The organism is Nocardia barduliensis (genome assembly GCF_013315795.1).
Lineage (GTDB): Bacteria > Actinomycetota > Actinomycetes > Mycobacteriales > Mycobacteriaceae > Nocardia > Nocardia barduliensis.
Genome location: NZ_JABLTE010000061.1, coordinates 1 through 48,381, shown reverse-complemented (window position 1 = coordinate 48,381; position 48,381 = coordinate 1). Strand labels below are relative to the sequence as shown.

At 69.0% G+C, this 48,381-nt stretch carries 38 protein-coding genes; 21 read left to right on the top strand and 17 right to left on the bottom strand.

What is annotated here, in order from left to right; translation table 11 throughout:
* The coding region (gene rpoB, locus HOV91_RS24210) for a DNA-directed RNA polymerase subunit beta (protein ID WP_246350674.1) at positions 1-2,127 on the bottom strand (2,127 nt) is incomplete at its 3' end.
* Between the two features lie 602 nt (positions 2,128-2,729).
* On the opposite strand from rpoB, the gene HOV91_RS24205 reads away from it, so the two are divergent.
* Positions 2,730-3,887 (top strand): SDR family oxidoreductase, encoded by a 1,158-nt coding sequence (locus tag HOV91_RS24205; protein ID WP_174187691.1) that lies wholly within the window; start codon positions 2,730-2,732, stop codon positions 3,885-3,887.
* Between the two features lie 92 nt (positions 3,888-3,979).
* On the opposite strand, the gene katG is transcribed toward HOV91_RS24205, so the two are convergent.
* Both katG and HOV91_RS24195 read right to left on the bottom strand, forming a co-directional pair.
* The gene (katG, locus tag HOV91_RS24200; protein ID WP_312884749.1) at positions 3,980-6,211 is read right to left on the bottom strand and encodes a catalase/peroxidase HPI; all 2,232 of its coding nucleotides are present in this window, start codon (positions 6,209-6,211) and stop codon (positions 3,980-3,982) included.
* Between the two features lie 34 nt (positions 6,212-6,245).
* Positions 6,246-6,662 (bottom strand): Fur family transcriptional regulator, encoded by a 417-nt coding sequence (locus HOV91_RS24195; RefSeq protein WP_217441087.1) that lies wholly within the window; start codon positions 6,660-6,662, stop codon positions 6,246-6,248.
* Positions 6,663-7,204: 542 nt separating this feature from the next.
* Between HOV91_RS24195 and HOV91_RS24190 the strand changes: the two genes are divergently transcribed.
* The 11 genes from HOV91_RS24190 to HOV91_RS24140 all read left to right on the top strand — a co-directional run bounded on the left by HOV91_RS24190 (position 7,205) and on the right by HOV91_RS24140 (position 17,538).
* Complete coding sequence (locus HOV91_RS24190) at positions 7,205-8,446, top strand: oxygenase MpaB family protein (RefSeq protein WP_174187688.1); 1,242 nt, start codon at positions 7,205-7,207, stop codon at positions 8,444-8,446.
* A 217-nt stretch (positions 8,447-8,663) separates the two neighbouring features.
* Entirely contained in the window at positions 8,664-9,581 is a 918-nt protein-coding gene (locus HOV91_RS24185) for a cutinase family protein (protein WP_174187687.1), read from the top strand.
* A gap of 30 nt (positions 9,582-9,611) precedes the next feature.
* Positions 9,612-10,295, top strand: coding sequence for a CPBP family intramembrane glutamic endopeptidase (locus tag HOV91_RS24180; RefSeq protein WP_174187686.1), 684 nt, complete (start codon positions 9,612-9,614; stop codon positions 10,293-10,295).
* Between the two features lie 72 nt (positions 10,296-10,367).
* Complete coding sequence (locus HOV91_RS24175; RefSeq protein WP_312884748.1) at positions 10,368-11,675, top strand: APC family permease; 1,308 nt, start codon at positions 10,368-10,370, stop codon at positions 11,673-11,675.
* A 210-nt stretch (positions 11,676-11,885) separates the two neighbouring features.
* Positions 11,886-12,425 (top strand): hypothetical protein, encoded by a 540-nt coding sequence (locus tag HOV91_RS24170; protein ID WP_174187684.1) that lies wholly within the window; start codon positions 11,886-11,888, stop codon positions 12,423-12,425.
* 134 nt (positions 12,426-12,559) lie between these two features.
* A complete protein-coding gene (locus HOV91_RS24165) occupies positions 12,560-13,570 on the top strand; it encodes a TIGR03617 family F420-dependent LLM class oxidoreductase (protein ID WP_174187683.1) in 1,011 nt (336 codons plus the stop codon).
* 26 nt (positions 13,571-13,596) lie between these two features.
* Entirely contained in the window at positions 13,597-13,845 is a 249-nt protein-coding gene (locus HOV91_RS24160; RefSeq protein ID WP_174187682.1) for a hypothetical protein, read from the top strand.
* Positions 13,846-14,004: 159 nt separating this feature from the next.
* A complete protein-coding gene (locus HOV91_RS24155) occupies positions 14,005-14,382 on the top strand; it encodes a PepSY domain-containing protein (RefSeq protein ID WP_174187681.1) in 378 nt (125 codons plus the stop codon).
* A gap of 64 nt (positions 14,383-14,446) precedes the next feature.
* Positions 14,447-15,157 (top strand): DUF8020 domain-containing protein, encoded by a 711-nt coding sequence (locus HOV91_RS24150; protein ID WP_174187680.1) that lies wholly within the window; start codon positions 14,447-14,449, stop codon positions 15,155-15,157.
* Between the two features lie 129 nt (positions 15,158-15,286).
* Positions 15,287-16,303 (top strand): DNA topoisomerase IB, encoded by a 1,017-nt coding sequence (locus HOV91_RS24145; protein WP_174187679.1) that lies wholly within the window; start codon positions 15,287-15,289, stop codon positions 16,301-16,303.
* 236 nt (positions 16,304-16,539) lie between these two features.
* The gene (locus HOV91_RS24140) at positions 16,540-17,538 is read left to right on the top strand and encodes a DUF4185 domain-containing protein (RefSeq protein WP_174187678.1); all 999 of its coding nucleotides are present in this window, start codon (positions 16,540-16,542) and stop codon (positions 17,536-17,538) included.
* 18 nt (positions 17,539-17,556) lie between these two features.
* On the opposite strand, the gene HOV91_RS24135 is transcribed toward HOV91_RS24140, so the two are convergent.
* From HOV91_RS24135 to mftR, 6 genes are all read right to left on the bottom strand, one after another.
* Complete coding sequence (locus HOV91_RS24135; RefSeq protein WP_174187677.1) at positions 17,557-19,836, bottom strand: SpoIIE family protein phosphatase; 2,280 nt, start codon at positions 19,834-19,836, stop codon at positions 17,557-17,559.
* A complete protein-coding gene (locus HOV91_RS24130; protein WP_174187676.1) occupies positions 19,833-20,465 on the bottom strand; it encodes a SpoIIE family protein phosphatase in 633 nt (210 codons plus the stop codon). Before HOV91_RS24130 ends, HOV91_RS24135 begins: the two co-directional genes overlap by 4 nt.
* The gene (locus tag HOV91_RS24125; RefSeq protein WP_051046624.1) at positions 20,458-20,871 is read right to left on the bottom strand and encodes an ATP-binding protein; all 414 of its coding nucleotides are present in this window, start codon (positions 20,869-20,871) and stop codon (positions 20,458-20,460) included. The genes HOV91_RS24130 and HOV91_RS24125 overlap by 8 nt, the downstream gene beginning before the upstream one ends.
* Complete coding sequence (locus HOV91_RS24120; protein WP_040779629.1) at positions 20,861-21,250, bottom strand: STAS domain-containing protein; 390 nt, start codon at positions 21,248-21,250, stop codon at positions 20,861-20,863. The genes HOV91_RS24125 and HOV91_RS24120 overlap by 11 nt, the downstream gene beginning before the upstream one ends.
* A 12-nt stretch (positions 21,251-21,262) precedes the next feature.
* Entirely contained in the window at positions 21,263-22,168 is a 906-nt protein-coding gene (locus tag HOV91_RS24115) for an STAS domain-containing protein (RefSeq protein ID WP_043726559.1), read from the bottom strand.
* Between the two features lie 139 nt (positions 22,169-22,307).
* Positions 22,308-22,904 (bottom strand): mycofactocin system transcriptional regulator MftR, encoded by a 597-nt coding sequence (gene mftR / locus HOV91_RS24110; protein WP_174187675.1) that lies wholly within the window; start codon positions 22,902-22,904, stop codon positions 22,308-22,310.
* Between the two features lie 65 nt (positions 22,905-22,969).
* Here mftR and mftE point away from each other — a divergent pair, with 65 nt between their 5' ends.
* Both mftE and mftD read left to right on the top strand, forming a co-directional pair.
* Positions 22,970-23,671, top strand: a complete 702-nt coding sequence (gene mftE, locus HOV91_RS24105; RefSeq protein ID WP_174187674.1) for a mycofactocin biosynthesis peptidyl-dipeptidase MftE — start codon at positions 22,970-22,972, stop codon at positions 23,669-23,671.
* The gene (mftD, locus tag HOV91_RS24100) at positions 23,668-24,891 is read left to right on the top strand and encodes a pre-mycofactocin synthase MftD (RefSeq protein WP_174187673.1); all 1,224 of its coding nucleotides are present in this window, start codon (positions 23,668-23,670) and stop codon (positions 24,889-24,891) included. The genes mftE and mftD overlap by 4 nt, the downstream gene beginning before the upstream one ends.
* 4 nt (positions 24,892-24,895) lie before the next feature.
* Here mftD and HOV91_RS24095 read toward each other — a convergent pair whose 3' ends face one another.
* The gene (locus HOV91_RS24095) at positions 24,896-25,366 is read right to left on the bottom strand and encodes a MarR family winged helix-turn-helix transcriptional regulator (RefSeq protein WP_174187672.1); all 471 of its coding nucleotides are present in this window, start codon (positions 25,364-25,366) and stop codon (positions 24,896-24,898) included.
* A gap of 276 nt (positions 25,367-25,642) precedes the next feature.
* Here HOV91_RS24095 and HOV91_RS24090 point away from each other — a divergent pair, with 276 nt between their 5' ends.
* The 3 genes from HOV91_RS24090 to HOV91_RS24080 all read left to right on the top strand — a co-directional run bounded on the left by HOV91_RS24090 (position 25,643) and on the right by HOV91_RS24080 (position 29,173).
* On the top strand, positions 25,643-27,319 hold the full coding sequence (locus HOV91_RS24090) for a fumarate hydratase (RefSeq protein ID WP_174187671.1): 1,677 nt from the start codon (positions 25,643-25,645) through the stop codon (positions 27,317-27,319).
* Between the two features lie 139 nt (positions 27,320-27,458).
* On the top strand, positions 27,459-27,923 hold the full coding sequence (locus tag HOV91_RS24085; protein ID WP_217441074.1) for a hypothetical protein: 465 nt from the start codon (positions 27,459-27,461) through the stop codon (positions 27,921-27,923).
* A gap of 755 nt (positions 27,924-28,678) precedes the next feature.
* On the top strand, positions 28,679-29,173 hold the full coding sequence (locus HOV91_RS24080) for a M15 family metallopeptidase (RefSeq protein WP_174187695.1): 495 nt from the start codon (positions 28,679-28,681) through the stop codon (positions 29,171-29,173).
* A 24-nt stretch (positions 29,174-29,197) separates the two neighbouring features.
* On the opposite strand, the gene HOV91_RS24075 is transcribed toward HOV91_RS24080, so the two are convergent.
* Complete coding sequence (locus HOV91_RS24075) at positions 29,198-29,959, bottom strand: glucose 1-dehydrogenase (RefSeq protein WP_174187670.1); 762 nt, start codon at positions 29,957-29,959, stop codon at positions 29,198-29,200.
* 81 nt (positions 29,960-30,040) lie between these two features.
* Here HOV91_RS24075 and HOV91_RS24070 point away from each other — a divergent pair, with 81 nt between their 5' ends.
* On the top strand, positions 30,041-30,355 hold the full coding sequence (locus HOV91_RS24070) for an ArsR/SmtB family transcription factor (RefSeq protein ID WP_174187669.1): 315 nt from the start codon (positions 30,041-30,043) through the stop codon (positions 30,353-30,355).
* A gap of 41 nt (positions 30,356-30,396) precedes the next feature.
* Here the strand turns inward: HOV91_RS24070 and HOV91_RS24065 are convergent, their stop codons facing one another.
* The 4 genes from HOV91_RS24065 to HOV91_RS24050 form a co-directional block, all read right to left on the bottom strand.
* The gene (locus tag HOV91_RS24065; RefSeq protein WP_174187668.1) at positions 30,397-34,587 is read right to left on the bottom strand and encodes a TIGR02680 family protein; all 4,191 of its coding nucleotides are present in this window, start codon (positions 34,585-34,587) and stop codon (positions 30,397-30,399) included.
* Between the two features lie 2 nt (positions 34,588-34,589).
* A complete protein-coding gene (locus HOV91_RS24060) occupies positions 34,590-35,987 on the bottom strand; it encodes a TIGR02678 family protein (protein ID WP_174187667.1) in 1,398 nt (465 codons plus the stop codon).
* On the bottom strand, positions 35,987-37,486 hold the full coding sequence (locus HOV91_RS24055; protein ID WP_174187694.1) for a TIGR02677 family protein: 1,500 nt from the start codon (positions 37,484-37,486) through the stop codon (positions 35,987-35,989). The genes HOV91_RS24060 and HOV91_RS24055 overlap by 1 nt, the downstream gene beginning before the upstream one ends.
* Before the next feature lie 155 nt (positions 37,487-37,641).
* A complete protein-coding gene (locus HOV91_RS24050; RefSeq protein WP_174187693.1) occupies positions 37,642-38,781 on the bottom strand; it encodes an XRE family transcriptional regulator in 1,140 nt (379 codons plus the stop codon).
* Positions 38,782-38,968: 187 nt separating this feature from the next.
* Here HOV91_RS24050 and HOV91_RS24045 point away from each other — a divergent pair, with 187 nt between their 5' ends.
* Positions 38,969-39,418 carry a hypothetical protein gene (locus HOV91_RS24045; RefSeq protein ID WP_246350653.1) on the top strand — a complete coding sequence of 150 codons (450 nt, stop codon included), beginning with the start codon at positions 38,969-38,971 and terminating at the stop codon, positions 39,416-39,418.
* On the opposite strand, the gene HOV91_RS24040 is transcribed toward HOV91_RS24045, so the two are convergent.
* Positions 39,320-41,899 (bottom strand): AMP-binding protein, encoded by a 2,580-nt coding sequence (locus HOV91_RS24040; RefSeq protein WP_174187666.1) that lies wholly within the window; start codon positions 41,897-41,899, stop codon positions 39,320-39,322. The two genes, HOV91_RS24045 and HOV91_RS24040, sit on opposite strands and share 99 nt — an antisense overlap.
* A gap of 115 nt (positions 41,900-42,014) precedes the next feature.
* Positions 42,015-42,899 (bottom strand): PAC2 family protein, encoded by an 885-nt coding sequence (locus HOV91_RS24035; protein ID WP_043726490.1) that lies wholly within the window; start codon positions 42,897-42,899, stop codon positions 42,015-42,017.
* 162 nt (positions 42,900-43,061) lie between these two features.
* On the opposite strand from HOV91_RS24035, the gene metH reads away from it, so the two are divergent.
* Positions 43,062-46,658, top strand: a complete 3,597-nt coding sequence (gene metH, locus HOV91_RS24030) for a methionine synthase (RefSeq protein WP_174187665.1) — start codon at positions 43,062-43,064, stop codon at positions 46,656-46,658.
* A gap of 366 nt (positions 46,659-47,024) precedes the next feature.
* Positions 47,025-48,381: serine/threonine-protein kinase (locus HOV91_RS24025; RefSeq protein WP_174187664.1), on the top strand; the 1,357-nt coding region annotated here is incomplete at its 3' end.

The following is a 48,381-nucleotide window of genomic DNA, read 5'->3' as shown; positions in this document are numbered from 1 at the left end:
GTTCTTACCCAAGGCCATCTCACCGTTCTCGGTGCACGGACCATCAGCCAGAACCTGACCACGCTCCACCCGCTGACCCTCATCCACAATCGGACGCTGATTAGCACACGTACCCTGATTCGACCGGTTGAACTTCCGCATCCGGTAGCTGCGGCGGGTGCCGTCGTCGTGCATGACCGTGACGTAGTCGGCGGAGACCTCCTCGACCACACCGGCCTTCTCGTTCACCACCACATCACCGGCATCGATCGCGGCGCGCAACTCCATGCCGGTGCCCACCAGCGGGGCCTCCGAGCGAATCAGGGGGACCGCCTGCTTCTGCATGTTCGCGCCCATCAGGGCGCGGTTGGCGTCGTCGTGCTCGAGGAACGGGATCATCGCCGTCGCGACCGACACCATCTGACGCGGCGACACGTCCATGTAGTCGACCTCGGTGGAATCGACCAGTTCGACCTCGGAATTCTTGCGGCGCACGGCGATTCGCGCATCGGTGAAGCGGCCCTCGGCGTCGAGTGGCTCATTCGCCTGCGCCACCACGTGCAGGTCTTCCTGATCGGCGGAGAGGTAGACCACCTCGTCGGTCACCCGGCCGTCGACCACCTTCCGATACGGGGTCTCGATGAACCCGAACGGATTCACCCGCGCGTAGACCGACAGATACCCGATCAGCCCGATATTCGGGCCTTCGGGCGTCTCGATCGGGCACATCCGGCCGTAATGGCTGTAGTGCACGTCGCGGACTTCCAGGCCGGCGCGTTCCCGGGACAGACCACCCGGGCCAAGCGCCGAGAGGCGGCGTTTCTGGGTCAGGCTCGCGAGCGGGTTGCGCTCGTCCAAGAACACCGACATCTGCGAGGTGCCGAAGAACTCCCTGATCGCCGCGACGACCGGGCGGATGTTCATCAGGGTCTGCGGCGTGATCGCCTCGACGTCCTGAGTCGTCATCCGCTCCCGGACCACGCGCTCCATCCGGGACAGACCGATCCGCATCTGGTTCTGGATCAGCTCGCCGACGGTACGCAGACGACGGTTGCCGAAGTGGTCGATGTCGTCCACTTCCACCGGGACCTCCACGCCGCCGGGGGCGGTCATGGTCTTGTTCCCCGCGTGCAGATGCAGCAGGTACTCGATGATCGTGACGATGTCTTCCTCGGTGAGCACCGGCGAGCCGATGACCTCGCCGGTGTGGATGCCGAGTTTCTTGTTGATCTTGTACCGGCCGACGCGCGCCAGGTCGTAGCGCTTCTCCTTGAAGAACAGGTTCTCCAGCAGGGTCTGCGCGGTCTCTTTCGTGGGCGGTTCGCCCGGGCGCAGCTTGCGATGGATGTCCAGCAGCGCCTCATCGGTGCCCGCGGTGTGGTCCTTCTCCAGCGACGTCATCATGACCTCGGAGAAGCCGAACCGCTCGGCGATCTGCGCGCTGCTCCAGCCGAGAGCCTTGAGCAGGACCGTCACGGGTTGGCGGCGCTTGCGGTCGATGCGAACGCCGACGGTGTCGCGCTTGTCGACGTCGAACTCCAGCCACGCACCGCGCGACGGGATGACGCGCACGCTGTGCAGGTCCTTCTCCGTGCCCTTGTCGACGCTGTGGTCGAAGTAGACGCCCGGCGAACGGACCAACTGCGAGACGACCACGCGCTCGGTGCCGTTGATGATGAACGTGCCCTTGTCGGTCATCATCGGGAAGTCACCCATGAAGACCGTCTGGCTCTTGATCTCACCGGTGTTGTTGTTGATGAACTCCGCCGTGACGAACAGCGGAGCCGCATAGGTCATGTCCTTGTCTTTGCACTCATCGATCGACGCCTTGATTTCCTCGAATCGAGGATCGGAGAGCGTCAACGACATCGTTGCGGCGAAGTCCTCGATCGGGCTGATTTCCGCGAGTACCTCGTCCAATCCACCCGCGAGGGAGCCGCCGCGCGCCGCCGCCCGTTCGCGCCACGCGGGCGCGCCGATCAACCATTCGAACGACTCGGTCTGGATCTCCAGCAGACCTGGGACTTCAAGGGGCTCACGGAGTTTGGCGAACGAGACCCGCTTCGGCGCCCCGGGGACTGCGGTATCGACGGTTGTTCCGGCATTGACCTTGGTCTGACTCGAGACTGCCAAGATGCGTCCTTCCAGCGCCTCGCGCCGCCCACGCGTGCGCGCGGTCGTCACGGTATCTACTTGTCCAGTGAGGGTGTATTTCGATCGCGCACCGTGCCGGACGCCGCCCGAACGTGACTCGACAACGACGGGTAGAAGGTGGCACGCGGACAGCGCCACTTTCTCCGGTCATTTCCTATTTCGAGAGTTGGGCAGCGCACGATCTCGGCGCGACGTCCCAAATTACACCTGAACTCGACCGATGTCGAGGGCATAAGAAAATAGACACTCGATTTCTCGTGTCTTCCCGGAATAATAATGACACCGGGGTATGTCATTCGTCAAGTCTATTGGCGGTAATTCGCCAGAATGCCTCGATGTGGGCAGGAGGGGCGTCGATCGGTCCCGGCATCGCCGTGCGGCCCGGCTCGTCGGAGGCCGATGCCCCTCGATCATTGGGCTCGCCGCGCCCTCGCGAGCGATCGATACTGGAGTAGCCAACGGTGACGGTTCGATGGGACCTCGGGATGCGTGGATATGTGCGCTCGATCACAGAGCTGATCGGAACCAGCGTGTCGTCCCGTTCCGCGTTTCAGCCGAGGATGCCCGATTCGCTGTCGGCTCGGATAACCGCAGACGTGACATTGAAGTCGCAGCCCGATCCGGTCCGGACCACGGAACTGGCCGTGCCCGCTCCGAATAAGGTTTTTCTGACCGGTGCGACCGGATTCCTCGGTTTACATCTGCTGAGTGAATTAGCGGCTCGCACCGATGCCGAAATCCTCTGCCTGGTGCGCGCCGCCGATCGGGGCGAGGCGCTCGCGCGGCTCGAGTCAGGGCTGCGGCACTACCGGCTGTGGCGGCCGGATACGAGCTCCCGGATCGTTCCCCTGATCGGCGACCTCGCCGCGCCTCGACTCGGTCTGCGCGAGAGGCGCTTTCGCATGCTCACCGAGGCGGATGCGATCGTCCACAATGGTGCCCGGGTCAATCACGTCGAACCGTATTCGCGGCTACGCGGCGCGAACGTCGTAGGCACGCGCACGCTGTTGCGCTCGGCGCTGTCGTGCGGGATTCCGGTTCATTTCGTGTCCACGACCGCTGTGGCCGTCGCCGACGGGCGATCGTCGCGGGAACCCGTGCGCGAGTCGGCTCGTCCGATGCTGAGCGAGCTGCGAAGTGGCGGTTACACCGTGACGAAGTGGGCCGGGGAAGAGTTGATGGCGCGAGCGGCCGCGCGTGGTCTTCCGGTAGCCGTTCATCGGCCCGACCGCGTCTGCGGACGTGCCGACGTCGGCGCGGTCGGCACCGACGACGCGTTCTGGACGCTCGTGCGCGCCGCCGTCGTCTTGGGCGCCGTACCCACCGACGACGCGGACGTCCGGCTCGTACCGGTGGATTACGTCGCGGCGGCCGTCGTGCACATCCTGCTCCGCGGAACGGCCGAGCGGGTGCACCATTTGGTGAATCACACGTCGACTCCACTCGCCGACCTGTGGGACAGCCTGCGGCGCAGGGGATATCGGCTGCGCGCGTTGCCGTTGCCGGATCTCGTCACCCGCTTGGCCTCCGGAGCCGGTGGCGATCCCGGCCTCGCGCGCGCACTGCTGTTGAGTCAGCAGAGCGGGCCGGGGGCCGCGGAGTTCGACGACGCCAACACTGTGGCGGCGCTGGCCGGATCCGCGATCAGCTGTGCGCCGACGACCATCGAACTGCTCGACCGTCACCTCGACCATCTCATCGACATCGGATTCCTCCCACCTCCGCCCGCTGCCCGGCTGCGCGGCGCAGGCTGAATGGGGAAACGGGTCGTGGAAACGCGCGGATCCGCTGGTGAAACGAAACCAGGCCGGCCCAGATGGGCCGGCCTGGAACTCGCGGATACGGCTCAGGCGAGGTCGAACCGGTCGTTCTCGACCACCTTGACCCACGCGGCGACGAAGTCGTTCACGAACTTCGCCCCCGCATCGTCCTGGGCGTACACCTCGGCCAGCGCGCGCAGCACCGAGTGCGACCCGAAGATGAGGTCGTTGGCGGTGGCGGTCCACTTGACCTGACCGGAGGACCGATCGAAGCCTTCGTAGACGTTCTCCGCCGACTCCGAGGCCTTCCACTCGGTGTTCAGGTCGAGGAGGTTGACGAAGAAGTCGTTCGTCAACACACCCGGCCGCTCGGTGAACACGCCATGGCTGGTGCCGCCGTAGTTGGCGCCCAAGGCGCGCAGGCCGCCGACGAGCACCGTCAACTCCGGAGCGGTCACGTCCAGCATGTACGCCCGGTCGAGCAGCAGACGCTCCAGCGGAGCCTTCTCGCCGGTCCGCACATAGTTACGGAAGCCGTCGGCCCGCGGTTCGAGCACCGCGAACGACTCCACATCGGTGTTCTCCTGAGTGGCGTCGGTGCGACCGGGCGCGAACGGCACCGTGACGTCGTGCCCGGCGTCCTTGGCCGCCTTCTCGATCGCCGCGGATCCGGCCAGGACGATGAGGTCGGCGAGCGAGACCTTCTTGCCCCCGGTGGCCGAGCTGTTGAAGTCCTGCTGGATCTGCTCGAGCACCGGCAGTACCTTTGCCAGCTCGTCCGGCTCGTTGACCTCCCAGTTGCGCTGCGGCTCCAGCCGGATCCGAGCGCCGTTGGCGCCGCCGCGCTTGTCGGTGCTGCGGAAGCTGGCCGCCGCCGACCAAGCGGTCTTGACCAGCTGTGCGACCGACAGGCCGGACTCGAGGACCTTGCTCTTCAGGGTCGCGATGTCCTGCTCGTCAATCAACTCGTGGTCGACCGCGGGCACCGGATCCTGCCACAGCTGCGGCTCGGGAACCCACGGGCCGAGGTAGCGGCTGATCGGTCCCATGTCGCGGTGCAGCAGTTTGTACCACGCCTTGGCGAAGGCCTCGGACAGCTGCTCGGGGTGCTCGAGCCAGCGGCGGGTGATCTCCCCGTAGATCGGGTCTTCCCGCAGCGCCAAGTCCGTGGTCAGCATCGTCGGGGTACGCGCGGGCCCACCGAACGGATCCGGGATGGCGCCCTCGCCCGCGCCGTCCTTCGGCTTCCACTGCCATGCCCCGGCGGGGCTCTTGGTCAGCTCCCACTCGTAGCCGTACAGGTTCTGCAGGAAGCCGTTGCCCCACTTGGTCGGGGTGGACGTCCAGACGACCTCCAGGCCGCTGGTGATGGCGTCCTTGCCCTTGCCCGTGCCGTAGGCGCTCTTCCAGCCCAGGCCCTGCTGCTCGATCGGGGCGGCTTCCGGTTCGGCGCCGACCAGGCTCGCGTCGCCGGCACCGTGGGTCTTGCCGAAGCTGTGGCCGCCGACGATCAGCGCGGCCGTCTCCTCGTCGTTCATTGCCATGCGGCCGAACGTCTCGCGGATGTCCCGCGCCGCGGCGACCGGATCCGGCTGACCGTTGGGGCCTTCGGGATTCACGTAGATCAGGCCCATCTGGACGGCGCCGAGCGGACCCGCCAGTTCGCGGTCACCGCTGTAGCGCTCGTCGCCGAGCCAGGTGTCCTCCGGACCCCAGAAGACCTCTTCCGGCTCCCAGATGTCCGGGCGGCCGAAGCCGAAGCCGAAGGTCTGGAAGCCCATCGACTCCAAGGCCACGTTGCCTGCGAAGACCAGCAGGTCGGCCCAGGAGATCTTGTTGCCGTACTTCTGCTTGACCGGCCACAGCAGCCTGCGAGCCTTGTCCAGGTTGGCGTTGTCCGGCCAGCTGTTGAGCGGGGCGAAGCGCTGGGCGCCCTGACCGCCGCCGCCGCGGCCGTCGGCGATGCGGTAGGTGCCCGCCGCGTGCCAGCTCATCCGGATGAACAGGCCGCCGTAGTGGCCGTAGTCGGCGGGCCACCAGTCCTGCGAGTTGGTCATGACCGCCGCGACGTCGGCTTTGAGGGCGTCGACGTCGAGCTTCTTGAACTCTTCGGGGTAGTCGAAGTCCTCACCCAGCGGGTTGGACTTGGACGAGTGGGCGTGCAGCACCGAGACATCGATCTGCTCCGGCCACCAGTCCTTGTTGCTGTGGGGGCGATGTTCGGTCTTCGCGGTGGGCGACGGGATCGCCGGGTTCTCGCTCTCGCTTGCGCTCTGCGTTCCGGTGTCAGGATTGGGCGGGCGGCTATCGGATGACACAGCATTCCTTCCTAAGGAGTGATGGGGGCTGAATTCACGGCTGTGATCGGGAAGCCTGTGATTCCAGGCAGTTGGGACACAGGCCCCAGTAGATGACCTCGGCCTCATCGATCGAGAACCCGCTGTCATCGGAGGCGCTCAGGCACGGGGCCTCGCCGACGACGCAATCGACGTCGCCGATGACGCCGCATGCGCGGCATACGACGTGGTGGTGGTTGTCGCCGACCCGCGTCTCGTAACGCGCCACGGAGCCGGACGGCTGAATACGCCGGACCAGGCCTACCGCGGTGAGCGCGTTCAGCGAGTCGTACACCGTCTGATGGGACACCTCGGGTAGATCGGATCGCACAGCACGGATGATCGATTCCGTGTCGGCGTGCGGGTGCTCGTGCACGGCGCTCAGCACCGCGACGCGGGGGCGAGTCACGCGCAGCGAGACTCCCCGCAGCATCTGCTGGAACTCCGAAGCGGTTGGCACGGACGGAAGTCTCGTCTGCTTTCTGGAACGAGTCAAGAGTCTGCGGCAAAGTGGTTCGGATCCGATTCGATCGAGGTTGTGTTGCGCTGCGCTTGCCGCGCGTGCCGCCGCTGCCGCCGTCGGTCGAGGCGGCGGCTCCGGAAGGTCTGCTGACGCCAGGGTGGCACCGAGCCGCAGGGACGGCTGGCCGCCGTCCATGTATGTGACTAGACATTACGATTCATCACGGTCGGTCATGCGGCCGGTGTTTCGGGTCCCGTCTGGGAGGTGGCCTACTTGGACGACGTGCCGAGTAGGGGGCTCAAGTGCTGGTAGACCTGGCGTGCACGTCAATTCGCCTGGACGAAGATGGCGAGTCGGGTGGGTCGGGGTATTTTCCGGAAAGTCGGGACAACCCGCTCCTCGGCTTGCTAAGTTAATGACAGTTCTGATCCGCAGGACGATGCGGAGCGGGCGCGGCCGACTGTCGGCGATCGTCTCGGCGGCGCTCGGGCTCAATGAGGAGTGGCGAAGACATGGATGGACTCAGCAGGCGCAACGCGTTGAAGGCCGGTGGAGTGTTGGGTGCGTTCGGCGCACTGGCCATGGCGACCCCGGCGCGGGCGGAGCCGTGGACGTGGTCTCCGGAAGGTTCGGTGGCGGGCAGCGGGGAAGGGGCCGATCCGCTGACCGTCTGGGACCCCGAGGCCGATCAGTTGGTCGCCGCACTGCTGGACCGGGGCGAGGTGCCCAGGGTCAACGAATTGTTGCGGACCTGGACCAGGAATGGTCAGCCGCTGCCGGACGGGTTGCCGCCGGACCTGCGGGACTTCATGGAGTACGCCCGTCGGCTGCCGCAGTGGGCCGATCAGGGCAAACTGGCCACCGCGGTCGAGTTCAACAAGAAGCGGGGACTCTACCTCGGCGTGCTGTACGGGCTGGCCAGCGGCATGATGAGCACGGTCATCCCGAAGGAGGCGCGCGCGGTCTACTACTCCAAGGGCGGTCACGATCTGAAGGACCGCATCCTGAAGACCGCCAAACTCGGGTACGACATCGGGACCGCGAACGCCTATGGCCCCGGCGGGGAAATGGTCGTCACCTGTCTCAAGACCCGGTTGGTGCACGCCGCGGTGCGGCACCTGCTGCCGCAATCCCCGCACTGGGTGCACTCGGCCGAGGAGGACATCCCGATCAGTCAGAACGACATGATGGTGACCTGGCACAGCCTGCCCACCACCGTCATGAAGCACCTGACCGCGTGGAAGGTGCCGATTCCGCCCGCCGAGTCCGAGGCATTCCTGCACTCCTGGCAGGTGTGCGCGCACATGCTCGGCATCCGCGACGAGTACATCCCCAATTCGTGGGACCAGGCCAACTCCCAGGCCGCCCAGGTCCTCGATCCGATCCTGGCGCCGACCCCCGAGGGCGCCAAGCTCGCCGACCGCCTGCTGCGACTCGGGGTCAACCTCGACTTCGCGGTCCTGACCAAGCCGGTGCTCGGCTCGTTCACCCGATTCCTGCTCGGCGACCGGATCGCCGACGGGCTGGCCATCCCGCGGGAACCGGTCTGGGACCCGCTGCTGCGGGTGAGCTGGGGTCCGTTCATCGCGGTTCGCGAGGGGCTGCTCCCGGTCGTCCCGCTGGCGCCGGACGCCTACTGGCTCTTCGACGAATTCCTCCGCCAGGCGGCTCTGATCTACCTGGCCGAACTGCGGATGCCGATCAGCATCGAACTGCCCGTGATGAATCGGGACATGAGCAAACCGCCGCGCTGATGTCGTGCGGCGTCGAGGTCCGGCGTCCGTTTCGAGGTTGGAATCCGACCGGCACCGAAGCTTCGGGCAACTCGGTGCCGGTTCGGCACGCCATGCCGGAAACGGATGCCGGAAGGCGGCGCGTGCTGTGCGGGGTCCGGGAAATTCACGGGATCCGCGACTGACGCCGGGCGGCCCTCGCTCGAACGACTTTCGGTAGCGACACACGGAGTTCTCGATGTTTTCGCGATGGAAAACCGTCACCGCCGCAAGTGTCGCCGCGATGGTGACGTTTGCTCTCCATATCGGTGTCGCCTCCGCTGCGGAAGGCGCACCGCACCACTGTCCACATGTGTATGTCGTGGCGATTCCAGGGACGTGGGAGACATCCACCACTGATCCCGGCCGAGGGATGCTCGCGCTGAGCCTGCACGATCTACCCGGGGATGTCGCGGTGGACTATGTCCATTACGCGGCGACGGCGTTCCCATGGGAAAGCGAAGTGTACGGGCGCTCCAAACAGGAGGCGATCGGCAAAGCGCGCGTTCTGGTCTCGGCTATGGCGCAGTCCTGCGAGGCAACCCGGATCGCGCTGCTGGGCTATAGCCAGGGTGCGGACGCGGCAGGTGACCTCGCGGCCGAGATCGGCACCGGACCGGATGCCGCGCTCGCGCAACGGGTAGTGCTGGTCGGGCTGATCTCCGACCCTCGTCGCTCGCCCGGTGACAACCTGATCGGCCCTCCCGTGCCGGGCGCGGGAGCGAGCGGGCCGCGCTTGGGTGGTTTCGGCCTGCTCGCCGCACAGACATATACCTTCTGCGTCGCCGGTGATCTGTACTGCGCCATGCCGGACGGCGACTTCGCCGGACGGATCGCCGGATTCTTCGTCCAGATCTCCGATCCGGACCCGGCGAAGATCGGCAGTTACCAGCAGCAGGCGACCGACATCATCGGTGACGCGCTGGCCGCGGGCGGCCTCGGTCTGCTGTCCGATCAGCTCAACACCTCGGCTTACGAGCAACGGAAACGACAGATCGATGAATTCTTGAAGTCCGGCGCCCACCACAGTTACCCCTCCTACACCGTCGGCCCCGGCGGCCTCACGCCGTTGACCTGGCTGCGGCGGCGCCTCATCGAGGCTATCGAAGCCGGGTGACAGTTCTTCTCGCGGAATTATGGTGGGCTCGTGAGGATTCGATTGCGGCGGCGGGTCTACCTGGGCGTCGAATACGCGACACTGTTCTTCGGCGGAGCGACTGTCTACAACGCGGTGTTGCGCGGGACATCGCCGATTCCCGCGTTGCTGGCGCTGGCCGCGGGTGCGGCGGTCTACCTGCGGCGCGCACCCGATTTCGACCGGGCCGCGCTGTGGCGCAGCGAGGCATTGCGGACGCAGGCGCGGTCGATGGCGGCGTGGGCGGGGTCGAGCGCGGTGGCGCTCACCGCGGCGGTCGCGGTGTCGCGGCGGGAGGATCTGTTCGACCTGCCCCGGCGCAACCCCTTGATATGGCTGGCGATACTGGTGCTGTATCCCGCGTTGAGCGTGTATCCGCAGGAGTTGATCTTCCGTTCTTTCCTGTTCCATCGGTACGCGCCGGTCTTCGGTGAGGGACCCGTGCTGGTGCTGGCGAGTGCGGCCGCGTTCGGCTTCGTGCACATCGTCTTCGGTAGCTGGTTCTCGGTGGTCGCCAGCGGTGTGGGCGGCTGGATCTTCGCGTCGCGATACTTGCGGACGCAGTCGCTGTTCACCGCTTCGGTAGAGCACGCGGTGTACGGAATGGTCGTCTTCACGGTCGGTCTGGGCCGGTACTTCTACCACGGCTCCGCGCAGCCGGCCCGCCTCCGGATGATCGGCCCCGCACCTGCGTGAGGACCGCGATCGACGAGGTGCGATCGGCCGCGCGGCGGGTATCCGCGCCCTGTGGTGGATTCTCTGCGACGGGTGGTGCGTACGCCCCTGCTGTTCTTCTTCATCCTCGGCGACATCCTGGGCGCGGGTGTCTACGTGCTGGTCGGGGCCATCGCCCGGGAGTCCGGCGGCGCGGTGTGGTTGCCGCTGCTGGTCGCGCTCGGTCTGGCCTGCCTCACCGCCGGTTCCTATGCCGAGTTGGCCACCAAGTATCCGAAGGCGGGCGGTTCGGCCCATTACACCCGCCGAGCGCTCGGCCCGGCCGCCGGATCTCTCGTCGGATTCTGCATGCTCGCCGCCGGTGTCGTCTCGGTCGCGGCGCTGAGCAAGGCATTCGCCGCGGACTACCTGCACGCGTTGGTGGCGTTGCCGACGGTCGCGGTCGTGGTGGTGTTCCTCACCGCACTGGCATTGCTCAACGTCTACGGCATCAAGCAGTCCCTGGGCGCCAACGCCGCCGCGACACTGGTCGAACTCGGCGGGCTGGTGCTGGTGATCGGGCTCGGCGCGTGGGTGATCATCCGGGGTGACGCCGATCCGGGCCGGCTCACCCAGGTGGGGACGGCTGAGCACGGAGTCGTCGGCGCGACGCTCGCGGGCGCCGTGCTGGCCTTCTATTCGTTCGTCGGGTTCGAGACCTCCGTCAACTTGGCGGAGGAAGTCGCCGACCCCCGCAGATCCTATCCGCGCGCCCTCTTCGGGGCGCTGCTCACCGCCGGTGGGGTGTACGCGCTGATCGGGGTGGTGGCCGGTGCGGTCGTGCCCACCGATCGGCTGGCGAACTCGAGCGCTCCGCTCCTGGAGGTGGTGCGCCTGGCCGGAGGCGTTCCGGAAAGACTGTTCGCGGTGGTCGCCTTGGTGGCGGTGGCGAACGGCGCGCTCCTGACCGGCATCATGTCCTCGCGATTGGCCTATGGCATGGCCCGCGACGGGCTGCTGCCCCGTGCTCTGGGCCGGGTCCTGTCCGGCCGTCGCACGCCGTGGGTGGCGATCGTCACGACGACGGCTGTCTCGCTACTGCTCGCCTCGACCGGGGAGGTGGCCTCGCTTGCCGAGACACTGGTGTTGCTGCTGCTGCTCGTTTTCGCGGCGGTCAATGCGTCGGTGCTGATCCTGCGGCGCGATGGCGACGGCGTCGAGCACTTCCGAGTGCCCGTCGTCGTGCCGTGGGCGGGTCTGGCTTCCTGCCTGTTCCTGTTCACCCGGATCGCGGGGGAGGTGTGGCTGCGAGGCGCCGTCCTCGTCGCGATCGGAGTACTGCTCGCGGTCGTGAACGCGGTCCGGGCCCGCCGGTCCGAAACGCACGGTCGGAGCCCCTTGCCGACCGAGCGCGGGACCTGACCATCCGCTCGGGCGCTGGGTTGTCCGACACGTGCCGGTTGACCTGGGGATACCCAAGATCTATCAGTATTTGAGTAGATTTTCTTCCAGCCGCAAAACTGGTCTCCGGTCTCGGTCCGGATACCCGGCACCGGCGCCGCGGCGGCGATCGCAGTACGGAGATCAGATCGGCATCCACTGAACTCGCACCTGTCTCGGAGGTTCCTCGCAATGACGTATTCAGTGCACGGCAGCTCCACGCTCGGCAGCGGAGTCCACGGCAACACCCAGCGGAGAGGCAATCCGGTGGCGGATCGCGTCCCCGCCGTACCGGACCGTCCCAGCGAATGGCATCCGGGAATGCTCTGGTGGGACGCGAGCACAGTGCTGGTGACATACCCTCGGCCGGACGCGACCGGGCGCTGGAACACGGTGCCGCACCTAGTGCTGCCGGTCGAGTACGGGCGCTTGGCTTTCCGGATCTCGTCGCATTCGAGCGAGGCCAGGCACCTCGCCCGCGACCGTCGGGTGATCGTGCAAGCCGGCGATCGGCGCGGCGAGCCGGCCCTCGGATCACGGCAGCACCAAGGAACGGCCGAACTGCTTCGGACCGGGCCGCTGTTCGATCGGGTGCGTGAGGGCATGCGCACGAAATACGGCAGCCGCCTCGGCTTGGCGCGCTTGGCGCACCGGCTGGCCATGGGCGCGGCGCCCTACGGTGACATCGTGGTCGTCGTCACCGTGCGCGAGAACCGCCGCCCCGGCGTCTGACCTCGGCCCTGGCGCGACACCTTCCGCGCCCACGGACGTTTCCCCGGACTGGACACATGCACGGAGTGCTGTCCATACGATGGGTTCGTCGTGTCGCGGAAGGCGTGGCGCACCGAGGACCGCCGGAGGTCGCTGTGAAGGTCCATCTACAGGTCACCGGAGCGCCCCGGCAGGTCGCCGCCGACGCGCGTGAGCTGGCCGCGACCGGGGCCGACGGCCTGTTCACCTTCGAGGGTCCGCACGACGTGTTCTTCCCGCTCGTCGTCGCGGCCGGTGCGACGGATCTGGAACTGATGACGAATGTCGCGATCGCCGGGCCGCGCAGCCCGCTGCATCTGGCGCATTCGGCCTACGACCTGCAGGTGTACAGCTCGGGGCGGTTCCGGCTCGGGCTGGGCTCACAGATCCGCGCGCACATCGAGAAACGCTACGGCAGCAGTTGGGGAGCGCCCGCCGAGCGCACCGCGGAGAGTGTGGCGGCGGTGAAGTCGATCTTCGCCGCGTGGGAAGGGTCGGCTCCGTTGAACTTTCGCGGCAAGTACTCCACGCATACCCTGATGCCGCCCACTTTCGACCCCGGCCCGAACCCGTTCGGGCCGCCGCCGGTGCTGATGGGCGCGCTCGGGCCGGTGATGACCCGCAAGGCCGCCGAAGTCGCCGACGGGCTGCTGGTTATGCCGTTCAACAGCGAGCGTCACTTCGCGGAGCGCACCGTGCCCGCCCTCGCCGAGGGCCTGCGTCGCTCCGGTCGTACCGCGGACGATTTCCCGGTGATCGGTCAGGTCATGGTCGCGCTGGGGCGCACCGAGGAAGCCCTTGCCGCGGCGGTGGGCGGGGTGGGCACGCTGATCGCGTTCTACGGGTCCACCCCCGCCTACCGTCCGGTCCTCGAGGTCGAGGGATGGGCGCCGTTGCACGACCGGCTCAACGCGTTGTCCAAGACGGGCGGATTCGCCGAGATGCGGTCGTTGGTGACCGAGCGGATGGTGCGCACGATCGGGGTGGCCGGCACGCCGGAAGAGTGCGCGGAGCAGATCCGGAGCCGCTTCGGCGCCACCGTGGGCGAGGTGTGCTGCTATTTCCCCGGCTACCTACCGGACCCGGCGGACGTGGCCGACCTGGTGGAGGCGTTGCACGCTCGGTAGCGACGACGGTTACCGTTCGGCGCACGGTGCGCGAAAGAGTGGTGAGCCAGTTCACCGCCGAGTTGAACGCCGGGACGCTCGGCGCTGCCAACCGGATCGACCGGCGTCGCGACATCGTGCGCGGCGGTCAGGGAGGGCGGGCGCACTCGGAGGGGATCGAGCGCACCCACCCCCGCGCCTCGGCGGCGGCCGAGCAGCGGGCACAGCTGCCGCGGGCAGCATCGGGATCGACCGACGGACACAAATACGAGAACCCCCGGAAACCCCGACCCTGAACCGACTTTAACGCCGTGGGCCCGGCGATGGCAGGGGAAACGCGAAGGATCTGCACGACGATCCTGAAAAAGTTTTCAGCCGGCTTCAGGCTGCCTTAAGCCACTTCCTGCGAACGTGATGGTCATCTTCAGATGACCATTCCCGCAGGAGGTTTCACCATGAAAGCCGCAATCCGCCGCGCACTTCCCGGTCGGCGCAGGCTGCTCGCAGGCGCCGCTGTCGCCGCCGTCCTCGTCGGTGGCCCCGTGGCGGTATATGCCGCCACGAGCCCGCAGGCGCCCGGCAGGCACGCCGTCGCCGCCGCGTTGCCGGACCACGACTGGGCGCTCACCGCGGCTCCCGCGATCGGCAGGCAGCAGGCCATCGACAAGGCGATCCAAGCCGTGCCGGGAAGTACCGCGGTCTCCGCCGAACTCGATGCCGAGGGGGCGACCACGGTGTGGGAGGTCGAACTCCGGACGCCCGACGGCATGGAGCACGAGGTGATCGTCGACGCGAACAGCGGCGCGGTGCTGGGCACGGTGCGTCAGGACTGACGGGCCGGGCGTTCGAAGCCGACGAATCGCACCATTCACAACAAGGGTCGAGGTTTCCGAGAACATGGGTTTGCGCAAGATCGCCACCGTATCGACGCTCGCCGTCGCGATTGCCGGCCTCCCCGCCGCACAGGCCGGGGCCGCACCGCAGGACGCCGGTGGCGAAGTCGTCAACTACACCGCCACCACTTCCGCCGAGAGCGTGGTCGTACACATCGACTCGGGGTCGATGCAGGTCCAGAACGACGTCTTCGCCATCGAGGCGGCCGACGGCACGGTACTCGCGGGCACGCCGCTGGAATTCCGCGTCGACGACTTCGTCTTCCCGATCACCGCCGACATCAGCGGCCGCAGCGCCACGCTCACACCGCGCTTCGATCTCGAGCACGCGCAGTACCGCCCGGTCGCGCTTCCCTTCGAGGACACGGCGCAGTGGCGAACGCCGTACGAGCGGGAAGTCGCCGCCTTCACCCGGTTGAAGGACACCATCGCGACGGGCGCCGCGATCGGAACCACCGTCGGCGGTCTCGGCGGCGGACTGGTCGGCTGTGTGCTCGGCGGCATCGCGGGCGCCACCGTCGCCGCCGCGACGATCGTCGGTATGTTCGGCCCGTTCATCCCGGCCGCCGCCGTCGGTTGCCTGGGTGGCATTCTGGCCGTCGGCGCATTGGGCACCCTCGCGGGTCAACTCTTCGTTACCGCGCCGGTGGCCGTCGCCGCCCTCGTCCAATACTTCACCACGGTCAATCAGCCCTTCGTTCCGCCGAACAAGTAGGGGCTGCGGCCGGAAGCTCTCGGCCATCGTGCCGCGCCAGGTCGTACTGCCGGGGCCTGGCGCTTCGGGCGACGGACGAGCGCGGCCGCCGAACTGTTTCGACGGTGCGGGACCGGGCAGCTATCTCATGTGAGCACGCGATTGCGACGTAGCAGGCCTTATGAGGGCGGACTCGAGCGCGTCCGGCGCGGGCGCGGGTTCAGCTACCGCACCGCGCACGGGGAACCAGTGCACGACGACGCGACATTGGAGCGCATCCGCGGGCTGGTGATCCCGCCCGCTTGGCGAAAGGTGTGGATCTGCCCGCACCAGAACGGCCATATCCAGGCGGTCGGCGTCGACGCCGCGGGACGGCGGCAGTACCTCTACCACGACCAGTGGCGCAAAGACCGGGACGAGGAGAAGTTCGACCGGGTGCTGGCGCTGGCCGCCCGATTGCCGCAGATCCGCGCGCGGGTCCGGGAGGATCTCGCGCTGCGCGGCTCGGTCCGGCGGCGGGTGGAGGCGGTCGCGATCGACCTCGTGGATCGCGGCGTGTTCCGTGTCGGCGGCGAGGAATACGCCGAGGAGAACGGCACCCGCGGAGTCGCCACTCTGCTGCGCGTACAGGTGCGGGTCTCCGGCGACCGGATGTTTTTCGACTATGTGGCGAAGGGCGGTATCCGGCGACGGGTGAGCATCCGGGATCCCCTGCTCGCGAAAGCGGTTCGCACCCTGCTGCGCAGCCGATCGGATTCGGATCGATTGCTGGTCTACCGGGAAGGCGGTCGCTACGGCGAACTGCGCGCCGACGACGTCAACCTGCGCTTCCGGGAACTCGCCGCGTGCGAGTGCAGCGTCAAGGACTTGCGCACATGGCAGGGCACGGTCCTGGCCGCCGCCGCACTCGGTTCGATCGAGCGCCCGTCCAACCGCCGTGCCCGCAAGAGCGCGGTACGAGAGGTCATGGACGAGGTAGCCGCCGCGCTCGGCAACACTCCGGCGGTGGCCCAGGCGTCGTACGTCGATCCGCGTGTCGTCACGGCTTTCGAGAACGGTACGACCGTCGCCGCGGCCCTGCGCCGCGCCGCCCGGGCCGGTTCCGCCGACGCGGAACGAGCGATCATCGATGCGGCTGTCATCCGGATGCTTCGCCGGATGCGGTGAGCCGAGCTCACCGACGGCGGGGTGCGCGGCAGGCCGAGTTCCACCAGCCGGGACCGTTCGATTCGGAAAGTACAACCTGCACAGTCGGTTTCCGCATTCTCGCGCAAATTCATCCGCTCGAACGAGCAACATCGCAGCCATCGACACCGGATACTGATCGGGTAGGCCGCTATCGCTCGCGATGCGCTACGAGCCGATCTGGATAGCGACGCACCGAGAATCGACAGGATCCGGCGATGCCCAAGATCAAGAATTTGAATCCCCTTCCGATGGCCGACATCGGCGGCTCGGATCTGTTCATCCCTTTCCGAATGCCCAGCGGCGATATCGGATACCTGCTCGGCGACACGTTCTCCGGCACCGAGCCGAGAGTGGGCGGCCCGAATTGGCGATCGCCGATGCTGCTGCGCAGCGATACCCACGACATGTCCAGGCCGATAGAGTTCCGATCGGCGGCACGGAACGCACGGCAACTCTGGGATTATCTGCACAACAATCCGGAGTACTCCACGATCCTGCCCTGCGACGCGATAACGATCGGCGGCCGGATCTATCTCTGGGTAATGGTCACCCAAGGGCTGGCGAACGAGCGCTGGTGTGAGATCCGCTATTCCGACGACAACGGAGAAAGCTGGACCGATACCGCGGTGCGGTGGTCCACCAGCGCCTACGGCGGGAAACGCACCATGATCTCCTGGGAGCGCGGCGGTGACGGCTATGTCTACGTCATCTCCACCGGCGGGCTCGCCCGGAACAAGAACATGGTGCTGTGGCGCGTACGCGAGAACCACGCCGCGCTCACCGACCCGGCAGCCTGGCAGGGCTGGGGCTGGAACGGCTATGACTGGGGCTGGGGCCGGGATCCGGGCGGTGATCCGCGTTTCGGCATCCTGGCCGACGGCACGAGGCTCGGCGAGATCGGATTGCGCCGCATCCAAGGCAATTGGGTGATGTCTGGTTTCGATGCGGGCGCCTACGGTGCGTTCGTCAAGGTCGCCGCTAGAATCACCGACAATTGGCGCACAGCCTTGACCTACCGTCCGGTGAAAGGATCTTTCTGGGCGCCGGGCGGTCCGGATATCGTGCCTCGCCTGTACGGTTGCTATGCCCATCCCGACAGCAGGTTCGACGGCGCGTTCTGCTTGATCGTAAGCGAGTGGGCCGAATCCAGAATGCCGTATCGCGGTATGCAATTCCGAATATACGGGATTCGGCCCGCGGCTGCGATCATCTAGCGATGCGAGTGCTTTTTGTCACCCGGCAATACGGCGGTTCGTCCCCCGCAACGGGTTGGCCACCGGAAAAGTGATCGCGGGCAGCGTGACCGACATGCGCACAGTCGTGCCGGGCCCGGAGTGGTCGATGTCCAGCTCCTCGGTCAGCGCGCGCATCATGTCGATGCCGCGGCCGCGATAGCCCGGATCGGAAGCCCGCGGTTTCCAATCACCGGTGTCGGTGACCACGATGACGACGGTGTCGATATCGCAGGTGGCCGACAGCCGGACCCGGCCGGTGTCGTCATTGCGGTAGGCGTGCTCGATGCTGTTGCTGCACGCCTCGTTGGCCGCGGCGACCAGATCGGCGGCCAAGTCGTGCGGCACCGCCGCGGCGGCCAGCCACCCTTTCAGCGTGCGGCGCAGCACCGCGAGTTCGTCGGCCCGCGCCGGCACGTCCAGCCGCAGGGGCGCGGGCGGCTGGCGGTAGACGACCATGGCCACGTCGTCGTCGTAGCCCACCGTCGGCCGCAGGCGCGAAAGCACCGCGTCGGCCACCTCGCGCGGCAGCCGCCCCGAGGTGTCGGCGAGTACCTCGGCGATCTTGGCGAACCCGTCATCGATGTCGACGCCACGCTGCTCGACCAAGCCGTCGGTGAACAGCACCAGCGTCGAACCGGGCGCCACCGCCGTGGTGGCCTCCGGGCGGCGCGGGGGATCGAACGTCGCCAGCGGCACCGAGCGTCCGCCCTCGAGCAGCCGGCCGACCTTGGCCACGTCGGCGAGAATCGGCGGCATGTGACCGGCGCTGCTGTAGCGGACCAGCCCGCGCACCGGGTCGAGGACGGCGGCGCACACCGTGGTGCACATGGCGCCGGGAATGCGCGCGGCGACGGTGTCGAGTTCGGCCAGCAGCTGCGCAGGCCCCGCGCCGCGCAGCAGCAGCGCACGGGCGGCGGTGCGCAACTGTCCCATGACGACCGCGGCGGACAGGCCACGACCGACGCAGTCGCCGACCACGACGCCGATCGTGCCGTCGCGCAGCGGCACCACGTCGTACCAGTCGCCACCGATTTCCAGCGGCGGCAGAGCGGGCTCGTAGTGCACCGAGAAACGCGGCGGCAGCTCGATCGGGCCGAGCATGGCGCGCTGCAGGGTCAGCGAGGTGGCGCGGGCCTGGTCGAAGTTGCGCGCCCGCTGGACGGCGAGGCTGAGATGACCGATCAACAGGGAGAACAGCGTCCAATCCGCGGCGCTGATCGCGCGGGGCGCGGCGAATCGCAACCACACCGCCGCGTCGCCGGTCTCGCCGAGTGGCGCGACGATGCCCTCGGAGCTCTCGGCCCCGTCCGGGATGGCCAGCAGGCTGCGCGGCGGCCTGCGCCTGGCCCGCTCCAGCAATGCGCGCGAGGGTTCGTCGAGCGAGGCGATGCCGTTGTGCGAAGCGCCGTCGGCGCCCGCGCCGGAGACGTACACCTCCGGTGCGGCGGTGCGGCTCGGCCACACCGCCACCACCGCGGTCTCCGCGCCGACCGTCCCGCGCAGCTCGTCGAGGCCGACGGCGAGCACTTCGACCACGCTGGTGGCCGCGCCGACCGCGGTGGCGAGCCGGGAGGCGGCCTGGTCACGGGCCTGCGCGTCGTGCTCGGCGGTGACGTCGCGAATAGTGCCGACGAAGATCCGCTCGTTGCCCTCCGGTTTGATCAGCGCGCTGGTGCTCACCGCGAGCCAGACGTCACGTCCGTCGCGGTGGCGGATCGGAATGATGAAGCGCTGGGCCTCGGTACCGAGATCGGGATAGCGCGGGCCCTCCGGGCTCGACCACGGATGCGGCAGCGGGTAGGGGACACCGGCGGCGCCGTAGCCGGTCAGGGCGCCGAAGGCGGTGTTGACCTCGATGATGGTGCCCTGCGCGTCCGCGACGAAGAAGCCGTCCTGCAGCGATTCCACCAGCGCGGTGCGGAAGGCGTCGCGTCCGGCGAGATCGTCGGCGCGGGAGCGCTGCTGCTCGTAGCGGCGGGTGCCGTCGAGATAGCCGCGGGTGGCGATGTCGAGCGGGACGAGCGTCTGCAACAGGAATTCCAGCGCGGTTTCCGGCAGGCGAGCGCCGGATTCGCCGGAGGTCTCCTGCCGCCGCTGCTCGGCTTCCTGGACGACCCGGAAGTGGTTCTCGGTGAGATCGAGCAGGCTGATGCCTTCGACCAGAGCGCGCCTGCCGAGCTCGTAGCCCTCCGCGAGGCCGGCCTGGGTGGGCGAATCCAGGTGCCGCCGTAGCGCGTCCGCGTAGGCGTCCAGGAAATCGGCCAGCAGAGCGCTCATCCGGCCGCCCCTCCCGCACCGCGGTGTCGCGCCGCCAGCACCAGCGCGTCGTCGGTGTCCTTCGCGTGCCGGGTGAGCATCTCGGCGGTGATGTCGGCGGTGGACTTCGAAAGGTCGATTCTCGTGGCGGATTCGGTGACGATGCCGTCGGTGGACATCAGCAGCAGGTCGCCGGGACGGACCGCGACCGACTGCGGCTGGAGGTTGGCCGGTAGGCGATAGCCGACGATGCCCGCGGTGAGCAGGACGGTCGCGTGCACTTTCAGGCCCGCCGGACCCGCGGTCAGCACCTGGGATTCGACATTGCCCACGCCGAGCCAGCGCACCCGGTCGCCCTCGTCGAACAGGGCGAGCGAGACCGCCGCACCGCGCGTGTCGGCCATCGCGCGGTGGCACAGCACCATCAGCACGTCCAGCGGTTCCGCGCGGTTCTCCGACAGCACGCGGGCGGCGCGATCGGCCGCGTCCGCCGCGGCGGCGCCGTGCCCGAGTCCGTCGAGCACCGCGAAGAGGACTGTGCCGCCGCCGGTGTCGAGGACGAGGCCGCGGTCACCGGAGACCTGTTGACCGGGCAGTGCGCGACCGGCCACCGCCCACTCGATCCGGCCGATGAACCCGTCCTCATGCACCGTTCGGTACCCACTTCCACATCTCCACCAGCGTGCCGCGGCCCGGCGCCGAGTCGACGGTCAGCCGGTCCATCAACCGCCGGGCTCCGGGAAGCCCGAGTCCGAGGCCGCGTCCGGTGGAGTAGCCGTCCTCCAGCGCGCGGGCGATGTCGTTGATGCCGGGTCCTTGATCCTCGGCTTGCACGACCAGGGCTTGACGGCCCTCGCGGTCATCGACCAGCAGGCGGATCTCGCCGCTTCCCGCGTAACTGGTGATGTTGCGGGCGATCTCGGAGATCGCCGTGGAGATCATCGTTCGGTCGGTCAGGGTGAAGCCGAGTTTTGCTGCCAGTTCGCGTCCGGCCTGACGTGCGGTCACGATGTCCCCGGACACCCTGACCGCGATCACCACGTTCTCAGCGGCCACTGTCACGACCGTCTCGCTGGCGACGGGCTGGGGTCTTTCGGTCCAACCAGGCGAGTCCCTCCTCCAGATCGAGGGCGGTGTGCATGTCCTCGAAGGTGAGACCGAGCTGCACCATGGCGAACGCGACTTCTGGTTGCAGACCGACGATCACCGTTTCGGCGCCGCGCAGCTGCGTCATGTGCGCGATGGTACGCAACGATCTGGCGGCGAACGAATCCATCACGTCGATCGCCGTGACATCCACGATGATGCCGTGTGCCCGATACTTGCTGACCTGTTTCATCAGGTCGTCCTGCAGGCGTTCGGTATCGGCGTCGGTCAGCGCGGACTGCACCGACGCGATGAGGTACGTCCCCTGTTTGAGAATCGGAACCGGCATGTGCCCGCCCGATCAGCGGCCGTCGCGTTCGGTGACCCGTTCGGTGGCGCGGGAAACCTCGTAGCCCAGTAGGCGTTCGGCTTCCTCGATACCTCCCTGCAGGTCGCCTACGGCGTTCATCTTCGACAGATCCAGGCCGATGGTCACCAGGGTGAGCGCGATCTCCGAGGACAAGCCGGTGATGATGACGTTCGCGCCCATGAGTCCCGAGGCGTCGACGGTCTGCACCAGGTGGTTGGCCACGGTGGAGTCGATCTGGGGGACGCCGGTGATGTCGATGACGACGACCTTCGCGCGATTGGCCCGGATGGCGCGCAGCAGCTGCTCGGTGAGCTGGCGGGCGCGCTGGCTGTCGAGCACGCCGATGATGGGCAGGATCAGCAGCTGCTCGCGCACCTGCAGCACCGGCGTGGACAGCTCGCGGATGGCTTCCTGCTGCTGGCGGATGACGCGCTCGCGCTCCTGCACGAAGGAGACGCCCACGGTGTTGGCGATGCGGTTGGCGGCCGGTTCGTAGGCGTCGAGCACCGCGTTGAGCAGTTCGAAGTCCGCCTGGTACTTCTCGAACAGCGACCGGGCCAGCACGTCGCGCAGCAGCAGCACGATGCCGAGCACCTCATCGGTCTCGACGCCCCGCGGGATGATGCGCTCGGACAGGTCGCGCGCGTAGGCCTGCAGCGCCTCGACGCTACCGGTCTCGAGCACCTCGACGTAGTTGTCGTAGACCGAGGTGGCTTCGGAGAAGATCTCCTCGGGGGTCATCGCGGTCAGCAGCTGGGCGTCGGTGATGCGCCGGGCCCATTCCTCTCGCAGCGCGGTGCGGTTCTGACGCAGGTGCTCGACCAGCTGCGGAAGCAGATTGTCGACCGGTCCCGCGGTCAGGGAATCCGCCGAAAGGCTCATGGACACCTCGGACATGGAAACTCCTGCCCCTTTCGACGGTTGAGTCGGGATCTTCGTGCGTTCGGCGCTAGCCGATTCCGAGCCTAGTCATACCCCACCCGAGTCACCGACGAAACCTGCCGGTTGTTCGCCTGATGTTCGAGTGCTGCGGATCTCACGGCACCGTAGCGAACCCGCGTTCCAGCGCTGCGAGCGCCTCGTCCAAATACACGGTGAGGTCCGCGTCGGCACGGGCCAGCCAGGCGTCGAACGCCGCCCGCGCCGCCGCCAGCGTGGTCCGGCCCACCGCGAGGGGGATGAGCGCGTCCTCCGGTTCGCCGAGCCGCCCCGCCGCGAAGGAGCTCACGGCGCGCTCCCATGCGTCGTAGTGCGCGCCCGCGGTGGCCGCCAGCGCGGGGACGGTGGCGACCAGCTGCATGCGAGTGCGCAGCTCGGAAACGTCCTCGGCGCGATATTGGTTGGCGTTCACCACGACTCGGCGCACGGCGGTCATCATCGGTACGTCGTCCGGCACGGTCGCGAACGCGGCGCGCAAGGCGGCGACCTCGTCGTCGAACTGCCACCAGAGCACCTCCGCTTTGGTGGGGAAGTAGCGGAAGAAGGTGCGTCCGCTGATGCCCGCGGCGGCGGCGATCTGCTCGACGGTGGTCTCGTCGAAGCCCTGTTCGCTGAACAGCCGCATGGCGATCAGTTCGAGTTCGCGCTTGGTCGTGCCCCGGGGGCGGCCGCGCGTGGTCCGGTTCTCCAGCATCGTCTGATTGTGCTCGGCCGACGGGGGCCCTTGATTATGTCAGTGACTGACGATAATCTCGCGGCATGTTGGCGGATCTCACCTGGCCCGAGGCGGGCGCGCGCGCCGGCGCGGGTGCGATCCTGGCCGTCGCGGTCGGGGCGACCGAGCAGCACGGCCCGCATCTGCCGCTGTCCACCGACACCGATGTCGCCACGGCGTTGTGCGCCCTGCTGGCCGCGGCGCGGCCGGAGGTGCTGGTCGGCCCGGCGATACCGTACGGCGCCAGCGGCGAGCACGCGGGCTTTCCCGGCACCCTGTCGATCGGGCAGGCGGCGCTGGAACTGCTGGTGGTCGAGCTGTGCCGCTCGGCGACCGACACCTTCGACCGCGTCCTGCTGGTCAACTGGCACGGCGGCAACATCGAGCCGCTGCGCCGGGCGAAAGACCTGCTGCGCTCGGAGTCACGTGACGTGCGCCTGTACCTGCCGCGCTTCGACGGCGACCCGCACGCGGGCCGGTCGGAGACGGCACTGCAACTGGCGCTGGCGCCCGAGCGCGTGCGCGGCGACCGCGCCGCGGCGGGGGACACCCGCCCGCTGGCCGAACTGCTGCCGTTGCTGCGGGCGGGCGGAGTGCGCGCGGTGAGCGCCAACGGCGTCCTCGGCGACCCGTCGGGCGCCAGCGCCGCCGAAGGCGCGGCCCTGCTCGAGCGCCTGAGCACCGACCTGATCGACCGAACCCGGCTCTGGTGGCCGGCGAACTCCCCGGAAAGGACCGGAACATGAACCCGTGGTTCGAGACCGTCGCCGAAGCGCAGCGGCGGGCCAAGAAGCGGCTGCCGAAGTCGGTGTACGGCGCGTTGATCGCCGGTTCCGAGCGCGGGCAGACCATCGAGGACAACCAGAAGGCGTTCACCGAACTCGGTTTCGCGCCGCACGTGGCGGGCCCGATCGGCGAGCGCGACCAGTCGACGACCGTACTGGGACAGCAGCTTTCGATGCCGGTGCTGATCTCGCCGACCGGTGTGCAGGCGGTGCATCCCGACGGTGAGGTCGCCGTCGCCAGGGCGGCCGCCGCGCGCGGCATCGCGATGGGCCTGAGCTCGTTCGCCAGCAAGCCGATCGAAGAGGTCGTCGCGGCCAACCCGGCGACGTTCTTCCAGTTGTACTGGTGCGGCGGAAAGGACGAGATCCTGCAGCGGATGCAGCGGGCGAAAGAGGCGGGCGCGGTCGGATTGATCCTGACGCTCGACTGGTCGTTCTCGCACGGGCGGGACTGGGGCAGCCCGGTCATTCCGGAGAAGCTCGATCTGCGCACGATGCTGAAGTTCGCGCCGCAGACCCTGGCACGTCCGCGCTGGCTGGCCACCTATGCCCGATCCGGCAGCATTCCGGATCTGACCGCGCCGAACATGGCGATCGGTGGCGCCGCGGCACCGGGTTTCTTCGGCGCTTACGGCGAATGGATGGGCACGCCCGCCCCGGATTGGTCCGACGTGCGGTGGATCTGCGAGCAGTGGGACGGGCCGGTGCTGCTCAAGGGCGTGATGCGGGTCGACGACGCGCTGCGGGCGGTCGACGCGGGTGTGGCGGCGATCTCGGTGTCCAACCACGGCGGCAACAACCTGGACGGCACCCCGGCCGCGATCCGGGCGCTGCCGGTGCTGGCGGACGCGGTGGGCGCGCAGGTCGAGGTGCTGCTCGACGGCGGCATCCGGCGGGGCAGCGACGTGGTGAAGGCCGTGGCGCTGGGCGCGCGGGCGGTGCTCATCGGTCGCGCCTACCTGTGGGGGCTGGCCGCCAACGGCCAAGCCGGTGTGGAGAACGTGCTGGACATCCTGCGCGGCGGCATCGATTCGGCGCTGCTCGGTCTGCGCAAGACGCGCGTCACCGACCTGGACCGCTCGGACGTGGTGGTGCCCGCCGGGTTCGAGCGCGCGCTCGGGGTGCCCGAAGCCGCCGGTGCCGCAAGCGCTTCCGCCGATCACGCGGCCACGCCCGCCTGAGCGATCAGCTCTCGGCCGCCGTTCGCCGGTGATGCGCGAGCAGGGTGTCGTAGATGTCGGCCAGGGCGGCCAGCTGCCGGCGATCGAGGATGTCGATCATGTGCCTGCGCACGCTCTGCACGTGCGCGGGCGCGGCGTCGGTGAGCACGTCGGCGCCGCGCGGGGTGAGCTTGGCCGCGGTGCGGCGGGCGTCGTCGGGGATCGGCTCGCGCACGACCAGCTCCCGCTTCTCCATCCGGGTGATCTGGTGGGAGAGCCTGCTCTGCGACCACTCCAGTTTGGCCGCCAGCTCGGCGAAGGTGAGCCGGTGGTCCGGCGCTTCGGCCAGATAGGCCAGCACCGAGTATTCGACGTAGGTGAGGTCGGACTCCCTGGTGGAATCCCGCCCGACCGCCGCGGCGATGAGGTCGCGGGTGCGCACGAAACCCAGCCAGGCGCGCATCTCCACGTCATCGAGCCATTGGGGATCGGTCACGATAGCGCTCCAAACTCTGACGTGTCCCAAGATCGTCACGCGTCGCGACGTGCGGCGCGTGAACAGTGTGCGCGCGGCCGGACGCGGACGCCCGGGAGCTTTCGCACCTGACGAGAGGTAGCATCACCGGGGTTGAACGTGCAACCTTTCCTGGCCAACTGTCCGAGATAGGGTTGCCTAACCGCAAGGGGCGCGGTCGGTGGTGGCTAGGCTCGCTGTGCTCGTGACCAGCCCGGCCGTTCGTGGCGTTCGGGCCCACCCAAAGGAGTGCGACTGGTGACCGCGCCGGACTTCCGCTATTCAGATCTGCTGCCGATCGGCGCCGACGACACCCCTTACCGGCTGCTCACCACCGAGGGCGTCAGCACCTTCGAGCACAACGGGCGCAGGTTCCTGCAGGTCGAGCCCGAGGCGCTGCGGCTGCTGACCGAAACGGCGATGCACGACATCAGCCATTTCCTGCGCCCGGCGCACCTGGGCCAGCTGCGCAAGATCATCGACGACCCGGAGTCCAGCGGCAACGATCGTTTCGTCGCGCTCGACCTGCTCAAGAACGTCAACATCTCCGCAGGTGGCATCCTGCCGATGTGCCAGGACACCGGCACCGCGATCGTCATGGGCAAGAAGTCCGAGGGCGTGCTCACCGGAGCCGACGACGCGGAGTGGATCAGCCGTGGCGTGTTCGACGCCTACACCAAGCTGAACCTGCGTTACTCGCAACTGGCCCCCATCACCATGTGGGAAGAGAAGAACACCGGTTCCAACCTGCCCGCGCAGGTCGAGCTGTACTCCACCGCGGGCGATCCGGCGAACCCGTCCTACAAGTTCCTGTTCATGGCCAAGGGCGGCGGTTCGGCGAACAAGTCGTTCCTCTACCAGGAGACCAAGGCCATCCTGAACCCCACGCGGATGCTGGAGTTCCTGGACGAGAAGATCCGCTCGCTCGGCACCGCGGCCTGCCCGCCGTACCACCTCGCGGTCGTCATCGGCGGCACCAGCGCCGAGTTCGCCTTGAAGACGGCGAAATACGCATCCGCGCACTACCTGGACAATCTGCCCACCGAGGGATCGTTGTCCGCGCACGCCTTCCGCGACCTGGAACTGGAGGAGGAGGTCTTCAGGCTGACCCAGTCCTTCGGCATCGGCGCGCAGTTCGGCGGCAAGTACTTCTGCCACGATGTGCGGGTCGTCCGCCTGCCCCGGCACGGCGCCAGCTGCCCGGTCGCCATCGCGGTGTCCTGCTCGGCGGACCGGCAGGCGCTGGCCAAGATCACCGCCGAAGGCGTGTTCCTGGAGCAGCTCGAGCGTGAGCCCGCGCAGTACCTGCCCGAGCAGACCGACGCCATCCTCGGTGGCGACGTGGTGCGCGTCGACCTGAACCGGCCGATGGACGAGATCCGCGCCGAGTTGTCCAGATATCCGGTGAAGACCAGGCTTTCGCTGACCGGTCCGCTGGTCGTGGCGCGCGACATCGCGCACGCCAAGATCAAGGAGCGTCTCGACGCGGGCGAGCCGATGCCGGACTACCTGCGCGACATGGCCGTCTACTACGCGGGTCCGGCCAAGACGCCGGAGGGCTATGCGTCCGGTTCCTTCGGACCGACCACCGCGGGCCGGATGGACTCCTACGTCGACCAGTTCCAGGCCGCGGGCGGCTCGTTCGTCATGCTCGCCAAGGGCAACCGGTCCGCGCAGGTCACCAAGGCGTGCAAGGAACACGGCGGCTTCTACCTCGGTTCGATCGGCGGACCGGCCGCCCGGCTGGCGCTGGACTGCATCAAGTCGGTCGAGGTGCTCGAATACCCCGAATTGGGCATGGAAGCCGTGTGGAAGATCGAGGTCGAGGATTTCCCGGCGTTCATCGTCGTCGACGACAAGGGCAACGACTTCTTCGCCGAAACGCAGAAGCCGATCGCGCTGCGCGTGCGCACCCGCTCCAAAGAGCGCGTCTGAGTCTTCCTCGACCCCCGCGTGCGGCAGGCTGCGGACACGCCGATGTCCTGCCGATCACCGGGTCTTCGGTGTGGTCGTAGCGGGCACGCTTAGCGGAGTACACCGTTGATTCCGGCACCGATGCAGGTCGAGGAGAGCTATGAGCACGTCCAGACCAGTACCGACGGCGTTGTGTATCACCGAGTCGGCAGCCCTCCGGTTGGCCGACCGCGCTGCCCGGGAGGGCACCAGCTGTACCGCGCTGCTCGATCGCCTGATCCATGAGGGCGTCGACCAGCTCGACCACCCCGGGATCGTCTTCCGGGGTCCGCTCGACGACCGCCGCGCCGCGCTGGCGGCGGGCCCGGAGATCTGGGAAGTCGTTGCGCGCCTGCGGGAATTGGACGGTCCGGTGGAACGCCGGATCGCCGTGCTGGGCGCGAAGGCGGATCTGAACACGAGCAAGATCCGGCTGGCGCTCGCCTACGCCCGAGCGCACGGCGGCGAGATCCTGGGGCGGATCGCACGCAATAGGCAAGCGGCGGAGTCGTTTCGCCGGGACGGCGTGCGGATGTCGGCCGCGCGAGTGGGGCCGAGCGCGCTGGACGCTTCGCCGTCCGCATGATTCGGCCGGTATGTCCGATGCGGCCGATCTTCACATAGCTGGGGAGGGAATGTGAAATTCCCTACACCTGTGGATAGCCCTCTCGATTCGCGGGCGGCTGCCGGCACGAGCCGGTAGCCGCCCGCGGCACGTGTGTGGCGGATTACTGCTCGCCGTGCCTGGGCCGCAGCGAGATTCGGGACAGGGCGCACCGAGTCGCGCCAGGTGGGCCGAGCGGCGCGACATAGCGGCCGAAATGGACGTACCTGGCCTCGGTGATCACCGCTTTGATCGCAAATCGCCCAAAACCCCGGAGATAACCGGCAATTCGGGAGTCGTAACCGTCCCGGTGTCATTGTGATCCACAGCACTGGAATAGATTGTGGACAGCCGGTTTTCCAGGGGCTCGAAATATTTGCTGCTTCAGGGCAATTGACGGCATATCGGGCATATCAGATCAGCATTATCCCAAGCTGTGGAGTTTTCTGTGGAATTCGCTGAATGTTGTCCACACGAGGGGCGTGCGGTATGTGGAGCCGGGATGTGAGTATTCGGGTGCAGTCCGTCCGCCTGTTGAGTCGGCGGTGACGTGTGTCCCCGCGACGCCGAATCTCACGCCGGGGCCGGGTTGGCGCGGTGACGGGGTAGCGCGGCTGGGGGAGCGAGAGCGGTCGTCTCTCTCGCGGCAGAGCGGTTTGGATCGGGGCATACCAGGCATAGGTGATCGCAGGCGATAGCATCGGCGGATGGTGCTCGAGAATGCTGGGCGGAGTCGGATGGTGGCGGCGCTATCGGTGGCGGTCCTGCCCGCTCTGGTCGCGACCGGTGTGCTGGCGGGCGAGGCGCGGGCCGACGCCGTGGTCATCGATCAGCGGGAATCGGTGGGCTCGGCGACCGGGACCGAGGGGCTCGACCCCGCGTTGGCCTTGGCGTACACCCTCGCCGAACGCGAGGCGCGTGCGCAGGGGGTGCCGCTGTCCATCACGTCCGGGTACCGGACGCCCGCCGAGCAGCAGGCTCTGTGGGAGGACGGCGTAGCGACCTACGGCCCGGACGACGCACGTCGCTGGGTGCTGCCGCCGGAGGAGTCCACTCACGTCTCCGGGCAGGCGATCGACGTCGGTCCGCAGCAGGGCGCACGCTGGCTCGAGGCGAACGGCCATCGCTGGGGACTGTGCCGGACGTTCGAAAACGAATGGTGGCACTTCGAATTGGCTACTGTGCCGGGCGCGGATTGCCCGCCGATGAAGCCGGACGCGAGTGTGCGCTGACCGCGCCGGCCGACCGGGCGCGCGCTAGACCATGGGGTCGGGAACGGCGGTGATCAGTCCCCCGTCGACGAGCAGGTCCTGTCCGTTGACATAAGACGCCTCCTCGGATGCGAGAAAGGCGACGGCGTCGGCCACGTTCTCGGCGGTGCCGACGCGCCCCGCCGCCACGGTGGCGCTGATGGCGGCCTGCGCTTCGGCGGAGACGTTCGCGCGGAACGACGGCGTCGCGATGTAGCCCGGGCTGACGGAATTGACCCGGATACGCCGTGGCGCCAACTCGGCGGCGAGGCTGCGCGCCAAGTTGTGCACCGCCGCTTTGGTCGCCGAGTACAGCGACGCGCCGGGCACGCCGCGATGCAGCGCCCAGGAGGCGTTCACGACGACCGCCCCGTGATCCGCGACGAGGGGGAGGGTCTTCTGGACGGTGAAGAACACCCCTTTGAAGTTGGTGTCAACCACGCGGTCGAACTCGGCTTCGGTGACGGCCTCGGTCGGTTGGAACGCCGCGATGCCCGCGTTCGCGAAAACGACATCCAGCCGTCCGTAGCGCTGCGCCACGGCCGCGACGAGCGTGTCGAGATCGCCGAGATCGGCCGCGTCGCCGGCCACCGCGAGAACGCGGTCGGCCTCGCCCAGTTCCTCGGCCGCGGCCTCCAGGCGGCGCTTGTCGCGCCCGGTGATGACGACGTGCGCACCCTCGGTGAGCAGGCGCCGTGCGGTGGCCATGCCCATACCGCTGGATCCGCCGGTGATCAGCGCGATCTTGCCGTCGAAGCGAGCGCCCACGAGAACCTCCCAAGGATCTGATTGTACGAATACTGACGTACAGTTCGACTATACGTCAACTATCGCGCTAACCTGGTTCGCGTGATCGCGGCACATCCCGAGCGAGCGCAGATCCAGTTGACGAATGTGCTCACCGCATTGGGCAATCCGCTGCGCCTGCGAGTGGTGCGGATACTGGCCGACGGCGGCGAACACACCTGCGGCTCGGTGCTGCCGGAGGTCGCCAAGTCCAATCTCACCCACCACTGGCGGGTGCTGCGCGACGCCGGAGTGATCTGGCAGCGACCCTCCGGGCGGGAACTGCTGCTGTCGTTGCGCCGCGACGACCTCGACGCCCGCTTCCCCGGCCTGCTGGACACCCTGCTCGACGCCGCCCGCCGCGAGACAGCGGACTGAGCCGCTGCCTCGGTTCGCCTTTGCGAGGGTGGCGGGAGGGGCTAGGTCACCGGCGTGAGTTCCAGTCCGCCTTCGATCGTGCTGGGTACCCGTCGGCGATCGGGGGAGCCGAGCGCCGCGGTCAGGTCGGTTGCCTCGTGTTCGGCGAGCAGGTCGCCGCTGTCCCAGACCAGCAGTGTCGCGCTCACCGTGTGCTCCGCCGCCGCGTGCGCCAGGTCGTAGTGCGCGCACGCCGGGACGTGCGGATAGGTGATCCACAGGTCGTAGCCGGTCATGAACAGGTCGAGGTCGAATTGCACGCTCAGCCCGAGCAATTCGCTGCGGCCGTTGTCGTCCACGCCCGCGAACGCCTCGTCCAGCGCCAGCAGGCGCGGTGCCTGCGGGTCGGCCGAATCGAGCATGACGTGAGCCGCGGCGAACAGCGGCAGGTGCAGCGACACCGACTGCTCGCCACCCGAGAGCGCGCTGTGCCTGGCGACGGTGAGTTTGTCCTCGCTGCCGTCGGCGGAGATCAAGGTGAACGAGAACACCCGCCAGGTGCGGTAATCCAAGGTGGCCGCGAGAATCTCCGGGTAGGAGCGCTCCGGGTGCGCGGCGCGCGCCGCCCGGATCTCGGCGGCGAAATGCGCCCGGATCGCGGCCAGATCCTCCGCGGTCAGCGCCGAGGCATCCCGGTCGAGCAGCTTGCACGTCGCACGCGCCGCGTCCGACAGGCTGTCGGCGAGCACCCAGTGCACGCCGATGGTGTTGCCGGAGGACATGCGCCGCTGTTTCATCTCCGCGCCCATCCTGGCGATGAGATCGCGGGCGTCGCTGGTGCGCTCGTGGATCTGCTGGGCCAGGCCGGTCAGCAGGGCGTCTTCCAGGATGCGCCGCTCGGCGTCGGTGAGCAGCAGTTCCTGGTCGCGGCGTGCGGCGTCGATGCGGGCGGCGAAGTCGGCCAGCGCCGAGACACCGTGCTCGTCGTGCACTTGGACGACGGTGAGGCCGTCGGCGGCGTCCCATTGCAGCCGGTAGTCGCGGCCGGATCCGGACAGCGCGGCGTCGAATTCCTGTAGCGCGGCGGTGACCGCGGTGCGCGTGGACTTGCGCGTCGCCTCGCTCGCGCGCACCGTCGCCGTGGCGGCGGTGAGGCTGTCGAACAGCGCGGCGACTTCGTCGGGCAGCACCCGCGGTGGCGCGTCGGGCCCCGCCGTCGAGATCCGGTACAGCAGTTGCTCCGGTGTCGACCACGCGGCCTCGCTGGTGGGCCAGCGCCCGTCGGCGGGCGCGCCGAGCAGCGTGAGCAGATCCGGCCGGGCGTACGGGGCAAGGGCTCGAACCTCCGCCAGCACCTCGGTGAGCGCGGTGGCCAGGGACTCGTGCGCGGTGCGGTAGGCGGCTTCGGCGTCGCCGACCGCTTCGATGGCCTCGTTGGCGGCCTTGCGCGCGGCTTTCTGCTCGGCCTTGGTCGCGTCGATCCGCTGCCGGGCCCGCGCCAATTCGCGATCGATGTCGGCCGCGCCCGCGCCCAGCGCCTCGCGCAGGGTTTCGAGCTTGCGCAGCTGTTCCTGGTAGCCGGATCGCGCGGCCTCGGCCTCTTCCGCGAACGCCTCGGCCAGGTCGGCGGCCTCGGTCGAACGGTCCTCGGCTTCGCGTACCCGTTCCCGTTCCCGCTCGTGATCGCCGCGCAGCCGCAGCAGTCCCGTTCCGGTGTTCTCGAAGTGCCGGATGGCGGCGGCGATGGCGTCGATCTCGCGAGCGGTGCGCGGCATGCGGTGTGCCGTGGCGGCCGCCCGCAGCTTCTTCTCCGCGACGGACACCTCCGCGACCGCCTGGTCGAGATCGCGCTCGGCCTGGGCCGCGGCCTCCGCACGCGACCGCAACACACCCGCGGCCTCGGACACCGCGCGCAAAGCGGTGGTCACCGCGGTCGGGCGCGCAAGCGCTCTGGCGGCGGCGGAGATTCGCGCGAGCGCGGCGGTGGCGTCGGCCTCCTGCTGTTCGGCGGCGCGCAGTTGCTCGTCCGCGGAGGTCAGGGCGGCGGTGAGTTCGGCCGCGCGGACCTCGCGGCGCCTGGCCCGCGCGGTGGCCCCGATGAATTCGGCCTCGGCCTTGCGGTGCCTGCCCACCTGCACGCCTTGCCGGAACGCGCCGTCGGCCGCGACGGTCACCTCGCCGCTCGATCCGCTCGGGTCCTCGTGCAGGGCGATGGAGGCGAGCACATCGGCGACGACCTGCCGGGGCACGGCCAGGGAATCCGAATCGTCCTCCACGACAAGCACGTCGGCGAGGGTGCGGCCGGTCGGCCGGTCCGGTGCGGGCAGCGGCACCAGGAATTGATCGGACTCGTAGTCCGGCGGCAGTTCGCCCGCCGGACAGACCCAGCCGTCCAGCAGATTCGCCGCGTGCAGCGCGGCCTCGATGCCCGCCGCCGTTTCGGGCGTCACGTCGTCCGCGAAACGCACCAGCCGCCACAGTGCGGCGCCGGGCCGATCGCCGGTCCGGCCGGAGCGGCCCGCGAATGCCGGTGGCGCGTCGTCGCGCTGGGCCGTGACCCGTTCGCGTTCGGCGGTCAATTCACTGACGCGTGTGGCGGCCGCGGCCGCACGGCCGCGCGCCTCCTGGCGCTGGGCGCGGATCTGCTCGAGCAGGGGTTCGGCGCGCTCGGTCAGCACCTCGGCGACCGTCGGTGCGTCCGAACCGGCCGCGGCGAGCGCCGCGTTCAACGCTTCGAACAAGCCTGCGCGCACGGGAGCGTAGACCTCGCGGTGCTCGTCCCACCACGCCCGCAACGCGGCGGCGGCCTCGGAACGGGTCAGCGCCACCGCCGCCTCGGCGTGCGCGACCTCCGCGGCGGCCGCGTCGCGCAGTTCCCCGGCGCGCTCGGCGAGCCGCTCGGCCCTGGTTCGTTCGGCGGCGGCGGAGTCCACCGATCCCAGCGCCGCGCGCACCGCGCGCACGTCGGCGTCGCGCTCCTCGGCGTGCCCGCGCACCGCCGCGGTGAGCTGATCGGCGCGCGCCGACTCCGGCAGCGGCGTCCACGGGATCCCGGCCTCCGCTGCGGCGTCGCGCAGGTCGTCCTCGCCGCGAGCGAGCGCGGCGGCGGCGGTGCGCACCGCGGTTCGGGCGCGCTCGGCCTCCTCGGTGCGCCGGTCCATGGTCTGGCGCGCCTCGAGCGCCTTGTCGGCGTGCACGCCTGCCGAGGTCTCCAGGCGGCGCACCGCGTCGGCCAGGTCGTCGAGCTGCTGTTTGCCCTCATAGGCGCTGGAACGCTGGAGATTCTCCCGGTCGGCGAGGGCCTGTTCGTAGGCGCGGTCGGCGTCCTCGGCCCTGGCTTCGGCCACGGCCCGCTCGGTCTCCCTGCGCTCGCGCAGAGCGGTGGCGGCGAACAACGCGGTGCTCGCGTGGGTCACCGCGTCGAGGCGTGCGCGCACCTGGTCGACGTCCGTCTTCGCCTGCACCGCCAGATATTTGCGGTACACCTCCACGAACGCCCTGGTCGCGGTGTCGGCGTGGACCAGACCCTCCAGCGTGCGGCCGACCTCCTCCATATCGCTGAACGATCGCGCGGCGTCCAGGATCAGCTGGTCGTCGAGCGGACGCAGGCCGTCGGTGAGCGCCTGCGACAGGCCGCGCGGGTCGAGGTTCTTGGCCAGCTGCGGACGGCGCAGCGTGAGGATGAGGTTGATCAGCTGGTCGTAGCGCTGCGCGCCGAGACCGAACATGCGCGCGTCGATGGCGTTGCGGTAGTCCACCGGCCGGTCGACGATCGAATCGGTGCCGATCTGCTCGGCGAGCTGTTTGCGGGTGAACGGCCGGTCGTCCGAGCCGATCAGCGAGAAGTCGACACCGACCCGGCCGTCGGCGACGAAATACCAGCGGGTCACCTTGTCCGAGGACCGGGTGGCGCGCATGCCGATGCCGACGGTGACCGCCTCGGGGTCGTCCCAGCGACCGCGGGCGAATTCCATCCAGACATAGGAATAGGCCGAGTCCTGCTTGCGGTAGAGCAGGTTCGACTTCATCGTGCGTTCCTCACCGGCGAACGGGTTGAGCCTGCGCGGCTCGATCCGTCCGTCCAGCACGAAGGGAAACAGCACCTCGAGCGCTTTGGTCTTGCCCGACCCGTTCGGCCCGCGCAGCACCAATCTGCCGTCGGCGAAGCAGAACTCCTGGTCGCGGTAGTCCCACAGGTTGACGATCCCGGCGCGGGTCGGGGTGAACCGCACTCCGCCGTGAATGAGCGACATCCTCAGTTCCCTTCCGGCCCGGCGCCATAGGTATCGGCCGCGGTGACGAACAATTCCGCAGCCCGCTTGGTGCGGACCGTGACGACCGCGCCGCGGTAGCGGGCCAGTGCGGGCAGCACGAGCAGTCCGTCGTCCACCACCCGCACCAGCCGCAGCCGCTCCAGCAACGCCACCACTTCGGTGGTCAGGCGCGGAACGTCGGCCTGCCACTGCGCGGCGAACGTGGCGCCGTAGCGATCGGCCAGCGCCTGCACCGTTTCACCCAGCCAGGTCCGGTCGATCAGCGGATAGCCGGCGGCAGTCGGTTGCTGTGCGTCGTCCGGCGGATCGTCGGCGGACGGATCCAGCGCACGCAGCTCCGCCAGCGGTGCGAAGACGGTGGATTCGGGAATGGCCTCGTCGAGCTGATCGGCGAGAGCCTCGCCCGGGTCCGGTGCGGCGGGCCGCAGGGGCAGCGGGTGGTCGATATCCAGTACGCGGTCGGCGATCTCGCCCGCCAGCAGCAAGGCGACCTGCGCGAGGGTGCCGGTCCCGGGGAAACGAACGTCCGACAGCCGCCCGGAGGTATCGATCAGCGCCACCCCCTCGGCGCGGCGCTCGGCGCGCAGCCCCGTGAACAGCTCGACATCCGCGACGACCCGGTCCTGGGCGAGCACGGGGCGTTCTTCGGGCGCGAGATCCTCGGCGTACACCACCGGCTGCTCGACCAGTGCCCTGCGCACCCGGCGCGTGATCTCGGCGGTGGTCGTCGCGTGCGCGGAAACACCCGTGACCGCGGCCTCTTCGGCGAGCAGCCCGCGCACCGTGTGCAGATGCTGCAACGCCCGCGGCGGACGGAACAGTGCGAAGACCACCGGCCGGTCGATGTCGTAGAGCGCCTCACCGGCGTCCGGATCGCTGGCCCAGCCGCCCGCGTCGCCGTCGGCCAGGGTGAGCGCGCCGCGCGCGGTCAGCCAGGCCACCGCGTCGACGAACGCGTCGCGGTCGGCGGCCCGGTCGGTGGCGAGCTCGAGGCCGTCCACCCGGCTCGCGTAGGCGGCGACCTGATCGGCCAGCTCCGACAACGTGATCTGGTCCCCGGCCCGGCCCAGCGCGGCGAGCGCCAGGGCGAGATAGGCGTACCGGCGACGGTCGAAGACGCGCTCGGCGGGCGTGCGCGCGGGCCTGCCCGCGTCGAGGCGGTCGGGCACCGGGAACACCCGCGCGGTGGTCTCGGTGACTTCGAGCCGGTAGCCGAACAATTCGGCGAGGTCCTCGCGCAGCTCGGTGGCCCAGCGGCGGATCAGCGGCAACGCGATCCGGTCCGGATAGGTGCGGGTCACCAGATGATTGGCCAGGATGACGCGTGCGGCGCGCTGGTAGTTGTCCAGCGCGAGCGTGTCGATCGTGCGGGCGTGCATCAGCCGCGCTCCCCGCGCGGGTGCGGCCGTGTCCTGCTCGTCGTCTCTATCTTCAGCGACCGATTGTTCAGGCGCAGCAGCCCCCGCGTGGTGCGCACGACGGTTGGGCCCTGATGCTCGGACACCGTCAGGGTGACGCCGCTGTCGGTGCCGGTGGTGCCGGTAACTCGGCCGCGCACCGGAACCCACGCGGTGGACGCGGCGTCCAGCAGCCGCAGCAGCACTTCGGTCTCCCGGTCGTCCAGGACCCGTTCGTGGACATCGCCGGAAGCCAGCGACCGGGCGGCCTCGGCGCGCGCCCGCTGCGCGTCCAACTGCGCCTCCCGCAGGCGGCGGATGCCCGCGTCATTGCGGTTTATGCGCGCGGGCGCTCCCGCCGACGGCGGGCGGCCGGTCTCGGCGAGCGTGCGGGAGATCTCCAACGGCGGTGCGTCCCACCAAGATCGAATCGCCGGGATCACGTCGGCGTCCGGGTGCTCCATCGCCAGGTGCCGCGGCTTGCCCAGGCCGAACACGACGTCGAACAGCGCGTGGGCGCTGTCCACCGTCGGCGCGGCGGTGAACCAGCCGGCCAGATGGCGCAGCGCCGATTCGCGGCTGACCCCGCCGCGGCGTGTCTCGGTGACCCGCCGCAGCAGCGAGAGCACCGCGGCGATCGCGCTCATGGTGGCCTCGCGCAGCCGCTCGGCTTCCGTCGTCCCCGCCGCCTCCGCGCTGCCCGCCGCGACGAACCAGCTCCGCAGCCCGTCCCACCTGGCCTGCCAATCCGAGCGGCGCTCCGCCAGGCTCAGCAGCACCCGTTCGTCACAGCGCGCGGCCCGCGCGATGAGGTCCTCGGCTCCGCTCTCCTCGATCTCGGCGATCGCGGCCGCCAGCCGCGGCGTGAACCGGGCCAGGTCGAGGCTGAATTCCCGCATGTGCGCCAGCAGCGCGTCCTTGTGCGCGAGAAACGATTCCGGGGTGATCTCGGTGGTCCGGACCAGGTCGCCGAGGCCCAGGTAGAAGTGCGCCGCGCGGGCGGCCAAGTCCGACAGCGCGGTGTCGAGGCGGCGCAAGGTGCGGTAGACGCGCTCGGCGTCGCCCGCTCGATTGGCCTCGGCCAACGTGTGCAGATCGGCCAGCAGCTCCGGCAGTACCAAGCGCGACAACGAGGCGTCGTCGAGACGGGCGCTCAGCACACCGGCGACCGCCCGGTATGCCTGAAATCCCGCCTGGGAGAACTGGTACACGTAGTGCCGATTGCGATATTCGGCCAGTGTGGCGGCGCGGGTTCCGTCGTAACTGCGCTCCAGCACCCCCCACTGATGGAGCTGATCGAGCAGCGGACCGATCTCGGCCGCGGTGAGGCGTGGCGCCGCGGCGCCGGTGTCCGGGCAGCGGTCCGCGACGTCGTCCGCGTGCAGCAACACCACATACGCCGCCCGCGCGCTGTCGAACGCGCGCAGCACCCGGAGGTAGTCGGCGCGCCGCTCGGCGGTGGCGAAGGAGAACAGCCGCAGCCGGTCGTCCCAGCGGGTATCGGCACAGCCGTCATCGGAGTCGGTCACCGGGAACAGGGTAGTAGCGGGCCGATCGCCGCTTGCACGACGTTCCGGTGTTCGGCGTGGCTGCGTCCGGTTCGTCGGCGTTCGCCGCGGCTGTGGCGCGGAACGGCTCACTCGACGGACAGCGAACGCAACTGCTCCAGGTACGCGCGGGTGCGCGGGTCGCCGGGGTAGCGCTCGATGATCTCCCTGGCGACTTCGCCCGCGATCCACATCAGCGACGGGAGCGAGCGCCTGCTGCCCGCGAAGGCGCGCATGCCCTCGGCCACCGCCAGTTCCAGGTCGCGGTCGCGCACCGCGACCACGGCCAGCGTCAGGTGCGCCTCGGAGACGCGCATCGGGTTGCGCAGCGTGCCGTCCGGACGCGTCGCGTTGCGGATCACTTGGCGGGCGTAGGTCTCGGCGAGCCGATCCTCGCCCGCGACCCGGCAGCAGTCCATCGCGTAGAAGTCGAACTTGTTCGCGTCGATGACGAAATGGTTGTCCAGATTCGCCGGGTGTTCGAGTCGCTCCAAGATAGCTCGGCCGTCATCGAGTGCGGCTTCCACCTCCCGCGGGTTGCCCAGCCTGGCCCACGCTTTGGCGCGCTGGGCGGCGAGCTGGACGCCGACGCGCAGGTTCTGGCTCATTTCCAGCGTCGGCTGCACGGTCTCGATGACGCCGCGGTAGTTGCCCTGGGTGAGCGCGAACCACGCGGTCATTTCCGCTGCCCACGCGGCGATCTCGGTGTTCTCCGCCTCCTGGCCGAGGGACTGGGCGGCGCGGCGGGTCGCCTCCGCGGCGGTGCGCCTGCCGAGGTCGTAGTCGACGCAGCCGACCAGGAGCGCGACCCATCCGGCGAGAACCAGGATCTCGCGGTGCTGGCCCAGGGTCAGGCGACCGTCCAGCAACGAGGTGATCCTGCGCAGCCACGCGGTGCCCTCGGCGTGCAAATCGTGCGGGTCGGCGTAGGAGTATTCGCAGCACAGGCGTTCGGCGGTGATCCGGATCGCCTCCAGCGTCACCGAGGACACATCGGACATGCGCAATCTGCCGATGAACTCGAGCGTGTCCATGCCCGTCGCCGAGAGCAATTCGTCGTCCCGGTTCGGTCGCACCTTGGGAAAGAACGCCGCGGTCACCGTGTCGAAGGTGGCGGCGATGATGGGCGCGTAGAAGTCGTCGGGGCGTGATTCGCCCGATTCCCAACGGCGCCAGTTGCGTAGGAGGGTACTGTCGGTCGGCAGGTTGTGCGAAGACTTTCCACGCATCACGCGAACAGCGTCGGCTTGCGACCACCCCCTCGCGTCACGCTCGGAGCGCATTCGGACAGCCCAGACGGGTCGATCGTCGGTAGCGGCCACGTCTGTAGTATCGCACCAGTTAACCTTCGGTGGCCCCAAGAGGGCAGACAGATGTCCGTGTGTTGACAGCTACATTCGCCGCGCCGCGTTGTGCATGATCGAACTGGCGCCAAAAGTTAGCCAGGCCCTCCTGCAAGAGCAACTGCAAGTACATCTGCTCTTGCACGAAGCGCAATCAGCCCGTAAAACGGGTGGATCCACAAAAGAGAACAGCGATCCCAATCCAACGGAGGTTCGGGTGGAAGCGTTGATCTATGGATACTTGCGTGACGATCTGGCCGATGGCCACAGCAAGGAGCTCGAGGCGGCGATGAGCAGCCTCGCCCGCGAGGAAGGGCTGTGCTTCGCCGCGACTTTCCATGAATCGACCGGCGGTGACGGGACGGCTTTCGCCGAGTTGACGGCCGAACTCAAGCGCGCGGACGCGCATCACGTCGTGGTCCCGTCACTCGATCACTTTGCCGGGCAGACGATTCCGCGTGACATCCTGATCGCGAAGCTGGCTCAGGAGGCGGCGGCGCGGGTGTGGACCGTGGAGAGCTGACCGCCGCGACCGAATTGCCCGGTACCGCACCGTTGTCCAGTCTCGCAGTCCGGTCGCCGTCCCCGTCGCGATCGCACCCGCTGCCAGGGAAGCGAGCAGCCCCGCCAGCCGGTGCTGTTCGAACAGCGGGTACACCTGCCAGTGCAGCAGATAGGCGAACAGCGAACTGTCGGCCAGCACTGCCGCGCAGACGGCGACCGCGGCGGGCACCCGGACCGCGGAGAACCACACCAGGGCGAGCAAGCCCGCCATGACCAGCCGTTCGCGCTCGGGAAGGCCGAAATACCCGGGCACCGTGACCAGTACGACGACACTGACCGTCATCCGCTGCACCGACGTCGTCGCCTTCGCCGCCGCCCAGCCGAGCGTGAACAGCCACACCGCCAGCGGGGAGAACGGGATGTCCTGCGCCGAATACAGACCGAACGCCTGGTATCGGAGGACGAGGCTCAGCGCGACCAGTGCCATCGCGAACCGGAACGGCCCGGCGCGTTGCCACCGGTCCACCACGGGGATCCGTACCAGCAGCGCGGCGGCCAGCATGAAGTACGCGAGCACCTCGAGGAACCACAGGTGCCCGGCGGTGGCGCTGTCGTGCGGGCCGAGGATCTTGTTCACCAACAGGACATTTTGCCAGCTGTAGTAGTCGGTGAACGTCAGCGTCAGGGCGACCCAGAGCGCCGTCGGCACCGCTATGTATCCCACCGTGCGCAGCGTGTGGCGGAAACGTTCGGCGGGTGGCGCCGCGGTGACGGCGAATCGCGCGAAATTGAAGCCCGCCACGCCGAGCAACACGTGTGCCGCGCCCCACAGTTCGAACACCCCGGTGTGCGAGCCGACGACGAGCACGATGCCGATCGCGCGCAGCAGCGTGCCCGTGTCGAGCATCCGTCCGAAACGGCGGTGCTGCGCCGGGATCCGTTCGAGGTCGGCCACCGGCGTGGTCGGCCAGTCGGTGGGGAGCCGGCCGAGTGCCCGCTCCAGCCGCGCCGCGGTGGTCACATAGGTGAGCGAATTGCCGCCGAGATCGACGAACGTGCTCTCCGCACGGACCCGGGCCGGGTCGATGCCGAGGGTCGCGGCGTAGAGGGCGCGGATGTCCCGCGCCTGCGGGGCGGGGCCTGCCAGCCGGCGGATAGCCGGGTAGTCCGGTTTGCCGTTGGGTAGCCGTGGCATTCGCTCGACCGGGCGGACGCGCAGGGCGGCGGCGGGCAGGCCGGACAGGCGCGCGGCGATCCCGGTGGGATCCGCGTGCGGGCTCTCCACCGCGACGACCAGGTGCGCGTCGTCGTCGGCGCAGCACGCGGTGAAACCGGCTTTCGCCAGCCCGGATTCGAGCCGCTCCAGATCGATGCGCAGTCCGAAGATCTTGGCGAACCGGCTGCGTCTGCCCACCACCTGATAGAGGCCATCCGGTGTGCGCCGGGCCAGATCGCCGGTGCGCAGGGCCGCTACCGTGGCGCCGAGCGCGAGATCCGCGGCGGACGTGGCGTACCCCATCATCACGTTGGCTCCGCGGTAGACCAGCTCGCACGGCCCGTCCCGGTCGTCCTCGACCGGTTCGAGGGTGAATTCCCCGCCGGGAATCGGAATCCCGATGCAGTCGGGATGCGCGATCGCCAGATGGGCGGGCAGATACGCCATCCTGGCGGTCGCCTCGGTCTGGCCGTACATGACGACGAATTCCCAGCCGCAATCTCGGGCCAACTCGGCGTATTCGCGCACGCGCTGCGGAGCCAGCTTCCCACCCGCCTGGGTGACGTAACGCAGGTGCGGCAGCGTCATGTGGGCGAACCCGACGCGGTCGAGCAGATCGATGGTGTACGGAACCGCGGCGAAAGACGTTGCGCGACATTCCCGGAACAGCTGCCAGAATTCCATGTCCAGTACCGACCGGTCGGTGAGCACAAGGCTCGCTCCGCGCACCAGGTGACTGTGCACCACCGACAAGCCGTAGCAGTAGAACATCGGCAAGGTGGTGGCCGCGCAGTCGTCCGGGCCGATGTCCAGGTACTCCGCGATGGCCGCGGCGTTGGCGCGCAGATTCGTGGCCGAGAGCCGCACCAGCTTCGGCGACCCGGTGGACCCGGACGTGCTCAGCAGCAGGGCGAGTTCCGGATGCAGGCGATGCGCCGACTGCTCCCGCACCACGCGGGTGTGGCCGGCGTCCACGATGACATCCGGGTCGTAGGTCTCCCGCAACTCCGCAGTGATCTCCTCGGCCAGCAGCACCACGCACCCGGCACTGAGCGCGCCGAGATACGCGACGAGCGAAGCAAGGTCGTTGCGCGCCGCGAGCGCGACGAGGCGACGAGCCGGGCCCAGCTCGCTCGCGTAGGTCTCGACCAGCGCGGCAAGCCGAGCGTAGGTCACCTGGCGGGCGGGCACGGCGGCGCCGTCGGCCGGAGTGCGGTCCGGGCAATGGACGGCGATCCGGTCGTCGAAGCCGCGCAGGCACTCGACGATCGGATGGGCGGTCACCGGCGAAAGTGTAGGAGGCGGTCGTTTCCCGGCCCGAAGGTGGCCCCCTGGCGAACTTCCGGTGAACCCCGCGGCCCGGGGCCACCGGTAGCGCAGGCGCCGCCGCGCACCGGGATCAGAGACCGAAGCTGCCCGGACCGCGCCTGCGCAGGTATTTCTCGAATTCGGCCGCGATGGCATCGCCATCGATCTTGGCCATCGCCTCGTTCACGTCCGCCGCGGCGTCGCCGCGCTCCTCCAGCGAGCGCACGTACTCGCTGATCTCCTCGTCGCCCACGGTCATCTCGTTGACCGTGGTCTCCCAGTCCTCGGCCTGCTTGGGCAGCTCACCCAGCGGCACCTCGATGTCGAGCACGTCCTCGACCCGGTGCAGCAGCGCGATGGTCGCCTTCGGGTTCGGCGGCTGGGAGACATAGTGCGGTACGGCGGCCCAGAACGACACCGCCGGGACGCCCGCCTTCACGCACTGGTCCTGCAGCACGCCGGTGATCCCGGTGGGGCCCTCGTAGCGGGTCTGTTCCAGGTTGAACCGCTCGGCCGCCTCCTTGCTGTAGGCCGAGCCGGTCACGGGCACCGGCCTGGTGTGCGGAGTGTCGGCGAGCAACGCGCCCAGGATGACCACGGTCTGGACCCCCAGCTGCTCGATGAACTCGAGCAGGTCGCCGCAGAAGCTGCGCCAGCGCATATTCGGTTCGATACCGCGCAGCAGCACCACGTCGCGGTCGCTGCCGGGCGGCGAGCAGACCGACAACATGGTCGACGGCCACTGGATTTCCCTGGTCACACCGTCCACCTGGCGCACGGTCGGCCGGTTGACCTGATAGTCGTAGTAGTCCTCGGAGTCGAGTTCGGCCAACGGTTCGGCGTCCCAGATCAGTTCCAGATGCTCGACGGCGCCGCTGGCCGCGTCACCGGCGTCGTTCCACCCCTCGAAGGCGGCGACCAGTACCGGATCCCGCAACGTCGGCAGTTCCGGATCGGGAGTTTCACTGGCGTTCACTCGGTCAGCCTACGGCGTACGGCGAGATGGCGTGTCGTATGGCGGCCGGACCGGGTGGCGTGTTCCCGCCGACGCGGTGCCGGGGTGGCGGGGTGTGGTCCAGGACACCGAGCCGCGACGTGGTGGGCCGGAACGTCGGCCCCGCCCACTACGCTGGAACGCATGTCTGCGTCCGTCCCCGCCGAGTTCGACACCACGCTACTCGACACGCTCCGCCGTCGTGTCGTCATCGGCGACGGTGCGATGGGCACCATGCTGCAAGCAGCCGAGCTGACCCTGGACGATTTCCGCGGTCTGGAGGGCTGCAACGAGATCCTCAACGACACCCGCCCCGACGTTCTGCGCGCCATCCACCGGGCCTATTTCGAAGCGGGCGCCGACGCGGTCGAGACCAACACCTTCGGCTGCAACCTGCCCAACCTCGCCGACTACGACATCGCCGACCGGATTCGCGATCTCTCCGAGCGCGGCACCCGGCTGGCCCGTGAGGTCGCCGACGAGATGGGCCCGTCCTCCGACGGAACGCCTCGATACGTGCTCGGTTCGATGGGTCCGGGCACGAAGCTGCCCACGCTGGGGCACGCCGCGTTCGCCGCGCTGCGCGACGCGTACACCGAGGCCGCGCTCGGCATGCTCGACGGCGGCGCCGACGCCATCCTGATCGAGACCTGCCAGGACCTGTTGCAGGTGAAGGCGGCGGTGACCGGCAGCAGGCGCGCGATGGCGAAGCTGGGCCGCCGGATTCCGATCATCACCCACGTCACCGTGGAGACCACCGGCACGATGCTGGTCGGCAGCGAGATCGGCGCGGCGCTCACCGCGCTGGAGCCGCTCGGCATCGACATGATCGGCCTGAACTGCGCGACCGGCCCGGACGAGATGAGCGAGCACCTTCGCCACCTGTCCAAGCACGCGCAGGTGCCGGTCTCGGTGATGCCGAACGCGGGGCTGCCGGTGCTGGGCGCGGACGGGGCGGTGTACCCGCTGAGTCCCGAGGAGCTGGCGGTCGCGCTGCGCGGATTCGTCACCGAGTTCGGGCTGGCCCTGGTCGGCGGTTGCTGCGGCACCACACCCGAGCACATCCGGCAGGTCACCGCCGCGGTGCGCGAGGTCGAGCCCACCCTGCCGCCGATCGCCGAGCGGCGCGCGCCGGTGCACGAGCCCAGCGTGTCCAGCATGTACACCGCGGTGCCGTTCGAGCAGGACGCCTCGGTCCTGATGATCGGCGAGCGCACCAACGCCAACGGCTCCAAAGCGTTCCGCGATGCCATGCTGGCCGGTGACTGGCAGAAGTGCCTCGACATCGCCAAGGACCAGACTCGCGACGGCGCGCACATGCTCGACCTGTGCGTCGACTACGTCGGCCGGGACGGCACCCGCGACATGGCGGAGCTGGCCGGCCGGCTGGCCACCGCCTCCACGCTGCCGATCATGCTCGACTCCACCGAGGCGCCGGTGCTGCAGGCCGGGCTGGAACACCTCGGCGGGCGCTGCGCGGTGAACTCGGTGAACTACGAGGACGGCGACGGTCCCGACTCGCGTTTCCAGCAGACCATGCGGCTGGTCGCCGAGCACGGCGCCGCGGTGGTCGCGCTGACCATCGACGAGGAGGGTCAGGCCCGCACCGCGGCGAAGAAGGTGGAGATCGCCGAGCGGCTGATCGCCGACATCACCGGCAACTGGGGGTTGGCGGAGAGCGACATCATCATCGACACGCTCACCTTCACCTTGGGCACCGGCCAGGAGGAGTCGCGCCGCGACGGCTTGGAGACCATCGAGGCCATTCGCGAGCTCAAGCGCCGCCACCCGCGGGTGCAGACCACGTTGGGGCTGTCCAACATCTCCTTCGGTCTCAACCCCGCGGCCCGGCAGGTGCTCAACTCGGTCTTCATGCACGAATGCGTGGAGGCCGGGTTGGATTCCGCTATCGTGCACGCCTCCAAGATCCTGCCGATCAGCCGGATTCCGGACGAGCAGCGCCAGGCCGCGCTGGATCTTGTATACGACCGCCGCGCCGAGGACTACGACCCCCTGCAGAAGTTGATGGCGCTGTTCGAGGGTGTGTCCACCTCGTCGTCGAAGGCGTCGCGGGCGGAGGAACTGGCCGCGCTTCCGCTGTTCGAGCGGCTGGAACGGCGGATCGTCGACGGTGAACGCGCCGGGATGGAAGCCGACCTGGACGCGGCCATGGGCGAGGTGCCGCCGTTGCAGATCATCAACGAGACCTTGCTGGCGGGCATGAAGACGGTCGGCGAGCTGTTCGGGTCCGGTCAGATGCAACTGCCGTTCGTGTTGCAATCGGCCGAGGTGATGAAGGCCGCCGTCGCCTACCTCGAGCCGCACATGGAGGCCACCGACGACAGCGGCAAGGGCCGCATCGTGCTGGCCACGGTGAAGGGCGACGTGCACGACATCGGCAAGAACCTGGTGGACATCATCCTGTCCAACAACGGCTACGAGGTGGTGAACCTCGGCATCAAGCAGCCGATCTCGACCATCCTCGACGCGGCGGTGGACAAGAAAGCGGACGTCATCGGCATGTCCGGCCTGCTGGTGAAGTCGACCGTGGTGATGAAGGAGAACCTCGAGGAACTCAACGCCAAAGGGGTGGCCGAGCAGTTCCCCGTGCTGCTCGGCGGGGCGGCGCTGACCCGCTCGTACGTGGAGAACGACCTCACCACCGTCTACGAGGGCGACGTGCACTACGCGCGCGACGCGTTCGAGGGGCTGCGGCTGATGGACGACATCATGACCCGCAAGCGCGGCGGCGGGCTCGACCCGGACAGCCCGGAAGCCATCGCCGAGCGGGAGAAGGCCGCCGAGCGCAAAGCCCGCCACGAGCGTTCCAAGCGGATCGCCGCGGAGCGCCGGGCGGCCGAGGTGCCCGTGGTGGTGCCCGAGCGCTCCGACGTCGCCGCCGACCTGCCCGTACCGGTGCCGCCGTTCTGGGGCACGCGGGTGGTGAAAGGTCTTGCCCTGCACGAGTACTCGGGCCTGCTCGACGAGCGGGCGCTGTTCCTCGGACAGTGGGGCCTGCGCGGCCAGCGCGGCGGTGACGGGCCGAGCTACGAGGAACTGGTGGAGACCGAGGGCAGGCCGCGCCTGCGCGCCTGGCTGGACCGACTGAGCACCGAAGGCGTGCTACAGCACGCCGCGGTCGTCTACGGCTACTTCCCGGCGGTGTCCGAAGGCGACGATGTCATCGTGCTCAGCGAACCGGATCCCGGCGCGGCCGAACGGTATCGGTTCACCTTCCCCCGTCAGCAGCGCGACCGCTTCCTGTGCATTGCCGACTTCATCCGGTCGCGGGAGCGCGCCAGTGCGACCGGCCAGGTCGACGTCTTGCCGTTCCAGCTGGTCACGATGGGTCAGCCGATCGCCGATTTCGCCAACGAGTTGTTCGCGGGCGACAGCTACCGCGATTACCTCGAGGTGCACGGCATCGGCGTCCAGCTCACCGAGGCGCTCGCCGAGTACTGGCACCGGCGCATCCGCGAGGAACTCGTCCTCGACGGCCACGCGGTCGCCGACTCCGACCCGGCCGACGTGCTGGAGTACTTCAAGCTCGGCTATCGCGGTGCGCGCTACTCCTTCGGCTATGGCGCCTGCCCCGACCTGGAGGACCGGGCCAAGCTGGTCGACCTGCTCGAAGCCGATCGCATCGGCGTCGTGCTGTCCGAGGAGTTGCAGCTGCATCCGGAACAGTCCACCGACGCGTTCGTCCTGCTGCATCCGGAGGCGAAGTACTTCAACGCGTAATCGTTCGCGCGGGCGGCGCGGCGTCGACGGTCGCTGGGCCTTCGGCGTCGCGCCGTTCGCGCGAGGGCCTTTGCTACCTGCTCGGATGTCATGTCCCCCGGGAAAAGGAGCGCGCTTCGGCGCGTCACAGTGCGCGGTCGCCGCGGTTTACCTGGGCGATCGCCCATCCCCGCCCGGGGAGGTGGATGTCTGTCGGGTGGATGTGCCATTGTCGAAGGCGTTGTAACTGCATCCGGAGCAGTCGGCGGATGCGTTCGCGTCCCTGCTCAGCGGTGCAAAGCAACTCGGCGCGTGAGCTTTCGGAGTCTTTCCGGGCTTGCGCGTGGATGCGAAACGGCTAGGCGCGCGTAGGAGAGGCACACCACCATGACGGCGGATCGATTGATCGCGGGACGGTACCGGCTCACGGATCAGATCGGCACCGGCGCCATGGGTGTGGTCTGGCGGGCCACCGATGTCCGGTTGCAGCGCACCGTGGCGGTCAAACAGGTGCTGCTCGGTCCCGGGCTGTCCGGCTCGGCGGCACTGGAGGCGAAACGGCGGGCCATGCGCGAGGGCCGGATCGCGGCGCGGCTGCACCATCCGAACGCCATCACCGTGTTCGACGTGGCCGAGGAGGACGGCCAGCCCTGGTTGGTCATGGAATACATGGACGCGCCCAGCCTGGCGACCAAACTGTCGGGCAACCGCACGCTGCCTCCGCTCGAGGTCGCCGAGATCGGTGCGCAGGCGGCCGGCGCCTTGGCCGCCGCGCACGACGCGGGGATCATGCACCGGGACGTGAAACCGGCGAACCTGCTGGTCGCCGACGACGGCACGGTCAAGATCACCGATTTCGGCATTTCCCGCGCGGTCGGCGACGTGACGGTCACGGCCACCGGCTTCCTCGCCGGGACGCCGGCCTATCTGTCGCCCGAGGTGGCGCGCGGCGAGGACCCGGAACCGGCTTCCGACGTCTTCGCCCTCGGTTCGACGCTGTACGCGGCGGTGCAGGGCGCCCCGCCGTTCGGCGAAGGTGACAATCCGCTCGCCCTGCTGCACGCGGTCGCGCGGGCCGAGATCCCGGTACCCGAGTCCGCCGGCCCGCTGGGACCGGTGCTGATGTATCTGCTCGCACCGGCCGTCGCGGACCGCCCGACCATGCGGGAGGCGAAAGCGGCCCTCGAAGCCGTTGCCGCGGGCCGGGATCCAGCACTGCCCGTGTCGGCGACCACAGTGATTCCCGCGCCCGCCACGGCTGCCGCGGCGACGACCGTCCTCCCGAACCGAGCCACGGCCGTAGCGCCGGAGCAGACGAGCGACACTGGTGTCACCGCCGTCGTACCCTTCGCCGCGTCGGGTACGTCCGCGCCGCAATCGGTTGCGCCACCGCCGGTACCGAGGCGGGCCGGGGCGGCGCTGACGTTGCCGGGTGTTCCGGGCGGCCGGAGGCGCGGCCGACTAATGGCCGTGGAAGCCGCCGCGGTGGTCGTGGTGCTGATTCTGGTCGGCATCGTCGCGACGCTTGCCACAGTGGACGGCGAAGGTGGCGCCGCGCCGAGTTCGTCGGCCCGGCCGCCGGCCGCCGTGGCGCCCGAGAACGCGCCGTCACCGGCCGACGCGACCGGACCGGAGCCGCGACAGGCCCCGGCGCAAGCTCCTGCCCAAGCCCCGGCGCAGACGTCCGCATCCCCGGCACCGGCCCCCGCTCCAGGACCCGCGACCACTTCCGCGGGTGCCCCGC

Bases quoted from the DNA above. Each gene is read 5' to 3' on its own strand.
- mftE (WP_174187674.1), top strand. From the start codon at position 22,970: ATGTTGGCGGATCTCACCTGGCCCGAGGCGGGCGCGCGCGCCGGCGCG.
- HOV91_RS24155 (WP_174187681.1), top strand. From the start codon at position 14,005: ATGAAAGCCGCAATCCGCCGCGCACTTCCCGGTCGGCGCAGGCTGCTC.
- HOV91_RS24115 (WP_043726559.1), bottom strand. From the start codon at position 22,168: ATGTCCGAGGTGTCCATGAGCCTTTCGGCGGATTCCCTGACCGCGGGA.
- HOV91_RS24195 (WP_217441087.1), bottom strand. From the start codon at position 6,662: ATGCTGCGGGGAGTCTCGCTGCGCGTGACTCGCCCCCGCGTCGCGGTG.
- HOV91_RS24140 (WP_174187678.1), top strand. From the start codon at position 16,540: ATGCCCAAGATCAAGAATTTGAATCCCCTTCCGATGGCCGACATCGGC.
- HOV91_RS24050 (WP_174187693.1), bottom strand. From the start codon at position 38,781: ATGCGTGGAAAGTCTTCGCACAACCTGCCGACCGACAGTACCCTCCTA.
- HOV91_RS24080 (WP_174187695.1), top strand. From the start codon at position 28,679: ATGGTGGCGGCGCTATCGGTGGCGGTCCTGCCCGCTCTGGTCGCGACC.
- HOV91_RS24185 (WP_174187687.1), top strand. From the start codon at position 8,664: ATGTTTTCGCGATGGAAAACCGTCACCGCCGCAAGTGTCGCCGCGATG.
- HOV91_RS24085 (WP_217441074.1), top strand. From the start codon at position 27,459: ATGAGCACGTCCAGACCAGTACCGACGGCGTTGTGTATCACCGAGTCG.
- HOV91_RS24120 (WP_040779629.1), bottom strand. From the start codon at position 21,250: ATGCCGGTTCCGATTCTCAAACAGGGGACGTACCTCATCGCGTCGGTG.
- HOV91_RS24135 (WP_174187677.1), bottom strand. From the start codon at position 19,836: ATGAGCGCTCTGCTGGCCGATTTCCTGGACGCCTACGCGGACGCGCTA.
- mftR (WP_174187675.1), bottom strand. From the start codon at position 22,904: ATGCTGGAGAACCGGACCACGCGCGGCCGCCCCCGGGGCACGACCAAG.
- HOV91_RS24190 (WP_174187688.1), top strand. From the start codon at position 7,205: ATGGATGGACTCAGCAGGCGCAACGCGTTGAAGGCCGGTGGAGTGTTG.
- metH (WP_174187665.1), top strand. From the start codon at position 43,062: ATGTCTGCGTCCGTCCCCGCCGAGTTCGACACCACGCTACTCGACACG.
- HOV91_RS24045 (WP_246350653.1), top strand. From the start codon at position 38,969: ATGATCGAACTGGCGCCAAAAGTTAGCCAGGCCCTCCTGCAAGAGCAA.
- HOV91_RS24150 (WP_174187680.1), top strand. From the start codon at position 14,447: ATGGGTTTGCGCAAGATCGCCACCGTATCGACGCTCGCCGTCGCGATT.
- mftD (WP_174187673.1), top strand. From the start codon at position 23,668: ATGAACCCGTGGTTCGAGACCGTCGCCGAAGCGCAGCGGCGGGCCAAG.
- HOV91_RS24170 (WP_174187684.1), top strand. From the start codon at position 11,886: ATGACGTATTCAGTGCACGGCAGCTCCACGCTCGGCAGCGGAGTCCAC.
- HOV91_RS24065 (WP_174187668.1), bottom strand. From the start codon at position 34,587: ATGTCGCTCATTCACGGCGGAGTGCGGTTCACCCCGACCCGCGCCGGG.
- HOV91_RS24060 (WP_174187667.1), bottom strand. From the start codon at position 35,987: ATGCACGCCCGCACGATCGACACGCTCGCGCTGGACAACTACCAGCGC.